Source organism: Streptomyces sp. NPDC000941 (assembly GCF_053599555.1).
In genome coordinates, this window is sequence record NZ_JBSFMM010000030.1 from 1 (window position 1) to 56,019 (window position 56,019).

Sequence of the window (56,019 nt, forward strand, 5' to 3'; positions counted from 1 at the left end):
GCGCGCACCGGCTGCGGGCCGCCCGGCTCGCCGCCGCCGGTGCGCGGCGTGAGCTGCGGCTGGAGCTTCCGGCCGAGGGGGAGGTCCGCAGGGAGTACGAGCGGTACCGGACGCGGGCGCGCGCCGCGGTCGAGGCGGCGCGCGGTCTTGACCCCGCCGCCGCCCGCCGCGCCCTCGCGCCCACCGGCCACGCCGCCCCGCATCTGCCGCCCCCGTACGGGCTCGGCGCCGGCCCCGTACAACAGCTCGCGGTGCAGCGGGAGCTGGCCGACGCGGGGGTGGGCCTCAGCGACCTGGGGGTCGCCACCTGGGTGGTGCCCTCGCTCATCGCGTACGCAACGCCGGAGCAGCGGGAGCGCTATCTGCTGCCGACGCTCCGCGGCGAACTGCGCTGGTGTCAGCTGTTCTCCGAGCCGGAGGCGGGGTCCGACCTGGCGGCGCTGCGCACGAAGGCCGAGCGGACCGAGGAGGGGTGGCGGGTCAGCGGGCAGAAGGTGTGGACGTCGGGGGCGCGGCGGGCGCACCACGGCATCCTGCTGGCCCGTACGAACCCCCGGGCGCCCAAGCACAAGGGGCTCACCTACTTCCTCGTCGACATGGAGCGGACCGCCGGGATCGATATCCGTCCGCTGCGGGAGATCACCGGGGAGGCGCTGTTCAACGAGGTCTATCTGGACGATGTCCTGCTGCCGCACGACGCGGTGGTGGGCGAGGTGGACGGCGGCTGGGCGGTGGCCCGCAACACGCTCGGCAACGAACGCGTCCACATGGCCGACCAGCTGACCTTCGACACCGGCCTGGAGGCCCTGATCGCGCGCACGGCCGACACCGACAACGACAACGACGAGTCCGGCGCCAACGGCTGGCTACGGGAGCGGGTCGGGGCGCTGATGGCCGAGGCCCACGCACTGGCCTGCCTGGGGCTGCGCACCACCTTGCGGCAGGTGTCCGGCGTGGAGCCGGGGGCCGGCGCGAGCGTCCGCAAGCTCATCCAGACCGCGCACCAGCAGAAGGTCGCCGAGCTGGCCCTGGAGCTGCTGGGCCCGGCGGGCGCGGTGCGCGAGGGCGTGGGGGAGCGGGCGCTGCACGGCTTTCTGATGTCCCGCTGTCTGACCATCGCGGGTGGTACGACGCAGGTGCAGCTGAACGTCGTCGCGGAGCGGATGCTGGGGCTGCCGCGCGACCCGGCGTAAGCAGGCGCGTGCCCCGGCTTGTGCCCGTGCATATACGCCTGCCGTGCGAGCCCTACGCCCAACGACCTGCATAGGTACGACAAAAATACGATGCACTGTGCATGGCTCGGTGCCAGCATCACGGCCATGCCCGCCCACACCCCCTCCACCACAGGTCACTCGTCCGCCGCGGCACGCGTCACCCCTCCGGCCTGGGCGGTGCTCCTGGCCGCGTGCGCGGGCCAGTTCCTCGTCGTCCTCGATGTGTCCGTGGTCAATGTCGCGCTGCCGTCGATGCGTACGGACCTCGGGCTCGGCGAGACCGCCCTGCAGTGGGTGGTCAACGCCTACGCGCTCACCTTCGCCGGATTCCTGCTGCTCGGCGGACGGGTCGCCGATCTCTTCGGGCGCAAGCGCGCCTTCCTCGTCGGCCTCGGCCTGTTCACCGTCGCCAGCCTGGCGGGCGGACTCGCCCGGGAGCCCTGGCAGCTGGTCGCCGCCCGGGCCGCCCAGGGCCTGGGCGCGGCCGTGCTCTCCCCGGCCACCCTCACCATCCTCACCACCGCCTTCCCGGGCGGCGCGGCCCGCACCCGGGCCATCGGCACCTGGACCGCGGTCGGCGCGGGCGGCGGCGCCGCGGGCGGACTGGTCGGCGGGCTGCTCACCGACTATCTCTCCTGGCGCTGGGTGCTGCTGGTCAATGTGCCCGTGGGCGCGCTGGTGCTGGTCGCCGCGGCGGTGTGGCTGATTGAGAGCCGGGCGGTGGCCGGGCGCCGGCTCGACGTACCGGGCGCGGTCCTCGTCACGGCGGGGGTCTCGTCGCTCGCGTACGGCATCGTGCAGACCGAGCGACACGGCTGGGCCGCCGCCGCCTCGCTCGTACCGCTGCTCGGCGGCCTGGCGCTGCTCGGCGTCTTCGTCGCCGTCGAGGCGCGCACCCGGGCCCCGCTGATGCCGCTCGGGCTGTTCCGGATCAGAACGGTCTGGGCGGCGAACGCGGTGATGCTGGTGTGCGGCGGCGGCATGTTCGCGATGTGGTACTTCATGTCCCTTTACCTGCAGAACGTGCTGCACTTCAGCCCCATCGAGGCCGGACTCGCCTTCCTCCCGCACACCCTGTCCATCGTCCTCGGCTCCAAGCTCGCGCCCCGGCTGATGGCGGTGTTCAGCGGCAAGGCGCTGGCGATGACCGGCGGAATCCTGGCCGTCGTCGGCTACGCCTGGCAGAGCCGGATGGACGCCGACGGCACCTTCGCCGGTACGGTCCTGGGCCCCGCGATCGTCATGTCGCTGGGCTCCGGCCTGATGATGACCCCGCTGGCCACGGCCGCCACCTCGGGCGCCGAGCCGTCCGAGGCCGGGCTGGTGGCGGGCCTGGTCAACACCAGCCGCCAGATCGGCGGTGCGCTCGGCCTGACCGTGCTGACCACGGTCGCCGCCGAGCGCATCTCCGCCACCGAGGGCGGCAGCGGCAGCGGCAGTGGCGGCGGGGACGGGGACGGGCCGGGCCCGGTGGCGCTGGCGGCCGGGTACAGTCACGCGTTCACCGTCGCCTCGGGCATCATCGCGGCCGCCGTGGTCCTGATGGCCGTGGCCCTCCCACGCCGCCGCGCCTGAGAATTCTTCCGCGGCCGGGCAACGGTTCGCCGCCTCCGTGGACTCCGTAGGTCGAGGAGGTGCCCATGGGGGACACGACGGCGAACCGGGACGAGGAGTTCCGGGAGTTCGTCACCACGCGATGGCCGCGGCTGGTGCGCACCGCGTATCTGCTCTGCGGTGAGCAGCACACGGCGGAGGACCTGGTCCAGTCGGCCCTGGTCCGGGTCTATGTCGCATGGCGACGGGTCCGCGCCGCGGACGAACCGGACGCCTACGTACGCCGCGTCCTCGTCAACGAGCACGCGCGGCGGCACCGCAGAAAGCTGAAGGAGCTCCTGACCCTCTCCCCGGGCGACGCCGACGGTTGGCAGACGCCCGACCGGGACCGGATCACCCTGGCCGACGACCGGGAGATGCTGCGCCACGCCCTGGCCGGGCTCCCGCCCCGGCAGCGTCAGGCCGTGGTGCTGCGGTACTGGGAGGACCTCAGCGAGTCACAGGTGGCGGTCGCCATGGGCTGCTCGGTCGGAACGGTCAAGAGTCAGGCGGCGAAGGGGCTGGCGAAGCTGCGGGCCGCGCTGGCGCGCGAAGACGTGACCGCGGGTCACGGGGAGGTGCGATGAACAAGGAGTCGTGGTACGCGGAGCCCGAGTACGCGGGGGATCCGGAGCGGGAAGCAGGTGAACTGACGGATCGGCTGGGCACGATCGCGGACGAGGTGACCATCGGCCCCGCGCCCTACCCGGACGTGGTCCGCGCCGGCCGTCGGCGCAGGACACGCCGCCGGGTGGGGGCCACCGCCCTGGCGGTCACGGCGGTGCTGGTGGCCGGAGGGGTGGGCCTCGGGCAGTTCGGCGACTCCGGCCAGGGAGGGACGGCGACGGCCGCCGCGTCGGCGCCGGGCGCGCTTCAGCCGGTCACGACCGTGGTCGGCAAGGGGACGGTCGACGGGGAGCGGTGGCAGGTCTCGGTCACCGTCTACGGGCCCGCGCGGACGAAGGAGGAGGCGCACCGCCAGTACGACCTGGCGATGAGCCGGGGGGACGCCTACCCGATCCTGGACGGCAAGTGGGAGGGGAAGTACCCGAAGACCCTGCGTATCGGTGTGACCTGGTTCTCCACCCGGGTGACCGAGGGCAAGGGGAAGCCGCGGACGATGGCGGACTGGGTGTCGCCGAAGCCCGGCAAGGGGGAGACGCTGCTGGGCGGCTCGTACCAGCACCAGGGCGCCGAGGCCGCCCCGGTGGGCCTGGCATGGCTGTCGCCGAACGTGGAGCGCGTGGTGGTCCACTGGAAGGGCGGTTCGATTGACGAGCCGAAGGTGGTTTCGGTGAAGGGCACCGACGTCCGCTGGATCGTGAGCGAGCGCCCGGCCGCCGGGGTGCCGGACCACTTCATCGACCTCTACGACCGCGCGGGCAAGCGGACGCGGATGGGGCCCGCCGTGCGGCTGGAGGACGTGGAGAAGAACCCGGCGTTCCAGAAGAAGCAGCTGGAGAAGAAGCGGTCGGCGGCGCTGACGAAGGAGCAGCTGACGGCGGTGACGAAGACGGGCTGGGAGACGCCCGTGAAGATCACCGTTCTGAGGTGACGGGGCGGGCGGGCCCCGGGGCGATCATGGGGTGCCCCGCGGGCCCGTCGGCCGTTACAGCCCGCCGTCACAGCCAGCCGTTCTGGCGCGCGGCCCGCACCGCCTCCATGCGGTTGCGGGTCTGGGTCTTGCCGATGGCCGAGGACAGGTAGTTGCGGACGGTGGCGGGGGACAGATGGACCTTGGCGGCGATGTCGGCGACGGTCGCCCCGTCCACCGCCGCCGTCAGCACATCCCGTTCGCGCGGCGTCAGCGGGTTGGGTCCCGCGCTCAGCGCGGCCGCGGCCAGGCCCGGGTCGATGACCCGCTCGCCCGCGAGCACCCGGCGGACCGCGACGGCCAGCTCCTCGACCGGGCCGTCCTTGACCAGGAACCCGGAGGCCCCCGCCTCCATCGCGCGGCGCAGATAGCCGGGGCGGCCGAAGGTGGTCAGGATCAGCACATGGCAGCCGGGGAGCTCCTGGCGCAGCGCGGCGGCGGCGTCCAGACCACTGAGGCCCGGCAGTTCGATGTCGAGGAGAGCCACGTCCGGCCGCGTCTCGAGCGCGCGGGGCACGATCTTGTCGCCCTCGCCGACCTGCGCGACGATCTCGAAGTCCGGCTCCAGGCCGAGCAGCAGGGCCAGCGCGCCCCGCATCATGCCCTGGTCCTCGGCGAGCAGTAGCTTGATCACGCCGTACGGACCCCCTTGACGCCCATCGGATCCTTGCCCTCGCCTTTCCTGTCTTCCCCGTTTTCGCCGTCGTTGTCGTCGTCGCCGTCGTCACCGTTGTTGCCATCCACCGGCAGTGCCGCCGCGAGCCGGAAGCCACGGCGCCCGGCCGGGCCGGTCTCCAGCGAGCCGCCCGCCGCGGCCAGCCGCTCGGCCAGGCCCTTGAGCCCCGTACCTCCCCGTCCGCCGGGGACGGCCTTACCAGCGGACTTACCGGCGGCCTCACCGGCGGAACGGGAGCCTACGCCGTTCCCGTCGTCGACGATCTCCAGACGCACCTGATCGGCCTCCCGACGGACCTCGATCTCGCACCGGCCGGCCCCGCTGTGCCGGACCACATTGGTGACCCCCTCGCGTACCACCCAGCCAAGCAGCGCCTCGGTCTGCGGGGGCAGCGGCGGCCCCGACCGGCGGACGACGGCGTCGATGCCCGAGGCGTCGAGCAGCGAGCGGGCCCGGTCCAGCTCCGTCGCCAGGCTGCCCTCGCGGTAGCCGGTGACGGCCTCCCGGATCTCGGTGAGGGCCTGGCGGCCGACGGCCTCGATGTCGGCGGCCTGGCCCAGCGCGGCGTCCAGGTCGCGCGGGGCGAGGCGGCGTACGGCCTCGGCCTTGACCACCACGACCGACATGGTGTGGCCCAGCAGATCGTGCAGATCGCGGGAGAAGCGCAGCCGCTCCTTCTCGACGGCGGTGCGGGCCAGCTCCTGGCGGGTCGCGCGGAGTTCGGCGACGGTGTCGAAGAGCGACAGGATCGCCGCCGTCACCAGGCCCGACATCACCGTTCCGTAGCCGACGATCAGCGCGTCGTCCGCGCCGCCGCGCCAGCCGGAGATGATCCCGGCGGAGGCCGAGTACGTCAGCAGCAGCGGACCCAGCTGGCGGCGGCGGACCACGATGCCGGTGGCCAGCGACAGCAGCGGGAAGCAGAGCAGCCAGTTGCCGGCGTAGCCGATGGACAGGGCGTAGGTGAGGGCGGCCAGCCCGGCGAGGGGGACGAGGCAGCGCCGGGTGGGGCGGCGCCGCTTGTCCAGGCCCGCATGGACCGTGGTGGCGTACAGCGCGCAGAAGGCGGCCACCCCAAGGGCGCCGAGCCATGGCAGCGGGGTCTTCCCCCGGATGAGGTCCTGGACATCTCCGGTGAGCATGAAGAGCCAGGGCAGGAAGGCGCGCGGGCCGGGCGGCTTGCGGCGCTCGAAGTCCGAGGCGGCCTCAGCGTCCGAGGCGGCGTCAGCGTCCGAAGTGGCCTCAGCGTCCGAGGCATCCTCCGCATCCGAGGCACCTTCGGCGTTCGACGTTCTGGCAGACATGGTCCGAGGGTACGGAAGTCGCCGGTGAGCTGGGCAGATGTGGTTGTCATGACTGGGCCGGTGACATTTGTCCCGGGCGGTCGCGGGGGAGATCTGACATACCGTCAGCGGTCTTCCCAGTGCAGGGGGATTCGGCTATACATGGGCCATCGGCTAGAACGCGTTCCAGTATCGATACGCGACTCCGCCGCGCGGGCTGTCGTATGCGCCCGTACGCGGAATCCGCAGCGGCCGACCAGTGACGACCCCGGCGCGGCCGACGGTGCGGACGGGCGGGCCGGGGTCTTCCCCACCGTGGTGAGGAGTGCTCTCAGCAATGCCCATCGATGTCGCCAAGGCCGTCTCGGCCGAACCCAGGACGGCGGCCCTCACCTGGGGCCACAAGGACATCCAGCTCTACCACCTCGGCGTGGGGGCGGGCGTCCCGGCCACCGACCCCGACGAGCTCCGCTACACCCTCGAGAGCAAGCTGCACGTCCTCCCCAGCTTCGCCACGGTCGCGGGCGGCGGCATGGCGGTGGCCGGCGGTATGGGCGCCCCCGGTATCGACGTCGATCTCGCCGCTGTTCTGCACGGCGGCCAGACCATCCAGCTGCACCGGGCCATCCCGCTCGCCGGGGACGCCACCCAGACGTCCAAGGTCGCCGCCGTCTACGACAAGGGCAAGGCCGCGGTGATCGTGCTGCGCAGCGATGTCGCCGACGCGGACGGGCCGCTGTGGACCTGCGACACCCGGATCTTCGTACGCGGAGAGGGCGGTTTCGGCGGCGACCGCGGGCCCGCCGACCGGCTCGAGCCCCCCGCCCGCGAGCCCGACCTGACCGTCGACCGCGTGATCCGCGGGGACCAGGCGCTGCTCTACCGCCTCTCCGGGGACTGGAACCCGCTCCACGCCGACCCCGAGTTCGCCAAGGTCGCGGGCTTCGACCGGCCGATCCTGCACGGCCTGTGCTCGTACGGGATCGCGCTCAAGACCGTCGTGGACACCGCCCTGGGCGGGGACGTCGCCCGCGTCCGCTCGTACGCCACGCGCTTCGCGGGGATCGTCTTCCCCGGCGAGACGCTGCGCATCCGGATGTGGCGGGACTCAGAGTCAGCCTCCGCCTCTGTTCGGCTGCTGGCCACGGCCGTGGAACGGGACGACGCGCCGGTCCTCACCGACACGGTCGTCGAGCACGACTGACGAAGCAGACACCCCGCACGTACTGATCTCGCACGGACGAGAGGAGCCGCTGTGCGCGCAGCCGTACTGCACGAGATAGGGCAGGACAAGCTCGAAGTCCTCGACGACATGGAGGCGGTGGGCTTCGGCCCGGGCAAGGTCAGGCTGCGCGTCAAGGCCACCGGGCTGTGCCACTCCGACCTGTCCGCCATGAGCGGCGTACTGCCCCAGCCCGGGCCCTTCGTCCCCGGGCACGAGGGCGCGGGCGAGATCGTCGAGGTGGGGGAGGGGGTGACCGGTCTGAGCGCGGGCGACCGGGCGCTGGTGTGCTGGCTGCCCGCCTGCGGCACGTGTCCCGCCTGCGAGCGCGGCCAGTCCCATCTGTGCCTGACCGGGTTCATGAACGCCGGCACCCCCAACTTCAAGCGCCCCGGCGGCACCCCGGAGGACATCTTCGGCTTCGCGGGCACCGGCACCTTCGCCGAGGAGGTCGTGCTGCCCGCGCCGTGCGCCGTGCCGATCCCGGACGATGTGCCGTACGACATCGCGGCCCTCATCGGCTGCGGCGTGACCACGGGGCTCGGCGCGGCCCTCAACACGGCCGAGGTCGAGGCGGGTTCCTCGGTCGCGGTCATCGGCTGCGGCGGCGTGGGCATCAGCGCGATCCAGGGCGCCCGGGCGGCGGGCGCCGCACAGATCGTCGCCGTCGACCCGGTCGACTCGCGGCGTACGGCGGCGCTGCGCTTCGGCGCCACGGAAGCGGTCGCGCCCGAGGGCCTGGACGACGCCAAGAGCCGAGTCACCTCGGGCGAGGGCTTCGACTACGTCTTCGAGGTCGTCGGCAGGTCCGCCACCGCCCGTACGGCCTACGAGGCGACGCGGCGCGGCGGCACGCTGTGCGTGGTCGGGGCGGGGGCGGTGGACGACTTCCTGCAGCTCAGCATGTTCGAGCTGTTCTTCGACGAGAAGCGGATCCTGCCCTCGCTGTACGGCGGCGGCGATGTGCTCCGCTCGTACCGGCGGGCCGTCGCGCTGTGGCGGGCGGGCCGGATCGACCTCGAAGGGCTGATCACCCACCGCGTACGGCTCACCGAGATCAACGACGCGCTGGACCAGATGCGGTCGGGCGAGGCGCTGCGCACCTGCATCCAGGTCTGAACGACACGGACGACGAGAACGACACGGACGACATAGACGACACGGAGGACGTTCATGCCGCGCATGCCGCTGGCGGGGAAGACCGCGATCGTCACGGGCGCCGGGCGGGGCCTCGGCCGCGCCGAGGCGCTGGAACTGGCGCGCCTGGGCGCGAGCGTCGTCGTCAACGACTTCGGCCGGCCCGGACGCGACGGCTCGGGCGAGGCGTCGGCCGCCCCCGCCGAGGCGGTCGCGCAGGAGATCCGGGAGGCCGGCGGGCACGCCACGGCCCACGTCGGGGACGTGGCCGACTTCGAGCAGGCGGCCGAGCTGGTGCGGCTCGCGGTCGACACCTACGGCGCGCTCGACATCCTGGTCAACAACGCGGGCATCCTGCGGGACCGGATGGTCTTCTCGATGACCGAGGACGAGTGGGACTCTGTCATCCGCGTCCACCTCAAGGGCCACTTCAACACCACCCGCTTCGCCGCCGCCCACTGGCGGGAGCGCTCCAAGGCGGCGGACGGCGGCCCGGTCGGCGGCCGGATCGTGAACACCTCGTCCGAAGCGTTCCTCGCCGGCTCCCCGGGCCAGCCGAACTACGCCGCGGCCAAAGGCGGCATCGTCGGGCTCACCACCTCCACGGCGGGCGCGCTGGCCAAATACGGCGTCACGGCCAACGCCATCTGCCCCCGCGCCCGCACTCGGATGACCGAAGACGTCTTCGCCGGCCTCGAACCCCCCGACGACGGCACCCTCGACGCGCTCGCACCCGAACATGTCGCCCCGCTCGTCGGCTATCTGGCGGCCCCGGAGGCGGCGGGCGTGAGCGGACAGGTCTTCGTCGTCCACGGCGGGATGGTCGCCGTCCTGGAGCGGCCGAAGGTGGCCGCGAAGCTGGACACGGCGAAGGAGGCATTCACCTTCGAGGAGCTGGACGGAGTGCTCACGCCGTACTTCGCCGAACGGCCCCGCGAGGAGACCTTCGCGGCGGTGGAGGTGCTGGGGCTCAAGCGGGGTTAGGAAGGACCGAGTGGCCGCCGCATTCCGGCCCGCCAAGACGGAGGTTCATGCTCACGACGCCGGCCCGGTACGCCTCGCCAAGATGAGCAGATCCGGGCGGCTGCGCTGATGCGTCGTCCGCGGACCAGCCCATCAACACGATCATGATCTGCGGGCGAAGCGAGGCCCGGCCCAACCGGTGGCGGCCACCACCTCCCGCGCGATGTCAACGACGAACCGTCCGTCCGTCGCCACTCGCACGGTCTCCGCGGGGGCCCGCTGGTCCAGGATTCGTGCCTTGCGGACACTTCCTTCCAGTTCCTTCTCCAGCTCTGAGCCGAGTTCTCGGCCCACCAGCCGCTCGCGGGCGGTGGCGTCGGAGGCGGTGAGCAGGACTCGTATGATCCCCGCTCCGGCCCCCATGGCACGCTCGAACATGCCCGCCGCCTCCGGCAGCACACTCATGGTGTTCGTATAGACCAGGCGTCGATAGCCACGCTGGGCGAAGTTCGCCCACACGGCAGTCAGATTGGTTTCGGTGATCTCCGCGCGGTGAGGGTCTCCCTCTGGAGCCGGATGCACCTGCCCCATGAAGTCACCATCGATGATCGCGTGAGCGACCTCCTCGGAGCGCAGCAGCGCCGAAACCTCCCACCCCACCGTCGTCTTGCCGACACCGGCTCGTCCTCCGATGAGCAGTACTTCTGCGTGATCCATGGGGGCAGCGTGCCAGCGGGCGACCACCTGACGCGATCCGATATCGCTATGGTGCGGCTCGGTTTTACGGGCTGAGCCCGATCAAGGCTCCGAGCCGGACCTGGGGTCTGTCATCGCGTCAGGGCGGACCACGTCCGACGCGGGCCAGGACCCCGGCGGGGTCCTGGCCCCGTGGCGTGCGAGATCGACCGGATTTTCAGGACGCGTTCGCACCCTCGCCCGGGCGGCGGTGGCGGCCGTGGGGCGAGGTCTGGGCGTCTTCGGACGCGGCCTGGCCCCTGTGCTTGCCGTGGATGGAGTCGTCGGCCCCCGCTGCGGCGGCCGCCTCCTGCGGACGCGACTCGGTCGTGTTCGTGCGGGCTTGGGACATCTGGGAAGTCACCCCGTCAGATCGCTGCGTACGGTCACGGGAGGCCGGCCACGAAATCAACTCGCCACGACGTCACGACGAGGGTCAAGAAACGTCAGCATGTGTCACCCGACGCCCCGCGGGTGAACGGAACGCGGCTGCCTGGCCCCCCGCAGAATTCTAACCAGAGCGTCGATCTCGGACCCAACGGGGTGGACGGGGCGGGCGGGGCTGATGGGACGGATGGGACGGATGGAGCTGGTCACGGCGGGCCAGTGGGGCCTGCTGCAGCGGTACGGGCCGCGCGGCGATACCGGACTCCGGCCCAGCGGCAGTTTCGGGGCCGGGGCCGGGGCCGGGCATGAGTTCGGGTCTGAGCCGGTGGGCGGGCAGGCGCTCGGGTAGGCGCTCAGACCCCTGCTCGCGCTCCCGCAAGACGCTGTCCCCCTGCTCCCGTACGAGTCCCTGCTCCGGCACCCGTACGTGCTCCCGCTGCCGTACGCGCTCCCTCCCGCGCTCCGCACCGGACGGCGGCCCGGAGCCCGGTCCGCCGCCGCGCCGGGGTTCCCGCGCGGTCTCGGGTCCGGGCCCCGCCTCGGCGCCCGGCTCCGCCTCCGGGCCGGTCTCCTGCTCGACCCCGGCCCATGACCCCGTACCGGCCCACGGCTCGACCCCGGTCTTACCGGCGGGGGCCACGGGGGTCGCGGGGGCCGCCGCCCCGACCCGGGTCCACGACGCGACCGCGGCCCCTGCCGACAGGGACGGCGACGACGGCGAGGACGACGGTGAGGACGACGGAGAGGACGACGGAGAGGACGACGGAGAGGGTGACGCCGCCGCCGCCGACGGCCGCCGCCCCGGCCCCACCAGCCCCATCGGCCGCGGCAGATCCAGGGCCCCCACCACGCGGTCCACCCGGGTGACCCGTGCGACCCGCGCCATCCGGGGCGGCTCCGGCGGCTCGGGCATCCGCAACCGCGCCAGCCCGCACGGCACCTGCCCCGTCGCGTACGGCAGCCGCAGCTCGCCGTCGCGGGTCCACAGGCCCGCACCCGCCAGCCAGCCCTCCGGCGCCGGGAGTTGCTGCAACCGCCGCTCGGACGGCCGCCAGAGGCCGACCCACGGCCGCTCGGCCGGGCTGTCGACACGGAAGACACGGAAGGCCACCGCGCACGCCTCCGGCGTCAGGACCTGTCCGGGCTGCACCGCGAAGGGCACCGCCTCGACCTGGGCGGGCCGTAGACAGTCGGGGAACCTGACGGGGCGGGCGCTGCCCAGCACCCCCCACCCCAGCCGCTCGTCCCCGGGCGCGTCGGACCGTACGAGCAGCAGGCCGCTGTCCGGGTCGGCCAGCAGCAGCCGGTCGTCGCTGTCGTCGGTGATCTGCAGCAGCGGGCTGGTCTCGCCGCCGCGCCGCAGGTCGACGACGACGGTCTTGGTGCGGCCGTCGAGCCGCCGGTCGAGGGCGAGCAGCCGGCCCGTACGGTCCAGCCAGACGCCGCCCGTGCAGCGGCCGGGCAGCTCGGCCAGGTGCTGCGGTCCGAAGCCGCCGCCGTGCACCAGCCACACCGAGGTCGACCGCTCGCCGTGGCCGAGCGCGAAGGCGAAGGAGCCGCCGGGGGCGGGTGGCAGCAGCGACAGTTCGGCGCATTCGATGGCGCCCAGCGGCCGTTCGCCGGTGCCGGGGCCGGCCGGGTACAGCAGGGAGAGGGCGTGGCGGCCGGCCACCCGGCGGCGGATGAGCACCTGCCCGTCGGCCAGGGGCAGCACCTCGCTGTCCGGCTCCTCGGGCTGGGCCGCGGGCAGCGGCACGGCGTACGGCTCGGGTCCGTCGAGCGTCCAGCGCTCGGGGAACCAGCACCCGGCCTCGCCGCTGAGCGCGAGCCGGGCGCCGTACGAACCGTCCGCGGCGATCGTGAACGCCGCTCGGCGCCGGTGTGCGGTGCCCTGGGCACCGGTGGCGCCTGCGGCGAGCGCGGCATCGAAGGCACAGGCAGTCATCGTTCAGTCACCTCCGGCCACTCAACGTAGTTTTCGCACTCCCTGCCGAACGCCGAAATCAGCTTGCTTCACACGTAAGTGTGTCTGTTGCCCGATTCGCCTGAGAAGTCGCACCGGGCTGTGCTGTGCGCGAGTCCGGATCACGTCGTCGCGGTGAGTAAAGGCGGGGGCAAGGCTTGCCGGTGGTCCGGGAGGTAGCCTTGCCCCGTGCCCGCACTCATCGACGTCCTCGCCGCACTCGACGCACTCTGGCCGCCCGAGCGGGCGGAGCAGTGGGACGCCGTCGGCACGGTGTGCGGAGACCCCGACGCCGAGGTCGGCCGGGTTCTGTTCGCCGTCGACCCGGTCCAGGAAGTCGCCGACGAGGCGGTGAAGCTGGGCGCCGATCTGCTCGTCACCCACCACCCGCTCTATCTGCGCGGTACGACCACGGTCGCGGCCTCCACCTTCAAGGGCCGGGTGGTGCACACCCTGATCAAGAACGACATCGCGCTGCACGTCGCGCACACCAACGCCGACCGCGCCGACCCGGGTGTCTCCGACGCCCTCGCCGGCGCCCTCGACCTGCGGATCACCGGCCCGCTGGTGCCCGACCCCACCGACCCGGCGGGGCGCCGCGGGCTCGGCCGGGTCTGCGAGCTCGACCACCCCGTCGCGCTGCGGGACTTCGCCGAGCGCGCCGCGGCCCGGCTGCCCGCCACCGCCCAGGGCATCCGCGTCGCGGGCGACCCGGACCGGCTGATCCGTACGGTCGCCGTCTGCGGCGGCTCCGGCGACAGCCTGTTCGCCGAGGTGCGCGCGGCCGGAGTCGACGCGTACCTCACCGCCGACCTGCGCCACCACCCCGCCTCCGAGGCCCAGCAGGCCGCGGCGATGACCCGCGGCGGGGACGGCCTCGCGCTGCTGGACGCCGCCCACTGGGCCACCGAATGGCCGTGGGTCGAGCAGGCCGCCGCGCAGCTCGACGAGATCTCCGACCGCCACGGCTGGGGTCTGCGCACCCACATCTCCCGTACGGTCACCGACCCTTGGACCGCGCACGCGCCAGCCGCGTACGCGTCCACCACCGCTCACGTCCCGCCCACCACCACCCCTGGAGCCCCACGCTGAACGCCGCGCACGCCGACCAGATCCGCCTCCTCGAGGTCCAGGCCCTCGACGTCCGGCTCTCCCAACTCGCCCACAAGCGCAGGACGCTGCCCGAGCACGCCGAGCTCGACACCCTGACCGCCGACCTCACCCAGCTGCGCGACCTCCTCGTGGCGGCCCAGACCGAGGAGAGCGACACCGCCCGCGAGCAGACGAAGGCGGAGCAGGACGTGGACCAGGTGCGCCAGCGCGCCGCCCGCGACCAGAAGCGCCTCGACTCCGGCGCCGTGACCTCCCCCAAGGACCTGGAGAACCTGCAGCACGAGATCGCCTCCCTCGCCAAGCGCCAGAGCGACCTGGAGGACGTGGTCCTGGAGGTCATGGAGCGCCGCGAGTCCGCGCAGGAGCGGGTGACCGAGCTGACCGGCCGCGTCGAATCGCTGCAGGCCAAGATCGGCGACGCCACCGCCCGGCGGGGCGCGGCGGCGGGGGAGATCGACGCCGAGGTGGCGACCGTCACCAAGGAGCGCGGGGTCATCGCCGGGACGATCCCCGCCGACCTGCTGAAGCTCTACGACAAGCTGCGCGAGCAGCAGGGCGGCGTCGGCGCGGCCCGGCTCTACCAGCGCCGCTGCGACGGCTGCCGCCAGGAGCTGGCCATCACCGAGCTCAACGAGATGCGGGCGGCGGCCCCCGACACCGTGGTGCGGTGCGAGAACTGCCGCCGCATTCTGGTCCGTACGCCCGAATCGGGGCTGTAGGCCGATGGCCCGTCGCTTCGTCGTCGAGGCGGACGGCGGCTCCCGGGGCAACCCGGGGCCGGCCGGCTACGGCGCGGTCGTCCTCGACCCGGACACGGGCGAGACCCTTGCCGAGGCGGCGGAGTACATCGGCACCGCGACCAACAACGTCGCCGAGTACAAGGGCCTGATCGCCGGGTTGCGGGCGGTGCGCGCCCTCGACCCGGAGGCCGGGGTTCAGGTCCAGGTCCGGATGGACTCCAAGCTCGTGGTCGAGCAGATGTCGGGCCGCTGGAAGGTCAAGCACCCCGGTATGCGCCCGCTCGCGGCCGAGGCCAGGGAGATCTTCCCGCCCGGGCAGGTCTCGTACGAGTGGATCCCGCGCGAGCGGAACAAGCACGCGGACCGGCTCGCCAACGAGGCGATGGACGCGGGCGCGCGGGGTGAGCAGTGGCGGCCGAGTACGGGGGTGGCGCCGTCGGCGGACGGCGCCCTTGAGACGCGCGCGGAGACGGCGGCCTTGGGCGCCGCGCCGCCGGGCTGGGCCGTCCCGGCGGACCTGGGCACCCCCGCCACCTTCGTCCTGCTCCGGCACGGCGAGACCGCCCTGACCCCCGAGAAGCGCTTCTCCGGCAGCGGCGGCGGCGACCCGGAGCTCTCACCCGTGGGCCGCCGCCAGGCCGAGTTGGCCGCGGCGGCACTGGCGGCGCGCGGCACCATCCAGGTGGTGGTCAGCTCGCCGCTCAGGCGCTGCGTGGAGACGGCCGAGGCGGTGGCGTCCCGCATCGGTGTCGACGTCCAGATCGAAGAGGGGCTGCGGGAGACCGACTTCGGGGCCTGGGAGGGCCTGACGTTCGCGGAGGTACGGGAGCGCCACCCGGACGACCTCCAGGCCTGGCTCGCCTCCTCCAAGGCGGCCCCCACCGGCGGCGGCGAGAGCTTCGCGGCGGTCGCCCGCCGGGTCGCGCTCACCCGCGACAGGCTCATCGCGCGCCATGCGGGCCGTACGGTGCTGCTGGTCACGCATGTGACGCCGATCAAGACCCTGGTCCGGCTGGCGCTGGGCGCACCGCCGGAGTCGCTGTTCCGGATGGAGATCTCGGCGGCGTCGCTGTCGGCGCTGGCGTACTACGCGGACGGCAACGCATCGCTGCGCCTGCTGAACGACACGACGCACCTGCGGTAGCCGGCCGTCAGCGGCGCAGGGCCGCCGCCTCCCGAGCAAGTTCCTCCACCCGCCCCCAGCCGCGTGCGGCGACCACGTCCGACGGCAGCATCCATGTGCCGCCGACGCAGCCGACGTTGGGGAGGGCGAGATAGCCCGGGGCGCGGGAGGCGTCGATACCGCCCGTGGGGCAGAAGCGGGCCTGGGGGAGCGGGGAGGCGAGCGACCGCAGATAGGCAGTCCCCCCGGCCGCCTCCGCCGGGAAGAACTTCATCTCGGTCACGCCGCGCTCCAGCAGCGCCACGACCTCCGACGTGGTCGAGACCCCCGGCAGAAACGGCACCCCCGAGGCGCGCATCGCGCCCAACAGCCGCTCGGTCCAGCCCGGGCTGACCAGGAACCGCGCCCCGGCCGCGACGGACGTCTCCACATGCTCGGGCGTCAACACCGTACCGACCCCGACAACCGCCTCGGGCACCTCTTCGGCGATGGCGCGGATGGCGTCCAGCGCGGCCGGGGTCCGCAGGGTCACCTCGATCGCGGGCAGCCCACCCGCGGCGAGCGCGCGGGCCATCGGCACGGCGTGGGCCGCGTCGTCGATGACGACGACGGGGATCACGGGGGCGAGGTCGAGCACGGAGGGCGTGGCGGAGGGGGAAGCGCTAGTCACGCCGGCCATCCTGCCGCCGCGGGACACGTATCGCAACGGCCGTTGCGCATGCTGCAATGAGGTTCGCGACGGCGGAGGCCCGCCGGCGACGCAGACCACGGCGGACGGCGCACCACCCAACCCCAGGGCCCTACAACTCGCTGACCACCACATCCACCCCCCAGCCCTGACCGGGCTTGCCCGGCGCGGCGGCCTCCACGGTGTAGCCGAGCCCCCGCACCACCTCCACCAGCTCCTCGGGCCCGCACGGCTCCGCCCCCGCCACCAGCAGATCGCGCACCAACCGGCCCTTGGTCGCCTTGTTGAAGTGGCTGACCACCGACCGCTTCTCGACCCCGTCCACGATCTTCGACTGCAACACCCGCACGCTCGCCGTACGCTCCGCCACCCCGCCCTTCGGCTTCCACGCCGTGGCGTACGCCGCCGACCGCAGGTCCAACACCACCCCGCCCCCGGCCACCTCGGGCAGTACCTCGCCCATCGGCGCACGCCAGAACGGTCCGAGCGCGCCGAGGCCCGGCAGCTTCACGCCCATCGAGCAGCGGTACGACGGGATCCGCTCGTCGATCCGTACGGCGCCCCACAACCCGGAGAACACCAGCAGCGACCGCTCCGCCCGGCGGCGCGCGGCGGCGGGCAGGGTCGCGAGACCGAGCGCGTCGTACAGCACACCGGTATAGATCTCCCCGGCCGGCCGCGTCCCGGCCTCCCGCAGCCCCGCGTTCTTCGCCACCTCGCCGTGCAGCCCCTTGCTCAGCCCGAGCACCTCGGCGGCCTTCTCCACGTCGCCCGAGCACAGCGACACCAACTCATCAAGCACCGCCGCCCGCGCCTCCCCCAGCCCCGGCAGCGACAGCGCCCCCAGGTCCAGCGGGTCCCCCGACTCCGCCGGGGCCTTTCCCTCCGACGGCGGCAACAGCACGAGCACGGTCTTCTCTCCTTCGCTTCACGGGTCCGGGCAACGGGCCCGTGGCAGCCTACGGCCTGACGACACCGCGACGACCGCTGCCCCGCGCGCGGGCATCTGTGCCACGATCGAGTGAGGAAGACTCTCTTTCGCGCGGTGCCGACCCCCTCGGCACCTACGGTGGCAGCGAGACAGGGAAGGGGCGTGGCATGAGCGCCATGGCACACGAGCCGTTCACGCAGGAGGAAGGCCTGCTGGAGGGTTTCTTGGCCCTGAGCACGCCGGAAGGCTTTCGGGCCGAGCTGATCGAGGGGGAGATCGTCGTGACACCGCCGCCGGACGGGGAGCACGAGGACTACATCAGTCTGATCGTCGAGCAGGTCTTCGCCCGGTCCGCGACACGCATGCAGTTCTCCGGGAACAAGGGGCTCAAGGTCCCTCGCGGCGGACTTTGTGCGCGTAACTTTGTGATCCCCGACGGGACATTCGCGCCCCGAGAGCAACGGCTCTTCCGGCCTGCTGAGTCCTGGATGCCCTGCGAGGGTGTCTCGATGGTCGTTGAGGTCACCTCGACCAAGCCGGACCGCGACCGGGAGGCCAAGCGCCACTGCTACGCGAACGGCGGCATCCCGCTCTACCTCCTTGTCGACCGGGAGAAGAGCTCGGTGACGTTGTTCAGCGACCCGGAGAAGGCCGTATACCAGGAGGCAGCCACGGTCTCCTTCGGCAAGCCGATCGACCTTCCCGCGCCCTTCTCCTTCACCCTGGAGACCGCCGACTTCCTCTGACCCCCGCCGCTGTCCAACCCACCGCTCACCCCCGGTACCATGGTCACTACGGCGGACGAGCCGGCCGGGCGGTCGCGTCGGGGTCCTTCGGGGCCCCGCCGAGGAACGTCCGGGCTCCATACGGCAGGGTGGTGGGTAACGCCCACCCGGGGTGACCCGCGGGACAGTGCCACAGAAAACAGACCGCCGGGAGCCGCGAGGCTCCCGGTAAGGGTGAAACGGTGGTGTAAGAGACCACCAGCGTCCGAGGTGACTCGGACGGCTCGGTAAACCCCACCCGGAGCAAGGTCAAGAGGAGCCGCCTCCGGCGGCTCTGCGCGGACGATCGAGGGCTGCCCGCCCGAGTCCGCGGGTAGACCGCACGAGGCCGGCGGCAACGTCGGTCCTAGATGGATGGCCGTCGCCCCAGGGGCCGTAAGGGCCCTGGGGAACAGAACCCGGCGTACAGGCCGACTCGTCCGCCATTACGGCTCTGACCTGGGGAAATACCCTGGTCGGGGCCGTTGAGTGCCCCGACAGACTTCCTTCGTCTACCTGCGGTTTCCCGTGTGTTCCCGCGTGAATGTGCACCGGCTGTGCACGCGGTTGTGCGCTCACCTGCCAGGGTCGGCAGGGGAACGCATCGGCTGACGACACTGCGGACCACCCCCGCGTTGGCGGGGAGCACGGACTCGGCCGACTGCCCCCCGCCGGTGGTGAAGTGCTGTGCTCCCCGCCGACGCGGGGGTGGACCGGCACCCCGCAACGCCGGGTACGTCGCGCTCGCGTGCTCCCCGCCGAGCGGGGGTGGACCGGACTTCATGTTCCACGTGGCGGGAAGTGGCTGTGCTCCCCGCCGACGCGGCCTCGGGGATGTCAGGCCTCGGGGATGGCGCGTCCGTAGGCCGCGAGGGTGACGCTCGTAGGCTCGGGGCCGCCGCGCAGGCCGGTCTCCAGGGCGTCGAGGGACTTCAGCTCGTCCGCGGTGAGAGCGAAGTCGAAGACGTCGATGTTCTCGGCGATGCGATGGCGCCTGGTCGACTTGGGGATCACCGAGCGGCCCTGCTGGATGCCCCAGCGGAGCAGCACCTGGGCGGGGCTCTTGCCGTGCGTCTCGGCGATCGCGGTGACGGCCGGGTCTTCAAGGACGCTTCTGCGGTCCTCGCCGTAGCCCGGGTAGAAGGTGATGCCGCCGATGGGGGACCACGCCTGGTTGAGGATGCCGTGCTCGGCGTCGAAGTCGAGTACGGGGCGCTGCTGGAAGTACGGGTGGATCTCCAGCTGATTGACGGCGGGGACGACGGAGGTGGCGTCGACCAGCGCGGTCAGGTGGTCGACCATGAAGTTGCTGACGCCGATCGCCCGGACCTTGCCGTCGGCCAGGAGCCGCTCCAGGGCACGGTAGGCCGCGAGGGTCCGGTCGAAGGCCGACGGCAGGGCCTGGTGCAGGATCAGCAGGTCGATCTGGTCCACGCCGAGCTTGGCGGCGCTCTTGTCGAAGCCGTGCAGGGTCTCGTCGTAGCCGTAGTCGCTGATCCAGATCTTCGTCTCGACGAAGATGTCGTCGCGGGGCACGGCGGAGGCGCGGATGGCCTGGCCGACCTCGCGTTCATTGCCGTACGCGGCGGCGGTGTCGATGTGCCGGTAGCCGAGTTCGAGCGCGGCCGTGACGGCGGCCCGGGTCTCGTCCGGCGGGGTCTGGAAGACACCGAGTCCGAGGGCGGGCATCTCGACGCCGTTGTTGAGGGTGAGGGTCTGCATCACAGGGACCTTTCATTTGTGGGTGGCCCGGGAGGGCACGATGAGGGTCAGGACGGCCGTGAGGGCCAGGGCGAGCAGGACGGTGGAGCCGGTCAGGGCGGCGCCCGAGCGGGCTGCGATGCCGGCGGCCTCGTGGCCGGTGGAGACGGCGGCGGCCGCGGCGGTCAGGATGCTCAGGCTGAGTGCGCTGCCGATCTGGTGCACGGTGTTGACCAGGCCCGAGGCGGCGCCCGCGTCCGCGGGGTCGACGCCGTCGACGCCGCTGGAGGTCAGCGGGGCCAGCGCCAGGCCCTGGCCGGCGCCGATGAGCACCATGGGCAGCGCCACCCCCGTCAGGTAGGGGGTGTGCAGGTCCAGGCGGCTGAGCCAGGCCATGCCCACCGTGGTCAGGGCGAGCCCGGTGGTGAGTACCTGCGGCCTGCTCGCCCGCTCCAGCAGCCGCGGCACCTGGACGGCGAGGACGAAGTTGACCAGCGTCATCGGCAGGAAGGCGAGACCGGCCTGAAGCGGCGTCCAGTGGTAGACGCTCTGGACGAACTGTGCGGTGAAGAAGAAGAACCCCATCATCGCGCCCATGTAGAGCATTCGGGTGACGTAGGCGCCGCTGCGCTCCCGGCCGGCGAACAGCCGCAGCGGCACGATCGGCTGCGCGGCCCGCCGCTCCACCGGGACGAACAGGGCCAGCATCACCAGTCCGGCCACCAGCGGAATCAGGGTGGCCGGAGCGGTCCAGCCGATGTCGGTGGCGTCCACGATGCCGAAGACCAAGGCGGTGGAGCCCGCAGTCGCCAGGAGTGCCCCGGCGACGTCGAAGCGGCCGTCCCGGCGCTCGGTCTCCGGCAGGAACCGTACGGCCGGCACCACCATCGCGATACCGACCGGGACGTTGAGGAAGAACCCGGCCCGCCACGAGATCAGGTCGGCGACCAGGCCACCCACGACCAGGCCGAGAGCCGCGCCGAGCCCGGCGACCGCGCTGTAGGCGGCCATCGCCCGGTTACGGGCACGGCCCTCGGTGAAGCTCCGGGTGAGCAGGGACAGGGCGGAGGGGGCCAGGACCGCCGCCCCGACGCCCTGCAGCGCCCGGGTACCGATCAGCCACCACTGGGTCTGTGCGGCGCCGACAAGAAGCGAGGTCAGCGCGAAGACGACCAGGGAGAACAGAAACACTCTGCGGTGTCCGAACAGGTCGCCGGCCCGGGCTCCCAGGAGCAGCAATCCGCCGAAGACCAGGACGTAGGCGTTGGTGATCCAGGACAGGCCCGTCTCGGAGAACCCCATGTCGGAGCGGATCTGCGGCAGACCGGTGAAGACGATCGAGTTGTCGAGGATGACCATGAAGTAGCTGACGCAGATGATCGTGAGGATCAGCGTCGCCCGGGCCGGGGCGGCGGGGCCGGGCGCACGCTCCGCCGTGGGCGGAGTGGATTCCTTCGGGGTGTCTCCAGCGTCACCGCTGGTCCCGTCGTACGTGAGCGCTGTGCGCACGGTGGTGTCCTTCGCTTCGCTTCCTCGGTTCTCTCCCAGAGAAACTCGCGCGGGCACAGGGGTGAGAGTCACTGGTCTTCCAGGTACTGGCAGTACCTCGCAGGTCCTCGCGGACGGACCTACGGTGAAAGTCGAGGCAGGACCGTCGAGGGATCTGGACGATGGCAGACGCAGACAGAGACAGAGGCAGAGACAAGAAGAGCGTGGCCGCCGAGGTCCGCGAGTTCCTGAGCACCCGGCGTGCCCGGATCACCCCCGAGCAGGCCGGACTGCCGGTCTACGGCGGCAACCGGCGCGTAGCGGGCCTGCGCCGCGAGGAGGTCGCGCTGCTCGCGGGCATGAGCGTCGACTACTACATACGCCTGGAGCGCGGAAACCTCTCCGGCGCCTCGGACTCCGTACTGGAATCGCTCGCGCACGCCCTACAGCTCAACGAGGCCGAGCGGACTCACCTCTACGACCTGGCCCGCGCGGCGACACCGTCGGGCCGACGCCCCACGGTGACCGCGTCCCGGGTGCGGCCCACGATCCTGCGTCTCCTTGACTCGATGGCCGATGTACCGGCGTACGTACGCAACGCGCGCTTCGACATCCTGGCCGCGAACACGCTGGGGCGGGCGCTGTACGCGCCACTCTTCGACTCACCGCTGTTCGCCCAGCGGGGGCCGGTCAACAGCGCACGCTTCATGTTCCTCGACCCCGCGAGCAAGGACTTCTGGGTCGACTGGGACAAGGGGGCCGACGACGCGGTCGCCTTCCTGCGGACCGAGACGGGCCGCACGCCCCACGACAAGGCGCTCACCGACCTGATCGGTGAACTGACCGCCAGGAGCGACGACTTCGCCCGCCGGTGGGCCCGCCACGACGTGAAGTTCCACCGCTCCGGCGTCAAGAACCTCCGCCACCCGCTGCTCGGCGATCTCGCCCTGCCCTACGAGGCGATGGAGCTGCCGTCCGACCCCGGCCTCCGCCTCAACTTCTACACCCCCGAACCAGACTCCCCGGCGCAGGAAGCCCTCGCCCTCCTCGCCAGCTGGACGAGCACGGGCGCGGTCGTCGCCTCCGGGAACGACCGGCCGGGGAACGACCGGCCGGGGAACGACCGGCCGGGGAACTACCGGCCGGGGAACGACTGACCGTACGAACGAGGAGAGACAGTTCCATGAAGTACCGACCGCTCGGCCGCACCGGCGTCCAGGTCAGCCCGCTCTGCCTGGGCGCGATGATGTTCGGCCCCTGGGGCAACGAGGACGAGGCCGACTCGATCCGGATCATCCACCGCGCCCTTGACGCGGGTATCAACTTCGTCGACACCGCCGACGTGTACTCCGCCGGCGTCTCGGAGGAGATCGTCGGCAAGGCACTCAGGCAGCAGGGACGCCGCGAGGACGTGTTCCTCGCGACCAAGTTCTTCATGCCGATGGGCCAGGGCGACCCCAACCAGCGCGGCGGAAGCCGGCGTTGGATCATCCGTGAGGTCGAGAACTCCCTGCGGCGACTCGGCACCGACCATATCGACCTCTACCAGGTGCACCGCCCCAGCCCGGACACGGATGTCGCCGAGACCCTCGGCGCCCTCACCGACCTCGTACACCAGGGCAAGGTCCGCTACATCGGCTCTTCGTCCTACTCCGGCTCCCAGATCGTCGAGGCCCAGTGGACCTCGCGGGAGCGGCACCTGGAGCGGTTCGTGACCGAGCAGCCGCCGTACTCGATCCTGGTCCGCGGCATCGAGGAGGACGTGCTGCCCACCGTGCGCCGCCACGGCATGGGCACCCTCACCTACAGCCCGCTCTCCGGCGGCTGGCTTTCCGGCCGCTACCGCAAGAACGCCACCGAGGGCCCCGCCTCCGCCGCACGCCCCCAGGCCCGCTTCGACATGACCACCCCCGCCAACCAGCGCAAGCTCGACGCCGTTGAACAACTCGCGCTCCTGGCCGAGAAGGCCGGCCATACGCTCATCGAGCTCGCCGTCGCCTTCGTCATCAACCACCCCGGCGTCACCTCGGCGATCATCGGCCCGCGCACCATGGAGCAGCTGGAGACGTTCCTGCCCGCCGCCGAGGTCACGCTGTCGGCCGACGTGCTCGACGCCATCGACGAGATCGTCGCGCCCGGCGTCACCGTCAACCCGGTCGACAACAGCTACGGCGACTTCGAGCTACGGGCCGACCAGCGACGACGCTGAAGCCCCGCCGTCGGCGACCGATTCAGCAGGGGCCCTCACGCCCGCCAGCCGACACCGGACTGCGGCACGGTCAGCAGCGGCCGTAGCCGCGTGGCCGCCAGGCGCCGGGCCAGGGCGTGCGGCCTGTGGTGCAGGGCGGCGCCCAGGGCCAGGGCCACCGCCGCACCGATCACCAGCCCGGCGGCGACATCGTGCGGATAGTGCGCACCCACCCACACCCGGGATGCCCCCATCGCGAGGGCGGCGAGGGTGGCCACCGCGCCGAGCCGCGCCGAGACGAACCACAGCGCCGCGGCGGCGGCCGCGGCCAGCGCGGCGTGGTTGCTCGGGAAGGACCAGTCGCCCGGCGCCGGGCAGGTTTCGAGGACGGCGCGGTGCAGGGTCTGGCACGGGCGGTCCTCGCGCACCACCTGCTTCAGCGCGTCGTTCACCCCGAACGCCAGCAGCACCAGCACCGGGGCGGCCAGGGCCTGCACGGCCGCCTCGGGGCCGCTGCGCCGCGCGTGCCACCAGCCCGCCAGCATCAGTACCGGGAACAGCGCGAGCCCGTAGGTGGACCAGACCGAGATCGCGGTGTCCAGCCAGCCGGGGGTGCGGTGCGCCAGTTCCACCACCGCGGTGTACGCGGAGCCGTCGATCCCCGAGCCGTCGTAGGCGAGCATCATCGGCCGGCCTCCTTCCGCCGCACGGACCGGGCGCGCAGCAGCTCGGCCGCCAGCGGCAGCAGGGACACCACCACGATCAGGGCGATGAGCGGCAGCAGATAGCGGTCGACGTTCGGGATGGACGACCCCAGCGCGAATCCGGCGATCACCAGCCCCTGGGTCCACAGCAGCCCGCCGGCCGTCTGCCACACCGCGAAGGTGCGCGGCGGCACGCCGAGCGCCCCCGCCATCGGGTTCAGCACCGTGCGCACCACCGGCACGAACCGGGCCAGCACCACCGCCCGCGCGTGTCCGTAGTGGTCCAGCAGCTCCCCGGCCCGGTCGGCGCCGGCCCGCAGCCGGGGCGAGCGGCCCCGGGCCAGCAGCGCGGCGCCCGCTCGCCGGCCGAGCAGATAGCCGCACTGGGCGCCGAGGAGCGCCCCGGCGGCGGATGCGACCATGACCCCGGGCAGCGAGAGCCTGAGCCCGCTCGACGTACCGGCGGTGCACAGCAGCCCCGCGGTGAAGAGCAGTGAGTCCCCGGGGAGGAAGAAACCGATCAGCAGCCCGGTCTCGGCGAACAGGACCACGGCGATGCCGAGCACCCCGAATGCGGACAGCAGGGACTGGGCGTCCAGGATGTTCACCGCGAGGGGTGGGCCTGCGGACAGGTCGAGGGTCACGGGCGCGGTCCCTTCGGCGGGCGTACGGAACAGAGCGGGTGTTCGGAACAGAGCGGGCGTACGGAACAGAACAGCACGGAAACGGGGCGGGGCCCTCGGGCCTCGCGACGACTACAATCCAGTAGACGGTCTACGACACTGTAGACGAACAGGGGAGAGACGGCATGCCGATGGCCGAGAAGCAGCCCGAGCGCAGACCCGCGGGTGAACTGGAAGCCACCGTGATGGCCGCGCTCTGGGCCGCTTCGGGGCCGCAGAGCCCCGGTCAGGTGCAGCGAGGCCTGGAGACCCCCCTGGCCCGTACGACGGTGACCACGATCCTTACGCGGCTGTACGAAAAGGGGGTCATCGGCCGGGAGCGGTCCGGGCGCGGCTTCGCCTACTTCCCCCTACAGGACTCCCACGGGCTGACCGCCCGGCGTATGCACCAGGAGCTCGACCGCGACGAAGCGCGCGAGGTCGCCCTGGCGCGCTTCGTCGACCAGCTCAGCGACGACGACGAGCGCTTGCTCAGGGAGCTCCTCGAAGGGGGTGATCAATGATCGCCCCGCTGCTCGTCGCGCCGTTGGTCCCGCTGCTCGTGCCCTTCGCCATGCCGCCCCTTGCCCGGCGCGCCGTCGCCCGGCTGACCCCCGCCGCCGCCCTGTGGTGCCTGACCGCGACCACGGTGGTGCTGGCGGTGTGCTCACTGGCCGCGCTCGGCACCCTCACGCTGTACGGTCTGCTGGCCCTCCCGCTGTTCGCCTCGTTCGGAGAGCTGATCCATCCGCTCGGCGCCGCGCCCGGCCTGTTTCCGCTCGCCGCGGCCGCCACCGGAGCGCTGGCCGTATGCGCCTGGGCGCTGCCGCGCTCGGCGCTGCGCCAGCTCGGTGAGTACCACGAGGCCAAGGAGACGGCAGACGCCCAGCCCACGGCCGGCGACCTCTGCGTGATCGACAGCCCTGACCCCGACGCCTACGCCCTGCCAGGCAGCCCGGGCCGGATCGTGGTGACCACCTCCATGCTCCGCAGCCTGAGCCCGGCCGAGCGCGAGGCGCTGTTCGCGCATGAGCGGGCCCACCTCAGCGCCCGCCACCACTACCACCTCGCCGCCGTCGGGCTCGCCGCGCACTGCCACCCCGGGCTGCGCCCGGCCGGCGCCGCCGTGCGGCTCGCCGCGGAGCGGGCCGCCGACGAGGCCGCGGCGGCCGCCATCGGCGACCGGCAGCTCACCGCCCGGGCCATCGGCCGTGCGGCCCTCGCCACCCGCGCGGCCCGCGCGGACCGGCGCCGCCCCACCGTCGCCCCGGCCGCCACCTCCGGGCCGGTGCCGCAGCGGGTCGCGGCGCTGCTGCGGCCACCGCTGCCCGGGGTCCGCGGCAGGGGGTATCCCGCGGCGGTGGCCGCGGGCGTGCTCCTCGCGCTCTCCGCCTGCCTCTCGCTCGCCGGGGCGGGGGCCGGAGCGCTCACCCTCCACCACGACGTCGAGATCGCCCAAGGGGAGCGACCTGGCGGGTGAGCCGGAGTGCTCACGGGTGACGGCAGTCAGGATGCGTTCAGGCGTCCGGTGCCACCGTCGCTCTCCATGACCTATGAAACGTCTGAGAGATCCGCGGTCCCCGCGGCCGACGGGCCTGCCGCTCCGGCGCGGCAACGGCTGCACCGGAACAAGGTGCCCGAGGTCACCGTCTACTTCTGGATCATCAAGGTGCTGTGCACAACGGTCGGGGAGACCGCGGCCGATCTGCTGAACGACAAGGCGGGCCTCGGCCTGACCGGTGTGTCGGTGCTGATGAGCGCGTTGCTGGCGGTGGTGCTCGTGGTGCAGTTCCGTACGCGTGCGTACCGAGCGGCTGTGTACTGGTTCGCGGTGGCTCTGATCAGCGTCGTCGGCACGCTGATCAGTGACAACCTCACTGACAACGTGGGCGTGCCGCTGCAGACGAGCACCACGGTCTTCGCGATCCTCCTCGCGGTCGTGTTCGCCGTCTGGTACCGCCGGGAGCGGACGCTGTCCATCCACCACATCGACACCACGAGCCGCGAGTCCTTCTACTGGCTCGCGGTTCTGTTCACCTTCGCCCTCGGCACTGCCGCCGGTGACCTGGTCTCCGAGCGCATGGACCTCGGCTACTGGCTGTCCGCCGTCCTGTTCGCGGCGGCCATCGCCGCGGTGGCCATCGCGCACTTCGCCCTCGGTCTCGACGCGGTGTGGAGCTTCTGGATCGCGTACATCCTCACCCGGCCGCTCGGCGCTTCGATCGGCGACTATCTCTCCCAGCCGACGGGGGACGGCGGCCTTGGCCTGGGCACCGTGATCACCAGCGCGCTGTTTCTGGCGGTCATCCTCGGTCTTGTCGGGTATCTGGGCGTGACGCGCAAGGACGTCACCGAATCGGAGCGAGCCTCGCGCCACGTGGCCTGACCTGCCGAACGGCCCGCGTTCAGGATGCGTACAGGCTCTCTGTGCCACGGTCGGGGATGTCGGCCGCCGCCGGCGGCCGGCTCATCTCAACAGGGCGCTCGTCCCGGGTCCGGGGGCGAGCGCCCTGCCGTTCGACCGGACAGGAGAAGTTGAGTTGGCGAAATCGGAGATCCTCACCGAACTCGACGTGGCGAGCACGTCGAGTACGTCGAGCACGACCAAGTCGGTCATGAAGAAGTTGCCCGAAGTCACGCTGGCCTTCTGGATCATGAAGATCGCCGCGACGACCCTGGGTGAGACGGCGGGCGACCTCTTCTCGCAGACCCTGAAGCTGGGTTACTTCCTCACCACGATCGTCCTGTTCCTGATCTTCGTGGTGACGCTGGTGGTCCAGCTGCGATCCAGCCGCTACAACCCGTTCTTCTACTGGACGGTGATCCTGTCGACCAGCATGGCCGGCACCACGATGTCCGACTTCATGAATCGCGACGCCAGCGCGAAGTACCTCTCGAACGGCGCCACGAAGCTGGGCTGGGGCCCACAGGGGCTGGGCATCGGCTACCCCGCCGGAGCGGCGATCCTGATCTCGATCCTTCTGGCGATCTTCATCGCCTGGAAGCTGAGCGGGATGACGTTCCAGATCCGCGACATCGTCACCTTCGGGGGCGAGGCCCTGTTCTGGTCGGCCATCCTCGTCTCGAACACCCTCGGCACGTCCATGGGCGACTTCCTGTCCGACAGCTCCGGCCTCGGCTACGCCGGTGGCGCACTGCTGGTGACCGGGGCGCTCGCGCTGCTTGTGGCGCTGATGAAAGCGCCCGCGGTGTCGAACGTGCTGCTGTTCTGGATCGCCTTCGTCCTCACCCGCCCGCTGGGCGCCACCGCGGGCGACTTCCTCACCAAGCCGGTCGCCAAGGGCGGCCTGGATCTCGGCACCGCGGGTTCGTCCGCCGTCCTGCTCGCCGTCCTGTTCGGCCTCATGGCCTATGCCCAGGTGCGGGAGCGCAGGGAACGAGAGCCGGTCACCCGGCAGGGAGGCTGACCGTGAACCTGGCGCCGGGCGAGTGGCCGGGGTCGTAGGAGACCTCACCGCCGACGGCGCGGGCGAGGCGGCGCGCGAGCGGCAGCCCCAGACCCGCGCCGTCGTGCCCGTCGCCGGAGTCGGCGCGCCGACCGGGTTGGAACAGCTCGGTCACGAACGACTCCGGCACACCAGGGCCGTCGTCGACGACATCGATCCGCACGGCGCCGGGGACCTTACGGGCGGACACGGTCACCCGGGAGCGGGCGTAGCGGACGGCGTTGGCGAGCAGGGGGCTGAGGATGCGCTCGAGGAGAGCGGGGGCGACCCCCGCCTTCAGTACCCCTGCCTCCAGTACCCCCGCCTCCGATACCCCCGACTCCAATGCCGAAGTTCCCGCCGCTGTCGTGATCTTCACCTGAGCAGGTGTGTCGAGGTGCTGGAGCAGGCGGCCCAAAACGGGCACGACGTCGGTTGATCCGGGTGCCGTCGCCGGGTCCAGGGCGTTCTCGCGGGCGTCGTTCAGGAGGGTGTCGCAGATGGTGCGCATGGACTGGGCGGCCTCGGCGATCACCTCTTGGGCGGCGCGGGTCTCGGCGTCTGTGCGGGGGCGGGCCCGCCACCAGTCGAGTTCCATGATGATCCGGGTGAGCGGCGTGCGCAGTTCGTGGGACAGCTCTCCCGTCAGCTGCTGTTCATGGCGCAGCACGGTCCGTATGCGGTCCAGAAGCTCGTCCAGTGAGATACCCAGACGGGCGAGTTCGGCCGGCTGATCCGCCGCGCCGAAGCGCTCGTCGGAGCCCACAGCGCTCCAGTGAGTGGCCTGCTCGGTCATCGTCCGCACCGGGCGCAGCGCCCGGCCGACGGACAGGCGGGTGAGTACGTATGTGCAGCCGAGCATCACGGCGTCCAGGATGAGTGACCCCAGCAGCAAGGTGTCGGCCGAGCTGCGGTAGGGAGCCAGGTCCAGGGCGGTGACGACGGTGGCGGTGGCATGGCGGCCGGCGATGGGCTGGGAGCACAGCCGGGCGGTCCGGTGATCGTGGGCGTGGACGGTTATACAGGCCCGCTTCTGCTGCGCGGCCAGCCGGTCGACGTCCTGGGTCAGCGAACTGCCGGCCGTGGCGGACGGCGGCTTCTCCAGGAGACGGGTTCCGGTGTAGATCCACACGTTCGCGTCAAGGACACGGTCGTTGACGGTCTCCAGGACTCGGACCCGGGGGCCGCTGGTGTCGATGGTCGTGGCCACCGCTGCCACCCGATTGCGCAGTTCGTCATCCGCCTGATGCTGCAGGTGCCGGTCCATCACGGCGTTGAACACCACGGTCAGGATCGTCATCAGCAGAGCGGCGGTGGTCAGCGCCACGAGCGAGAGGCGGCCGCGCAGGGTGCGCGGCGCAAGGCGACGGAGAACACGGGGAACACGGAGAACACGGAAGGCACGGAGAACACGGAAGGCACGGAAAACCCGGAAGGCGCGGCTCATGACAGGCGGTGTCCGACGCCCCGCGCCGTATCGATCGTCAGGCTGCTGCCCGTCTCACGCAGCTTGCGGCGTAGTCGGCTCAGATACTGGTCCAGGGTGTTGTCACTGACCTGCGCGCCCTCCGGCCAGCCGGCCCGCACCAGGTCGCGGCGGCGTACGAGCGTCCCGTCCGCGGCGACAAGCGTGGCCAGCAGCCGGAACTCCGTGGGGGAGAGGCCCACGCGGACACCGTGCACGGTCACGCCGTGATCCACCGCGTCGAGGACCAGATCACCGGTTGTGGCGATGGAGCGGGGGGCGGTTCTTCTGAGCGCGGCGCGCAGCCGGGCGGCCAGTTCGGCGAGATGGAAGGGTTTGGGCAGGTAGTCGTCGCCCCCGGCGGAGAAGCCGGACAGCCGGTCGGTGAGCTGGTGCCGGGCGGTCAGGAAGATCACGGGGGCGAGAAAGCCGTTGGCACGCATCGCCTGGCATACGTCCCGTCCGTCCGCGTCGGGCAGGCCGACGTCCAGGACGGCCGCCGCGAGGTCGGCGGTGGCCAGCCGCAGGGCGGTCGCGCCGTCGGCGGCCGGGACGGGTTCGAAGTTCTCCTCGTACAGCCCCCGGCGCAGTACGTCCCGCAGGGCGTGATCGTCCTCAACAATCAGGATCTTGGGGCGCATCATCCTCCGTCGGCCCACTGGCTCCGGTCGATCGTCTACGCAACTGTAGACGAACGGCGGCCGGGTCGGCGGGGCGTGGCAGTGGCGTGCCGTCGACGTACAGATCGACGTGTTCGTTGTAGAACGCGACCAGGCCCGCGATGCGGTTGACGTGGGGCGTGGGGAAGTCGTAGGCCCAGGCGATGTCCTCGTGGGTGGAGGTGTCGCTGTCGAATGACCAGTAGCCGCTCGTCGTCCCCTTGTACGGGCAGCTGGTCACCGTGCCGGTGGGGCGCAGCCGGGGCCAGGTGAGGTGTGTGCGGTCGAGGTAGTAGCGGGTCGGCAGGCCGGTCTCGAACAGCTTTACGCAGTGCGGCGCGTCGGCCAGCGCGACGCCGTCCAGTTCCACGCGGACGCTGCTGGAGGAGCGCAGCGCGTCCACCCGGGAGTAGGGGCTTCTCGGGTGGACGAAGACCTGTTCGTCCTCCTCGAACCAGGACTCCAGGGCCTTCCAGTCGAAGCGGGCGGTGCCGAGCAGGGGCTCGGGGGCGCCGTCGGTCCACAGCCATGCGGCGCCCGGGCGGACCTCGGATCCGATGTGCAGGGAGTGGCGCCGCGCGGGGCCGGGGCCCAGGGGTTCGGTGTGGTGGTCATCGGTCAGGACACCCTCGACCATGTCCTCGATCGGGATGCTGAACTGGGGATACGCGGGCCACTCCCATACGTACAGGGCGCGCCGGGTGTCGAGGACGACGTGGCCGCCGATCAGCCCCCGGATGCGTCGCGGCACGGGCTCGACGTGGCCGACCGGGACGATCAGGCTCGGGTACCGCACGCTCTCGGTCGCCATCGGTGGTCACCTCGACTCGCGTCCCTTGACATGGTCGCGTGGCATGGTCGCGCCCTCCCTGGCCTGGGGGCTTTAGCGGTTTGTCTGGAATGTTACCGGCTGCGGGGGTGATGGCACCTCGGCCGGACCCCCGGAGCGAACTCGGCGCGGGGGGCCATTTAGGGTGGCGTGTGCTCGTCAAAGCCTGATCGGCTGTTTTCCCACGGGGGTAGTACATGCATCGCCGTTCCTCACGCCTTCTCGCCGTCGCCGCGGTCGGGTTGTTGGCCCTGACCGGCTGCGGGAAAAAGGACAGGCACAGCAACGGAAGCGACGGGCTCGGGGGCGGCGGCTTCATCTCCGGCGGCGGCAGCGGCGGCGCGTCGTCCGGCGCCAGCGGGGTTCCGACCGATCTGCCCACGGACCTGCCGACCGACCTGCCGACCGACCTGCCCTCGGGTGTCCCCTCGTCCGCGCCGTCGTACGGGACCCCGTCGGACTCCCCCTCCGTGCCGAGCACTTACGACCCGGAAGGGCTCGACGAGACCGACGGCAGCAACTGCAACTACGACCCGTCGACCCGGCAGCTCAAGTACGACGTCACCATCACCAACGCCGACATGACGCGGGGCTACAGCTACAGCGTCGCCGTGAGCTGGAACGATCCGTCGGGCGGCCTCATCGGGTACCGGCACAAATACATCACGGTGCTGGCGAACTCCACCAAGACGGTCACCATGGCGGACACCACCAGCTACAGCAAGCGGACGTCCATCACCTGTCAGATCACCGCGGCGGACAAGACCCCGGCGTCCTGAGTCTCGCCGCGCCAAGTTCCTGAGGTATATGACGCCAGGTGTCATATACCTCGCCGAGGATGCAGCCATCAGGCCGTTGGAACGATGCGGCCGCTACGGAAGGACATGGCTGTGACCGCGACCGACACCAAGGGGATCGCCGAGGGCTACGCCAAGGCGTGGACCAGCGGGGATGTCGAGACCGCACTGGGTTTCCTGAAGGAGGACGTCGTCTGCGACGCGCCTCCCGGCCGGATCGAGGGTGTTGCGGCGTACCGTCCGTTCACCCAGGAATTCGTCAACGTGCTGACCAGGGCGACCGTGACCAAGGTGCTCGCCGACGAGGAGAGCGCCGCGATCGTCTACAGCTTCGACACCCAGTGGATCAAGGACTTCCGCTGCTCGGAGTACATGACGATCGAGGACGGCAAGATCAAGCACATCACCACGATCTTCGACCGCCTCCCGGCGGCCGAGGCGGCGAAGGCGGCCAAGGCCGCCGAGAACACTCAGGGCTGACCACGCCCTGGCGCCCTGGCCGGTCTCGCCGTGGCCGTCCGCGACGGCTGGGAGAAGGTGACGTGGGTCAGGGGCGGATCGACAGGGCGTGGCGGAACACCTCGCGCGGGTCCCAGTGCGCCTTGGCCGCGCGCAGGCGCGGGTGGTTGCCCTTGTAGTAGAGCGTCTGCCAGGCCGTGTCCGAGGTGTTCCAGTGCGGGTCGGCGAGGTCGGTGTCCGGGTAGTTGATGAACGCGCCGTCGGCGGCCTCGCCGGGTACGGGGACACCGCCGGTGTCGGCGAACAGGTCCCGGTAGCACTCGCGGATCCAGGCCAGATAGTCAGGCCCCTGATCGGGCTCGGCCCAGGACGCGAGGCAGGAGAGCTTGATGACGGAGTCGCGGTGCGGCATGGCCGTATCGGCGGGGGACAGGGCGTTGACGGCGCCCCCGTAGGTGTTGAGGACGACGCTCCCGGCGACCACATCGGTGTCGGCGCGGGTGAGGTGGCGGTGTACGACGGCCAGCTGGGCATCCGTCAGGCGGCGCCGCAGAAAGGCCGACTTGATCTTGATGTGCCAGTCGCCCACCGCCTCTCCCGAACCGTTCAGCGCGGCGGTGAGCCAGGGCAGCCGCTGGACCTTCAGATTGCCCGGCCGGGTGGTGCCCGCGCTCACCGCGCCGAGGAAGCCGTCCAGGAGCCGACGGTCCGCGCCGGGCTCCGCGGCGACCTGGCCGAGGAGCAGATGGGAGCCGGCCGCGCGGCGGGTCAGGGCGAACTCGGCGTACAGTGCGGCGTTCTCGTCGTCGGCGGCGCCGTGCCGCTCGGCCCACTGGCCGTGGTTGCGGACCATGCGGGTGAAGCGTTCCTCGTCCATCCCCTCCCAGCTCCAGTCCGCGGTGAAGGTGAGCGCGGTCCTGGTCGGGGTGGGCAGCATCCGGGCCGGGTCCGTGTCGTCGGTGGCCTCGGGGGAGCGGAACCAGAAGCGGGTCACGACGCCGAAGTTGCCGCCCCCGCCACCCGTATGGGCCCACCACAGCTCGCGGTTCGGATCGTCCTCCGCCCGGGTGGCCACGACGGCGCGCACCTCGCCCGCGTGGTCCACGACGACGACCTCCACCGCGTAGAGATAGTCGCTGACCAGCCCGAACAGCCGGCACAGCGGCCCGTATCCGCCACCGGGCACATGCCCGCCCGCGCCCACCTCGGCGTGGTACCCGGCCGGTAAGGTCACGCCCCAGCCGAGGTACAGCTTCCGGTACACCTCGCCGAGGGTGGCCCCGGCCTCGACGACGAACGCCCGGCGCCGTTCGTCGAAGGAGACATCCGCCATGGGCGACATGTCGATGACCGCCTTGACGTCGGGGTTGTCGACGAAGTCCTCGAAGCAGTGCCCGCCGCTGCGGACGGCGAGCCGCGCCCCGGATCGGACCGCCTCCCGTACGGTCCGTACGACGTGCTCCGTCGAGCCGACCAGGTAGACATGGTCGGGCCTGCCCCGGAAACGGTTGCTGGCGCCCCGTGCGATCAGGTGCGCGTAACGGGGATCGGCGGGGGACACCCGCAGCGGGCCCTCGGGCAGCCACCCCGGTGCACAGGCGTCGGAGCCAGTGGTGCCCTCAGGGGAGGCCGCCCGGGCCGCGGACGGGGTCAGCGCCAGCCCCGCGCCCGCCGCCGACATGGCCCGCAGGACGGTGCGCCGAGCATGCTTGTCGGGTGAACTCATAGTCGGCTCCTGGCCGTTCGGGGGAAGTGGTGTGGTGCGCCATGCGATGGCGCACATCCGACGGTAGGGAGATACGGCGGCCCTGAGAGGTGGGCTACGCGGCGGATCCGGGGTACATCCCGCACCACCCCGCGCCGGGGGTTTCCACCCCCGCCGCCCCACCCCCGCGGCACGCGCGCCGCCGCCCACCCCCTGAGGTTGATCCGGCGTGCCGCGAAAGGTTGATGCCGGACTTCCGCTCTGGTTGCAGCGCTGACTACATCGGGTGCCGGATTCCGTTTCGTGCCGGCCTCGGTATTTTCTTGCCGTGTCGTACGACGCCGGGGACCGAAAATGCGGCCCGGCAAAACGATGCCCCCTTACCAAGGGGTGTACGTGCACGCGGAGGTTTCCAGCACGTGAGCTTTTCTCGTGTCATCGCTCGGTTGTCATCAACGTCCCAGGGGTTCACGTTCATCTCCGGGGACTCCACTGACTTTCTCAGCTTCGCGGAGCTGAAGGCCGCCGGTGAGGACTTCGGCAGAAGGCTCGCCGCTGCGGGTTTTCGGCGGGGTGACCGCGGCATTCTGATGCTGTCCGGTCAGCGTGAGTTCATCGTCGCCTTTATCGGTATGGTGCGCGCCGGAGTCATCCCCGTACCGGTGTTCCCGCCGGCCATGCTGACCCGGATCGAGGCATACCGGGAGCGTCTGCACTCGATCCATTCCTCATGCGAGCCGCGGCACATCATCGCCGACGAGTCGCTTTTCGACATCTGCGTCGACGCGGTGGGGACCAAGCCCATCGGCTACGCGGAGCTCGCCGCCGGGGAGCCGACCGGGGAGCTGGTGGAGTCGGAGGGCGGGGAACCGCTCTTCCTGCAGTACACCTCCGGCTCCACCGCCATGCCCAAGGGCGTCGTGGTCACCCACGACAACCTCTTGGAGAACGCCCGGGCCATGGACCAGGCCCTGGGGACCTCCGGCGAACGCGACCGGTTCGTCAGCTGGCTGCCGCTCTACCACGACATGGGGCTCATCGGCTGCATGCTCGGGCCGCTGGTGTACGAGGTACCCGTCTGGTTCATCCCGCCCTACGAATTCGCGCGCCGGCCCACTACGTGGCTGGACTGGATGTCCAAGATCTCCGGCACCTTCTCCTACGCCCCCAACTTCGCCTACGAGCTGGTCACCCGCCGGGCGACCGACAAGCAGATGGCCGGCTGGGACCTGTCCGCATGGCGGGTGGCGGGGGTCGGCGCTGAGCCGGTCCGGCCGCGGACCATGCGGGAGTTCGCCGAGCGCTTCGCCGGCGTCGGGTTCGACGCGAACGCCATCACCCCCTCCTACGGGCTGGCGGAAGCCACCCTCGGGGTGGCCTTCACCACGATCGGCGACGGGCTTCGCACGCTGTCGGTGGACGTCGCACCTGGGGCCGACGAGGAGACCGTCACGCGCGAGATCGTCTCCTGCGGGCCGCTGCTCAGCGGCTGGGAAGTCCGGATCCGGGCCGCCTCCGGCGAACTCGTCGACGAGGCCGGCGAAGGGCAGGCCGAAGGACAGACCGAAGGGCAGATCGAGATCCGCGGAGGGAGCGTCGCGCGCGGTTACTGGGGGGCGCGCGAGCTTTCCGAGGAGACCTTCCGGGACGGCTGGCTGCGCACCGGCGACCTCGGCTTTCTGCGCGACGGCGAGCTGTACGTCACCGGCCGGACGAAGGACCTGGTCATTCACCACGGCCGCAAGTACCACCCGACGGACATCGAATGGGCCGCCCTGGGGCTCCCGGGGATCCGCCCGGACCATGTGATCGCGTTCTCCACCCCCGACGAGCGCCTGGTGGTGGTCGCCGAGCACAAGCCGGCGAGTTCGCCCCCGGACCTCGCGAAGCAGATCGCCGGCCGGGTCCGCGGTTCGGTCGGGGTGACGCCCGACGACGTGGTGCTGGTGAAGCCCGGCACGCTGCCCAAGACCAGCAGCGGCAAACTGCGGCGCGCCGCCTGCCGCGACGCGTACTCCCACGGCGCGTACTCCCAGGGCGCGAATTCCCACAACGGCCCCGCGGGCCATGGAGGAGCCAAGTGACGACCGCCGATCTGACGGAAGAAGAAGCGCTCAGCATCGTCGCCAAGGCCGCGGCGCAGGTGGACGCCCGGCTGGCGGAGCGTACGTTCACGCCGGCGGACGACATCGGGGAGATCGGCCTCGACTCGGTGGCCACCCTCGAGCTGATCGTCTCCATCGAGGACCAGACCGGGCTCACCTTCGACGACGACGTGCTGTTCGGGGTCAGCACCGTCGGCGATGTCGTCGAACTGATCCGGGGCGGCAAGCCCGCGGTCCGGGAGGGCTGAGCCGTGGACCTCCTTCCCGAGGAGACGCTGTACCGGCAGTACATGGAGTTCTTCGAACTCGCCGAGCGCCGCCGCCGCTGGAGTGTCTTCGACGATATTCCGTGGGACAAATGGCAGGAGCAGAGCCGGGACGAGAGCCTGGCCCAGTGCGCGGAGACTTTCCTCGGCGTCGAGATGTATCTGCCGGACTATGTGGCCGAAGGGCTCAATGTCGTACGGGAGTCCTTCGGGCAGGCCTGGTTCCAGGTCAACTGGGGCTATGAGGAGTCCAAGCACGCGCTCGCCCTGAAGGAATTCCTGCTGCGCACCGGACAGCGCACCGAGGAGCAGGTCCGGGAATTCGAGAGCCAGGTGCTGAGCCGGCGGTGGACGATGCCGTTCTCCACGCCGCGCAGAATGTTCGTGTACGGCGCCATCCAGGAGAAGACGACCTGGATGAGCTATCGGCAGCAGCTGAACCGGGCCCGTGACCTCGGCGATCCGGTGATGGCCGAGATTTGCCGCTACATCGCGCGGGACGAGGCCGCGCACGCGGATTTCTACCGGCGCACGCTCCAGGCCTGCCTTCAGGAGGACCACGAGGGCACGCTCAAGGACATCGCGCATGTGGTCAAGGAATTCAAGATGCCGGCCTACGACCTGCTGCCCGACTACGACAAGCGGCTGGCCGTCATGCAGGTCATCGGCATCGACCGCGAGGTGTTCTTCCGCGACGTGCTGATGCCGACGCTCAAGAAGGTCGGTGTCAGCCGCCGAGATCTGGTCAGGGCCCGGGGACAACTGCGCCAAGAAGGCCAGGACCAACAGGGAGAGGACGCGTGATGGCAGAGCAGTCGACCCGGGTGACGGATGACGAGGTCATGAAGGTGATCCTGGACCACCTGGTGGTCCGCGGGGTGTCCGCCGAGCGCATTGTGCGCGGCGCGACCTGGAAGGCCGACCTCGGCATCGACTCGCTCGACATCCTCACCCTCACCCAGGAGCTCGAGGACACCTTCCACGTGAAGATCGGCGAAGAGGACGCCATCGACCTCCGCACCGTAGGGGACGCCATCGACTACATCGTGCGCGTGTCCGGCGGCGGCGACGGCGGCGGCGCGCGGACCGAGGGCGAGGGGGCCCACGATGCCTGAGTACACGGCGAGTTGGCTCAAGGACCTGCAGTCGTCGGAGTTCGTCACCGCGTACCACCGCGGCGTCGCCAACGGAAACCTGCCGTTCTTCCGTAACGCGGAATCCCTGCTCGACCCGGTCGTCACCATGGAGGGCACACCGCGGCTGATGCTGGGGTCGCCCAACTACCTGGGCCTGGCCAGCCATCCCCGTGTGCTGGCAGGTGCCAAGGCCGCGGTGGACCGCTACGGCACCTCGCTCACCGGCTCCCGGATCCTCAACGGCACCACGGCCCTGCACCGGGAGATGGAGGAGGAGCTGGCGGACTGGCTGGGTGTCGAGTCCACCCTGTTGTTCACCACCGGCTTCCAGACCAACATCGGCACCATCAGCGCCCTGGTGGGCGTGGGCGACACCGTGGTGTCCGACTCCTTCGCACACGCCTCGATGCTGGACGGGGCCGGGCTCTCCCGGGCCAAGCTGCGCGGCTTCCGGCACAACCGGATGGATCTGTTCGCCGACAGCGTCCGCCGGGCCAAGGGCGACGGCGGCCGGATCCTGGTCATCCTCGACGGGCTGTACTCGATGGAGGGGGACCTGCCGCCGCTGGACGAGATGCTGGACATCTGCCGCGAGAACGACGCGGCGGTGATGCTGGACGAGGCGCACTCCCTCGGTGTGCTCGGCGAGCACGGCACCGGCGCGGCCGAGGTCTTCGGCGTCCAGGACCAGATCGACATCCGGATGGGCGCCCTGTCCAAGGCGCTGGCCGGCGTCGGCGGGTTCATCGCCGGCAGCCGCGAGCTGATCGACTACCTGCAGATCACCGCGCGCGCCTTCGTGTTCACCACGGTCGGTGTCCCGGCGGCCCTGGGCGGTTCGCTGGAGGCCATACGTATCCGCCGCTCGCCCGAAGGCGACCAACTCGCCGAGCAACTGCGCCGCAACTCCCGCTTTCTGCGCACCGAACTCAAGGGCCTGGGCCTGCCGATGGGCCCCGACTCGGATCTGCCCGAGCGGACGACGCCCATCATCCCGGTCATCCTCGGCGACGACGACCTGGCCATGGAGTGGTGGCGGCAGCTGTACGACCGCGGGGTGTTCACCGGTGTGGCGCTGTACCCCGGCGTTCCGCCGACGGGCGCCATGCTGCGGATCTGCCCGATGGCCACCCACACCCAGGCCCAGCTGGAACAGGCTCTTGAGGTGTTCGCCGAGGTGCAGAAGGTGATGAAGCGGAAGGCGGACACCCCGTGACCGGTGCGTCGCCCGGCGCCGTGACCGGTGCGTCGCCCGGCGCCGCTCCCTCACCGCTGCTGTCCTGGCTGGTCGCCCCGCGCACCGACCGCGGTATGCGCTTCGCACGGGGCTCGGGCGAGTGGGACCGCTACAGCTACGCCGAGCTGGCCCAGCTGGTCTCCCTGGCCAGCGCGGCCTTCCGGGCCCGGGCGCGGAAGGACTGCCCGGGCGTGGTGCTGGCCACGCCCAACAGCGTCGGCTTCGTCACCGGCTACTTCGGCGCGGTGAACGCGGGGCTCGTCCCCACGGCCATCGCGCCGCCCGCCCGCTTCGGCGGCCGCGAGGACTACGTACGCCATGTCGCCCGCGTCCTGCGGCTGACCCGCGCCTCGGCGGTGGTCGGCGACCCGGTGCATCTCGCGATACTGCAGGACGCCGCCGACGTGGCGGGCGAGGACGGCGGCGGTCCGGTCGCCGTGCTCTCCAGCGACTTCTCCACCGGCACCGAGACCGACCGGCTCAGCGCGGTCCCCGCCGCCGAACTGGCCACCCTCCAGTTCACCTCCGGCTCGACCAGCAGCCCCCGCGGGGTGCGCATCACCTGGGCGAACATGGAGGCCAACGCCCGTGGCAACAGCCGGCTGATCGACTACGACGGCGCGCTGCAGACCGTCAGCTGGGTGCCGATGTACCACGACCTGGGGCTCGTGGGCTGTCTGATGACCATCGTGTCCCAGCAGGGCGAGCTGTCCCTGATGCGCCCGGAGCAGTTCATCTACGACCCCCGGCGCTGGGTCGACTGCATCGCCAGGGAAGGGATGGCGTACACCGCGGCGCCGTCCTTCGGATTCGCGTACGCCGCCCGCAGACTCAAGCCCGGGGACCTGAAGGGCGCCGACTTCTCCACCCTGCGCTCGGCCACCCTGGGCGCGGAGCGCCACGATCCGCGCGGGCTGTGGGAGTTCACCGAGCTGTGCGAGCCGTACGGCTTCGACCCCGCCGTCTTCACGCCCTGCTACGGCATGGCCGAGATGACGCTCGGGATCACCGGACACGCGCCGGGCACCGTACCGCAGGCGGTCCACCTCGACTGGGAGTCGCTGGCCCCGGAGCAGCCGGTCAAGATCCTCGCCCGCGGCACCCTGCGGGACGCGGGCGCGGCCGACAGCCCGGCCCAGTGGCTGGTCAGCTCGGGGACCCCGATCGAGGGCGTCTCGCTGACCGCCGTGGACTCCGAGGGCCGGCCGCTGCCCGACGGCTACCTCGGCGAACTCCTGCTGTCCGGCGACAGCGTGGCCGCCGGGTACGAGCCGGCGGACGCCGAGAGCTCGTCCCGGTTCGCGGACGGCAGCGTGTACTCCGGAGACGCCGGGTTCCTGCTGGACGGCCAGACGTATGTCATCGGCCGGCTGGGCGACGCCCTGAGCGTCCGCGGCCGCAACATCTACGCCGAGGACCTGGACGCCCGGCTCGGCGACACCCCCGGCGTGGACCGCTACCGCTGCGCCACCCTCGTCGACGCCCGCCGGATCGTGGTGCTCGCCGAACTGGAGCCGGGGGAGTGGGCCGAGCGGCTGGCCGAGGCGCTGTCCCTCTACGTCGGCGGCGTCGTGGACGTCACCGTCTTCAGCTGCCGACGCGGCACCATCCAGCGCACCTCCAGCGGCAAGCCCCGGCGCCGCCTCATGTTGACCCAGTACTTGGACCAGAAACTGCCCGGCGAAGTGGTCGCCCACCGCCCGCAGCGCCCCGAGGAAGGATGAGTATGACCGAGCAAGCCGATTCCTCCGCCGACTCCGCCGACTCCGCCGACGAACAGCTGAAACCGGTCGACGTCATAGCGCACTCCGTGCTCCCCGTCGCCGGCCTCATGCAGCTGATCCTGGGCCACTGGGGCACCCAGGTGGTCGGCACCCTCGCCACGCTTGGCATCCCCGACTCGCTCGCGGACGGCCCGCGCAGCGCCGAGGACCTGGCCAAGCAGCACGAGGTGGACCCGCGGGCGCTGTACCGGGTGCTGCGGGCGGCGGCCACGCTGCGGGTGCTGGACCACGCCGAGGACGAGACGTTCGCGCTGACCGAGGCCGGACACTTCCTGCGCACCGACTACCCGTTCTCGATGCGCTACAACGCGATGCTGCACAGCTCGCGCTGGCACTGGGACCCGTGGTCGCTGGCCCCGGAGGCGGTGCGCAAGGGCGGCGAGGCCTTCTCCGACCACCACGGCTCGCCGTACTACGCGTACATCGACAAGCACCCCGAGGAGGGCGACCTCTTCGACCGCGCGATGACGGCCATGGCCTCGCAGGCCCAGCTGCTGGCCGTATCGCTGCACGACTTCGGGCAGCACAAGGTGGTCGTGGACGTCGGCGGCGGCGCGGGTGTGGTGCTGTCCAACCTGCTGGAGACCCACGCCGAGCTGCGCGGTGTGCTGTTCGACCGCGAGCGGGTGGTGGCCGGCGCCAAGGAGCTGCTGGGCGAGGCCGGGCACGCCGAGCGCGTCGACTTCGTACCCGGCGACATGTTCGAGTCGGTGCCCGAGGGCGGCGACTGCTATCTGCTGTCGATGGTCCTCAACGACTACAACGACGACAAGGCCCGCAAGCTGCTGGAGAACTGCCGGGCCGCCATGGGCGAGGACGGCACCCTGGTCCTGTTCGACATGGTGATCCCGCGCAACGGCACCCCCTCCTTCGCCACCCTCGGCGATATCGAGTGCCTGGTCGTCAGCGGCGGTGAGCTGCGTACCGAGCCGGAGATCAAGGCCCTGCTCGCGTCCGCCGGATTCCGCCTCGAAGCCGTCCACCGCGGCTTCTCCCCTGTCTGTGCCGTCGTAGCGAAGCCGGAGTAGTTCACCATGACCGACACCCACACATCTGCGGCGGGCCGTCTCGGGGCGCGCGAGCGCGCGGCGCTGGAGCGGCTGCTCCCCGGGCTCGACGAGAAGCTGGCGAAGCATCCGCTGGCGGAGCTCGAGAAGCGGGGCGGACCGGCCATCCCGGCGTTCCGGGAGGCCGGCGGCGCCGGGCTGCTGGTGCCCGCCGAGCACGACGGCCTGGGCGCCGAGCCGCTGGACGCCGTCCGCGTCCAGCGGGCGCTGGCCATGCGCTCGCCCTCGCTGGCGGTCGCCGCGATGATGCACCAGCTGTCGCTGGCCACCTTCACCGAGTATCTGACCCAGCACTGTGCCCCCGACGCCTTCGAGTGGATCCTGCTCAAGTCGATCGCGGGGGAGAAGCAGCTGGTCGCCTCGGCCTCCGCCGAGGCCAAGCGCGGCGCCAGCATGCTGGCGCCGACCATGCGCGCCCGCCGGGACGGTACGAACTTCATCATCAGCGGCAGCAAGAAGCCGTGCAGCCTGTCCGCGTCGATGGACTGGTTCACCGCCAGCGTGCTGGTGGAGGGCGACGAGAAGTACGACGGCCATCTGGCCATGGCCCTGGTGCCCGCCGCGACCGAGGGCCTGGTGCGGCGCCCGTTCTGGGAGAGCGAGGTGCTGGCCGGTGCCGAGAGCGACGAGGTCGTCCTGGAGGACCTGGTCCTGGACGAGTCGCTGATGGTCTTCACCGACCAGCGCCCCGGCACCCAGATGGACACCCTCCAGGTCCGCGGCTGGACCTGGTTCGAGCTGCTGGCCGCGGCCTCGTACGTGGGGGTGGCGAGCACGCTGGTCGAGAAGGCGATGGCCTCCCCGCGGGTGTCGCGCGCCGAGGTGGGCGCCCTGCTGGTGAAGCTGGAGAGCTCCATGGGCGCCGTGGAGAACGTGGCGCGGGACATGACCGCGTCCGTCGAGGACCCGGGCGACCAGCTGGCCCGCTCGTTGCTGGCCCGCTTCCAGGTCCAGGAGTCGGTGATGGAGGTGTCCACGGCCGCCAGCGAGCTGGCGGGCGGTATCTCCTTCATCCGCGACACCGAGGTCGGCTATCTGCTGCAGGCCACGCGCGCCCTGGCGTTCCACCCGCCGGCGCGGGCCAAGGCGCTGCCCGCACTGGCCGGTTACTTCCTGGGCGAGGACCTGGACACCACGGTGTACTGATCGTCCGACAGGGATACGCCGAGCGCAGGGAAGCCGGGGAGAGACCACGTGACGGAGCGGTTCGTAGCGTTCATCGGCCGGGTGCGATGGCCGTTGCTGGCGGTGTGGGGCGCGCTGCTGGTGATCAGCGGGCTGCTCGCGCTGTCGCTGCCGGACAAGCTGAGCGGCGGCGGTTGGTATGTCCCCGGCTCACAGTCCACCTGGGTGGCGGAGCAGCAGAAGGAGGGGTTCACCGGCCGCGGCAGGACGAGCGTCACCGTGGTCGTCCACGACAAGCGCCACGCCACCGGCACGGACGCCTTCGAGCGCCGGGTACGCCAGGCCATGGCCGACATCGAGGGCGACAAACGGCTCAAGGCCGCCTCGCACTACGGGTGGTCCACCCTCCAGGGCGCGCCCAAGAACGCGTTCGTCGGCCGGGACGGCCACACCGCGATCGAGATGTTCGGCCTCGATGTGGACGACGGCACCGCCCGGCGGATCCTCCCCGACATCCAGCGGGAGTACGACAAGCGGTACGAGGCGCGGGGCCTGACGGTCGGCATGGTGGGCACGGCCCCGTTCTTCGGCGAGATCAACGTCCTGAGTGAAGAGGGCCTGGTCAAGGCGGAGATCATCGTGATGCCGCTGATCACCCTCATCCTGCTGCTGCTGTTCCGCAGCGTGGTCTCCGCGGTGGTCGCCATGATCACCGCGGGTACGGCGGCGGTCGTCACCTTCGCGATCCTGTCCGTGCTCGCCGACTCCTACGACCTGTCGGTGTTCGTCCAGAACACCGCGACCATGCTGGGCCTCGGCGTCGGCATCGACTACTCGATGTTCATGATCCGCCGCTTCCGGGACGAACTCGAAGGCGGTGAGCCGGTACCGCGCGCCCTGCGGATCGCGCTCGCCACCTCCGGGGAGACCGTGGTCGCCTCCGGTGTGACCGTCATCGTGTCCATGGCCACGCTGGCCTTCGTCAACCTTCCGGTGATCCAGTCGATCGCGCTGGGCGCCGCGCTGGTCGTCGCGGTGTCGGTGCTCACCAGCGTGCTGCTGCTGCCGGTGCTGCTGTACGCGGTCGGCAACCGGATCGGGCGCTGGGACCTGTTCGCCAAGCTCCGCCCGGCGAGCGCCACCGCGGACCCCCGCGAGCGCGCCTGGTACCGCTTCGCCCACTGGGTGCTGCGCCGACCGGTGCTCTCCCTGCTGGCGGGCACCGCACTGCTGGCGGTGGGCGCCGTCCCGGCCCTGGCCCTGGACACCTTCACCCCGGACGCCAAGATCACCCCCACCTCCTCGACCGTGCGCCAGTCCTACGACCGGGTGGAGGAGCAGTTCGGGCCGGGCGACGCCTCCCCGATGGTGGTGCTGATCCGCTCCGACACCCCGCTGCGCGGCGAGGGCGGGCGGATCGCCGAGCTACGGGACGAGCTGGCCGGCCTGGGGCACGTCCGGCGGGTGGACTCCGCGCTCGACGCCCTGGAACAGGCGGCTCCGGGGCGTCCGTTCGACGCGCTCGAACCCGCCGTACGCGACCGGCTGCCGGACCCCGTCCGCGCCTCGGTGGGGTACTTCGTCTCCCAGGACCGCACCAAGTTCATCGCCCAGGTGATCCCCGAGGAGCACGCCTCCTCGTCCGAGACGCGCGGGCTGCTGGCGGACGTACGGCGGGTGGCGGCGCGGGCCGACGGTGAGGGCTTGCGCATCGAGGTCGGCGGGCAGACCGCCGAGGGCGTGGACGCCAACGAGGTGATCTCCGACGGACTGCCCACGGTCGTCGGGGTGATGCTGCTCGCGATCTTCGTCATCCTGATGCTGTCGTTCCGCTCGGTGCTGCTGCCGCTGAAGGCCATCTTGGTCAATGTGTTCTCGGTGTCCGTGGCGTTCGGCATGCTGGCCCTCGCCTTCAAGAAGGACAGCCCGGTGGCGGAGGCGCTCGGCTTCGACGCGTCCGGCCGGGTCACCAACTTCGTCCCCGTGCTCCTGCTCGCCCTGCTGTTCAGCCTGAGCACGGACTACGAGGTGTTCGTGCTGGGCCGGGTGCGCGAGTACTACAAGGCGGGGCTCGGCAACACCGAGAGCGTGGCGCTCGGCATCTCCGCCACGGGACCGCTGATCACCGGGGCGGCGGTGCTGATGGTGGCGGTGTTCGGCGGCTTCACCCTCTCCGGGATCCAGCCCATCGGCGAGCTGGGCTTCGGCATGGCGGTGGCGATCGCCGTGGACGCCACGCTGGTGCGGATGTTCGTCGTACCGGCCGCCATGAAGCTCATGGGCTCGGCCAACTGGTGGTTCCCCGGCCGGGGCGGCGCCTCATCCGCGGCCGCATCCGCCGCCCCATCCGCAGCCGACAACTCAGGAACCTCAAAAACGAGGAGCACGCAAGACCATGGCAGCGAGCGACACTTGGCAGAGCTTTCCGCTGATCGAGGGCCTGAAGTCCCGCCGGGCCCGTAGATTCGGCATGGGGATGACCGTCCCCGGCGGGCCGCTCGAGTACCGCAGCAAGCACGAGCCGGTGCCGCTGACGGAGGAGGAGCAGGCGATCCTCACCTTCGCCGCCTGCGGTATCACCGGCCCCGCGCTCAACGACTGGAACTGGGAGAAGGGCAAGGGCGGCAATGTGATGGCCGGCGTCGTCGGCCGTACCGTCTCCAGCTCCGACGCGCTCCAGAGCGGGGCGATGGTGGTCATGGACGACGAGGCCACCTATCTGATCCGCCGGCCCGGCGATCTGTCCACGGCGGAGCTGACCGAGGTCAAGGAGTTCATCGCCAAGAACGACTTCGTCGGGGCGTACCGGGCCACCCGGGTCAAGATCGGGAGCGAGCGCCGCCATCCGCCGGTGGAGTCGCCGTACAACCTCACCGGCAACGAGTGGTCGCTGCACACCCCCGGGTCCACCTACTTCCTGCCGATCGAGGACCTGTCCTACCTCTACATCAACATCCTCCTGGAGTTCTTCAACGAGGAGATGGCGGTCTTCTGCATCGACGAGCGGCGGTTCTTCCTGCCGGCCGGTCTCGGCAAGTTCGGCAAGTCCAAGGGCGGCCACCTCGACGACGACCCGCGGAAGCTGAAGTCCATGCCGATGGAGTACGCCGAGCGCCTGCTGGTGGAGACGGCGTGTATCGAGATGGGCATGATGCTGCAGAACCTGGGCCTGGTCAGCCAGGCGCTGGGGCTTGGCGGCTTCCCGCACTACACCGGGCACGACGGCGGATGGTTCGAGGCACTGGACTTCCGGATGGCCGAGATGCCGATCAGCCAGTACTTCCGGGTGCCCACGCTGGCCAAGATGGTCCTCAAACTCCGCCGCCAGGACGCGGGCTTCGCCTATCCGCTGGGCCTGGAGCGGGACGGCAAGGTGCTGCTCAAGCCGTACTGCCCGCCGTACTACGAGTCGATGGAGGCGGCGGTGCAGGCCGTCGTCGAGCGCAAGTTCGGCGAGAACGGCATCTACCGCGGCGGCATCGGCCGGGGCGGCTGGCGGGAGCCGGAGAAGGTGGCGGCGGGGATCAGCGGGATCAGCCAGAAGGCGATCGACGCCACGGTGGCCTTCTGCGACTACACGTACCGGAAGTCCGGCCGGTTCCCCTCGTATCTGCCCGCGTACCACACGCAGATGGGCTTCCAGTCCGTCCATCTCGACGTCGACTTCTATGACGAGTTCTACGACCCGTCCGTGGTGCCCGAGGTGCACCGGTCCCATATGCGGGACTGGCACGGGCGCTGACCGGGAGGCGGGCGCGCAGTGGACGAGGTCTCGATCACCATCGCTGCCCCACCCGAGCGGGTGTGGCGGCTGGTCTCCGATGTCACCGGCATGGGCCGGTTCAGCCCCGAGTGCAAGGGCGGACGCTGGGTGGCCCCGGCGTCCGGGCCTGCCCTCGGGGCCCGGTTCCGCGGCCGCAACCGGCGTGGGCTCATCTTCTGGACCACCGACTGCACGGTCGTGGAGTGCGAGGAAGGGAAGGTGTTCGCATTCGAGGTCGCGCAGTCGAAGGTGCGGTGGGGCTATCGGATCGAACCCGACGGCGACGGCGATGACGATGGCGACGGCGTCGTGCTGACCGAGTGGCGGGAACACGTCGGCCGCCCCCATCTGCTGATCCGGGCGGTCGACGCCAGCGGCCTGGTGGGGTTCCGGCGGGAGCGGCTGATGGTCGAGGGGATGCGTACGACGCTGGCCCGGATCAAGGAGGTGGCGGAGCGGGAGTGAGCGCTGTGTTGACGCGGGAGGGCGTGGCGCCGCCCCGGCGGCCCAAGACGCCGTCACCGGTCGTCGGCCGTCCGCCGGGGCAGGCCCGTCATGAAGAGGGAGAACAGTCGGAATCGGTCAGCAGCGCGACACCCTCAGGCGACCCGCTGGGGCTGGGAGGGAACGACCAGACCGCACTCATAGCCCAGCGCCACGGCCTGGGCCCGGCTGGTGATGCCCAGTTTGGTCATCGCCCGGTTCAGATGGGTCTTCACGGTCGCCTCACTGATCTTGAGCTCCCGTGCGATGGCGGAGTTGCTACGGCCCTTGGCGACATGCCGCAGCACCTCGGTCTCCCGCATGGTCAGCATGGCCAGGGTCGACCCCGCGGTCTCGGTGGCCGTCGCGCGATAGGTGTAGGCGTCGATCAGCCGCTCCATCACGCTGGGCGAGAAGGCCATATCGCCGGTGGCGACCGCGCTGATCGAGGCGATCGTCTTCTGCGGTGAGGTGTCCTTGAGCAGGATCCCGGCGGCGCCCACGCGCAGTGCGGACTGGATCTCGTCGTCGCTGACCACCGAGGCGGTGACGATGACGCGGGGTGGCCGGGCGCGCGCGGCCTCCACGATGTGCTGGGTGGTGGCGATTCCTCCGAGATGCGGAAGGGAGATGTCCATGAGAATGACGTCCGGGCTGTGCGCGGCGGCCAGGGCGCGGGCGCCGTCGCTGTCGGCGGCCTCGCCGACGGCGCGCAGCCCGGGGGCCGAGCTCAGCAGAGTTAACAGCCCCAGCCGGGCCAGGGCATGTCCATCGGCGATCAGGACCTTGATCGGCATTGCGTCCTCCCCCGTAACGATCACCTTCGAGCTCCTCTCATCCACGCCGGCACCAAAAGGCGCCCAAACGACACCGAAAGGTCCAGCTGAGCAGAGATCGGCACCCCTAAGGGCACCGGGGTGGGGCTAATTGCAGCTTCCGAGCTGTTCAGAGCGGTTCCGATGATGCTGTAGTCACCATTGGTAGGCGATCGTCGCGCATGGCGGACGTCGGTCTCAAGCACATGGAGACTTCATGCCACCTTCTGCCCTATGGCCTTGCGGATGGGGGCGTGATGGTCCATGGAACGGCGGGTCGGCCGTCGAGCGAGCGTGGTGCTCAGCCGTCGAGCGCGGTGCTCAGCCGTTGAGCGCGGCGAGGGCCGTCTTCGCGGCGGTGATCGCGCCCTTGCGTATCTCCTCGGTGCCCGCCGCCTCGTTTGTCTCGAAGTCGCCGCCGTTGTAGGTCACGGTGACCACCGCGTTGGCGTCGCGTGCGACCACGACCGCCTCGCGTATGCGCTGCTTGTCATCGGTCGTGACGTTCAGGCTCACCGACGCCTGGTCACCGAGGCCGGGCACGGCGGTGCTCGGACCGCTGCCCTGCGCCGTCCGGGCGCGCGCGGGCGCCGATGCCGATACGTCGTAGGTGATATCCAGCCAGCGGTAGTCGAATCCGCTTAGTGCGTGCCAGGAGCAGCCCGAGCGGCGGGTGGCGTCGCTCGTCTTGAGCTGGGTGCCGGCCGTCTCGGCCTCCGGCACCAGGTCCTTGACGGTGCCGGCCGGGAGGGTGCCGCAGGGCTTGGCCGGGGGCTCGGGGTAGCGCGGCTCGGCGGTGCCCTCGCCCTGCCCGTCCGACGTCGGGGCGGAGGTGGGATCCGCCGACGCGGTCGCGGTGGCCGTCGTGGAGGGGCGCGGGGAGGACGCGGAGGGCTTGGGGTGCGCGTCCGAGTCGGAGCCGGTCGTCATGGCCACGCCCGCGGCGGTGAGTACGGCGACCGGCAGCAGGCGGGCGACCAGCGTGAGCGGCAGAGAACGCACGGCGGTCTCTCTTCGGTCGTGAGCGGCGTGATGGGCGGCGCGGTGAGAGGACGACCATGCCATACGAACGGGTCTGCGAACAGCCCGGGCCGGCCCCCGGGGGCCGGCCGCCGACTGGCCCTAAGGGGTGAAATCGGCACTTGATCGAATTATCGGATCAAGTGACTGGTTAAGTACGCGTAGTGACGATCCTTCGCCCGTCAGCCCCGCCCGATGAACGGCATCGCCGTCGCCATCACGGTCGCGAACTGCACGTTCGCCTCCAGTGGCAGCGACGCCATATGCCGCACCGTACGAGCCACGTCGGCGACGTCCATCACCGGCTCGACCGCCGACTCCCCGTTCGCCTGCGGGACGCCGGCGCGCATCCTCTCGGTCATGTCGGTGGCCGCGTTGCCGATGTCGATCTGCCCGCATGCGATGCCGTACGGCCGCCCGTCCAGCGACAGCGACTTGGTCAGCCCGGTCAGGGCGTGCTTGGTCGCGGTGTAGGCGACGCTCCGCGGCCGTGGGGCGTGCGCCGAGACCGAGCCGTTGTTGATGATCCGGCCGCCCTGCGGATCCTGGCCGCGCATCAGGCGGAACGCGGCCTGTGCACACAGGAACGCGCCGGTGAGATTGACATCCACCACCGCCTGCCAGTCCTCGTGGCGCAACTCGTCCAGCGCCACCTCCCGCGGCCCGAAGCTGCCGGCGTTGTTGAACAGCAGGTCCAGGCGGCCGAAGCGGTCCCGTACCGCCGCGAAGAGCGCGTCGATCTGCTCGGGGCGGGTCACGTCGGTCGGTACGGCGATCACCGCCCCGTCCCGGCCCGCCAGTTGCTCCGTCTCCGCGAGGGCTTCTCGGCGGCGTCCGGCCAGGGCCACCGACCAGCCCGCGTCGGCGAGTTCGAGGGCCACCGCCCGGCCGATCCCGGATCCGGCGCCGGTCACCACCGCGACCTTCGACATGACATTCATGGGTCCGCAGCGTACGCGACGTCAACATCGCCCAAGGCGGCGGCATATCGCGTCAAACGTCCCATCCCGATGCGGAACTCACCCGTCCGACATCTTGATGACGTGTACAGGCTAGCGGGCGGCCGCCCGTTGGCCGTGCAATTCCTCTGACGCACCAGCCAGATGCCACGACCCGGACGCCACGAGCCGGACGCCACGAGCCAGTCGCACGAGCCAGTCGCCACGAGCCAGGGGAGAGCAAGAGATGGCACACCACCCGCATCAGCAGGCCATACGAGCCGCGGCAGCGCGCCTGGGCCGCCGCCGCTTCCTCACCGTCACCGGGGCCGCCGCGGCCATCGCCTTCAGCACCAACCTGCCCAGCGCCCACGCCACCGAGCAGACCTCGCACGCCCTGAGCGACGACCCCTTCACCCTCGGCGTGGCCTCCGGCGATCCGCTGCCGGACGCCGTCGTGCTGTGGACCAGACTCGCCCCGCGCCCGTACGAGCCGGGCAACGGCCTGCCCGACGAGGGCTTCGTGTACGTGGGCTGGGAGATCGCCCACGACGAGCGCTTCAGACGAGTGGTCCGCAAGGGCAAGACCGTCGCGCACGCCGAGTTCAACTACACCGTGCACGTCGACGCCAAGGGCCTCGACGCCGACCGCGTCTACTGGTACCGCTTCCGCGTCGGCCGCTTCACCAGCCCCGCCGGCCGCACCCGCACCGCCCCCGCCACCGGCGCCCACGTCCGCGAGGGCCGCTTCGGCCTGGTCTCCTGCCAGGCGTACCACGACGGCTACTTCACCGCCTACGGCCACCTCGCGGGCGAGGACCTGGACGCCGTCTTCCACGTCGGCGACTACCAGTACGAGTACGCCGTCAACGCGGCCGGCGGCGCGCGCAACTACACCGACCGCACCCTGCCCGCCCTCTTCAACACCGAGACCATCACCCTCGACCAGTACCGGCTGCGCTACGCCCTCTACAAGACCGACGAGGACCTACAGGCCGCGCACGCCGCCTTCCCGTGGTACGTCACCTGGGACGACCACGAGACCGAGAACAACTACGCGGGCGACGTCGACGAGAACGGGAACCCGCCGGAGGAGTTCCTGATCCGCCGGGCCGCCGCCTACCGCGCGTACTGGGAGAACATGCCGCTGCGCATGCCCCAGCAGCCCGACGGCCCCGATATGCGGCTCTACCGCCGCTTCCACTACGGCAGGCTCGCCCAGTTCGACATCCTCGACACCCGCCAGTACCGCTCCAACCAGGCGTACGGGGACGGCTGGCAGTACCCGGGACCCGAGTCCGAGGACCCCTCGCGCACCCTCACCGGCGCCGCCCAGGAGCGCTGGCTGCTCGACGGCTTCCGGCGCTCCAAGGCCACCTGGAACGTGCTTCCGCAGCAGGTCACCTTCTCCCAGCGGAAGAACACCACCGCCGCCCGCTCCAAGCTCAGCATGGACTCCTGGGACGGCTACCCCGCCTCCCGTGAGCGGATCCTCGCGGGCGTCGAGGCGGCCGGGATAGAGAACTTCGTCGTCCTCACCGGCGATGTCCACGTCCACTACGCCTTCGACATCAAGAAGGACTTCAACGACCCCACGTCCCGCACCCTGGGCGTCGAGTTCGTCGGCACCTCCATCAGCAGCGGCAAGGACGGCTCCGACAAGCCGTCCAACTGGGCCACGTACATGGCGGCCAACCCGCATATGAAGTTCTACAACGGCCTCCGCGGCTATGTGACGTTGACCCTGGACGGCGAAGCCGCCCGCGCCGACTACAAGACGATCCCCGGAGTCACCGCGCCGGGCGCGCCGCTCACCACGGCGGCATCGTTCGTCAGCGAGGCCGGCAACCCCGGCCTCCAGGACGCCTGACGGCCGCTGCCTGAACCGGCCGGCGAAACGACGCCGCAGCGTCGGCCGCAGGCGAAAGACGGCACCGCCACTTCAGGCGGTGCCGTCTTCGGGCCTTCCGACCCCCACCCCCTCTAAAAAACATGCTTGATCTACTACTTGATACAGATCAAGCACTTTTTTAAGAGCAGGTGGGGGGAGGGCCCGAACCGGACCGGCGCACACCGCTTCGGGCGACCATCCGCCGACCCCCGCCCGTGAGCCGGTGACGACCCCTTGGGCTGGACGGCGACGATGCCCCCGGCGCCCCTCTCTCCTTCCCGCTGCCGGCCGCTGTGCGCCGAAGGCGCGAGACGATGCCCGCACGCGGCAACAGGACCATGTCGCCCAGCGGAGTTGGCCCGTACGTCGCGCCCGAGGGGCCCGCGGCGGCAGACGCCGCAGCGGGCCTCATCCTGCGGCTGCTCACCCCTCGTCGGCGGCGTATCGCACGCCGATCCGCTCGCGCACCGCGTCCAGCGTCCGCATCACCGCGAGCGAGCCGTCCAGCGGCACCAGCGGGGACTCCGTCTCGCTCGCCCGCAGGCAGCGCATCACCTCCGCCGCCTCGTGCTGCAGCCCGTGCAGCCCGTGCAGACCGGCGTCCGCGTCCTGCGCGGTGAACTCCTCCGGATCCCGCCCCGGCCGGTGCAGTACGAACCGCTCCGGGTGGAAGAAGCCGCGCGGGAACTCGATCCGGCCCGCCGTCCCGGTCACGGAGGCGGTCTGCGGTGTGTCGGCGTTGAGCGAGCAGCTCAGCAGCGCCGTCGCGCCGCCGTCCCAGCCCAGCAGCATCCCGGTGTTCTCGTCCACGCCCTCCGGGGCCAGCCGCGCCCTGGCCTGGATGTCATCGGGCTCGCCCAGCAGCAGCTGCGCGAAGGACACCGGGTACACCCCGAGGTCGAGCAGCGCGCCGCCGCCCTGCGTCGGGTCGCGCAGCCGGTGTCCGGCGTCGAACGGCCCGGCCAGGCCGAAGTCCGCCTGCACCACCCGTACGTCGCCGATCGCGCCGTCCCGGACCAGCTCGGTCATCCGCCGGACGACCGGATTGCAGTACGTCCACATCGCCTCCATCAGGAAGGCGTTACGGGCCCGGGCGAGATCGACCAGCTCGGCCGCCTCCCGCACATTGAGCGTGAACGCCTTCTCGCACAGCACCGCCCGCCCCGCCTCCAGGCACAGCCCGGCCGCCACGCGGTGCGCCGAATGCGGGGTGGCGACGTACACCACGTCCACGTCCTCGTCGGCGGCGAGCTCCGCCCAACTGCCGTGCGCGCGCGGTATCCCGAACCGCTCGGCGAAGCGCTTCGCGGACTCTTGGGAGCGGGAGCCGACGGCCACCACCTGGGCGTCCGCCAGCTCCAGCAGGTCCGCCGTGAACGCCGCCGCGATCCCGCCCGTCGCCAGAATCCCCCACCGCACACTCTCGGCCATCCCCATGCTCACTCCGCTCTCCCACCGGACAAAAGCCGGTCATGACCACAACGAATTGCTGAGAGCATAGAGAAGACTCAACAACTCACGGAGAGCTGAATGCCGCCGTCAGGCCACCCGACCGTCCCCGACCACAGATCCATACCCGTCCCCGAGTCCACCCCCCGCACCGCCGCCGCCCCTTCCGCGGGCCCCGCGCCGCGCAGCGCCCGCCGCGCCGGCCTGATCGTCACCCTCGTCCTCGGCGGGCTCAACGCCCTCCCGCCGCTGTCCATGGACATGTACCTCCCGGCCCTGCCCGAGGTCACCGGCGCGCTGCACAGCTCCGCCGCCACCGTCCAGCTCACCCTCACCGCCTGTCTGGCGGGCATGGCGCTCGGCCAGCTGGTCGTGGGCCCCATGAGCGACAAGTGGGGGCGCCGCCGCCCCCTCCTCATCGGCATGGTGATCTACGTCGTCGCCACCGCCATCTGCGCCTTCGCGCCCAACGTCGAACTGCTGATCGCCTTCCGGCTGCTCCAGGGGCTCGCCGGGGCCGCGGGCATCGTGATCTCCCGCGCGGTCGTCCGCGACCTGTACGACGGCGCCGAGATGGCCCGCTTCTTCTCCACCCTCATGCTGATCTCCGGCGTCGCGCCCGTCGCCGGCCCCCTCCTCGGCGGCCAGATCCTCCGCATCACCGACTGGCGCGGCGTCTTCGTCGTACTGACCGTCGTCGGCGTGCTGCTCACCCTCGTCGTCTGGCGCTATCTGCACGAGACCCTGCCGCCCGAGCAGCGCCACCGCGGCGGCGTCGGCCAGGCGCTGCACACCATGCGCGGGCTGCTCGCCGACCGCGTCTTCACCGGCTACATGCTCGCGGGCAGCTTCGCCTTCGCCGCCCTCTTCGCCTATGTGTCCGGCTCCGCCTTCGTCGTCCAGGAGATCTACGGCGCCTCCCCGCAGACCTTCAGCCTGCTCTTCGGGATCAACTCGATCGGCCTGGTCGGCGTCGGACAGCTCAACGGCAAGGTGCTGGCCGGGCGGGTCAGCCTGGACGCGGCCCTGGCCGTCGGCCTCGCCGCGATCACCCTGTCGGCCGTCGCGCTGTGCCTGATGGCCACCGGGGTCTTCGGCGACGTCGGCCTCGTACCGATCGCCGCCGGGCTGTTCGTGCTGATGTCCGCGATGGGCCTGGTCATGCCCAACACCAACACCCAGGCGCTGATGCGCACCAAGCACGCGGCCGGCTCCGCGTCCGCGCTGCTGGGTACCTCCTCCTTCCTCGTCGGCGCCATCGCCTCCCCGCTGGTGGGCATCGCGGGCGAGCACACGGCCGTGCCGATGACGGTGGTCCAGCTGGTGTGTGCGCTGGTGGCCGTGGTCTGCTTCGTGGCACTGTGCCGTCCGTGGCAGCAGCGCACGACAACCTGAACGAGCTGATCCAAGCTGTGGGGGCGCTTCCCGAGGGGGAGCGCCCCTGGTGTGCCGGGGTGGTCGTGGCCGCCGGGCGGGGCCCGGACGTGCTCGTCGAGGAGGCCTTCGGCTGGGCGGTGCGGTACGCGGCGTACGACGAGGCCACGGACCGCGGCGTGGAGCTGCCGCGCGAGCGGTGGGTGCCGATGCGGGCCGGGCGGGGCGAGGAGCCGGACACCGTTTTCGACCTTGCCTCGCTGACCAAGCTGTTCACCACGATCGTCGCGGTGCGGTGCGTCGAGCGCGCCGAGCTCGACCTGGACGGCCGGGTCGCCGCGTACGCCTCCGAGTTCACGGCCGCCGCCGAACACGGCATCACCGTACGGCAGCTGCTCACCCACACCTCCGGGCTGCTGCCCGAACTCCCGCTGTACGACTACGACAGCCACGAACAGCGGCTGGCGCGGCTGCACGCCGAACCCCCGACCACCGCCCCCGGCACCGCCCGCCGCTACTCCGATCTGAACTTCCTGCTGCTCCAGCGCGTCGTGGAGCGGGTGACCGGCCGCTCCCTGGCCCACCTCGTACGCGACGACATCACCCGCCCCCTCGGCATGACCGCCACCCGCTACCGCCCGCCCCGCGCCTGGCTGCCCCGTATCGCCGCCACCGAGGACCAGCGGCGCCCCTGGGCCAAGCTCGACCGCGGCATGCTGCGGGGCGTCGTCCACGACGAGAACGCCTACGCCCTGGGCGGCGTCGCGGGCCACGCCGGGCTCTTCTCCACGGCCGCGGATCTGACGCTGCTGTGCCGCGCCCTGCTGGGCGGGGGCCCGCCCGTGCTGCGGCCGGAGTCCGTCGAGCTGATGCTGGCCGCGCCGGGGCTGGGGTTCGAGGTCGATCGGCCCTGGTTCATGGGCGAGCTGGCGGGCCGGGGCGCGGCGGGCCACACCGGCTTCACGGGCACCAGCCTGGTGCTGGACCGGGCCACGTCGTCGTATCTGGTGCTGCTGGCCAACACCGTGCACCCGCGCCGCCGCCCGGCCGACAGCGCCCCGCGCGCGGCGGCGGGTACGGCGCTGGCGCGGGCGCTGCGGGCCGCGACGCCGGAACCCTGAGCCGGGCCCGACTCAGGGCTCACTTCTCGAGCGGCTGGGTGAAGCGCAGCAGATTGCCCGCCGGGTCGCGGAAGGCGCAGTCGCGCAGTCCGTAGAACTGGTCCATGGGCTCCTGCAGCACCTCGGCCCCGGTGGCCTTGACGCGCTCGAAGGTGGCGTCGCAGTCGTCCGTGGAGAAGATGACACCGCGCAGCAGGCCCTTGGCCATCAGCTCCG

Annotated in this window: 53 protein-coding genes and 1 other RNA gene (1 of these 54 only partly in view); 34 read left to right on the plus strand and 20 right to left on the minus strand. The window is 71.4% G+C overall.

Annotated elements, in window-relative coordinates; translation table 11 throughout:
* The 4 genes from ACWDSL_RS12565 to ACWDSL_RS12580 form a co-directional block, all read left to right on the plus strand.
* Window positions 1–1,193 (plus strand): acyl-CoA dehydrogenase family protein (locus tag ACWDSL_RS12565; protein WP_450484500.1); only part of this gene is annotated, 1,193 nt, incomplete at its 5' end.
* 126 nt (window positions 1,194–1,319) lie between these two features.
* Window positions 1,320–2,789 (plus strand): MFS transporter, encoded by a 1,470-nt coding sequence (locus ACWDSL_RS12570; RefSeq protein ID WP_450484502.1) that lies wholly within the window; start codon window positions 1,320–1,322, stop codon window positions 2,787–2,789.
* A gap of 65 nt (window positions 2,790–2,854) precedes the next feature.
* Window positions 2,855–3,394: a SigE family RNA polymerase sigma factor gene (locus ACWDSL_RS12575; protein WP_450484504.1), complete on the plus strand. Its 540-nt coding sequence runs from the start codon at window positions 2,855–2,857 to the stop codon at window positions 3,392–3,394.
* A complete protein-coding gene (locus ACWDSL_RS12580; RefSeq protein ID WP_450484506.1) occupies window positions 3,391–4,362 on the plus strand; it encodes a hypothetical protein in 972 nt (323 codons plus the stop codon). The genes ACWDSL_RS12575 and ACWDSL_RS12580 overlap by 4 nt, the downstream gene beginning before the upstream one ends.
* Before the next feature lie 67 nt (window positions 4,363–4,429).
* On the opposite strand, the gene ACWDSL_RS12585 is transcribed toward ACWDSL_RS12580, so the two are convergent.
* Together ACWDSL_RS12585 and ACWDSL_RS12590 are read right to left on the minus strand one after the other, a co-directional pair.
* Window positions 4,430–5,035, minus strand: a complete 606-nt coding sequence (locus tag ACWDSL_RS12585; protein WP_014180185.1) for a response regulator transcription factor — start codon at window positions 5,033–5,035, stop codon at window positions 4,430–4,432.
* Complete coding sequence (locus tag ACWDSL_RS12590; RefSeq protein ID WP_450484508.1) at window positions 5,032–6,381, minus strand: sensor histidine kinase; 1,350 nt, start codon at window positions 6,379–6,381, stop codon at window positions 5,032–5,034. The genes ACWDSL_RS12585 and ACWDSL_RS12590 overlap by 4 nt, the downstream gene beginning before the upstream one ends.
* 316 nt (window positions 6,382–6,697) lie before the next feature.
* Between ACWDSL_RS12590 and ACWDSL_RS12595 the strand changes: the two genes are divergently transcribed.
* From ACWDSL_RS12595 to ACWDSL_RS12605, 3 genes are all read left to right on the plus strand, one after another.
* The gene (locus tag ACWDSL_RS12595; protein ID WP_450484510.1) at window positions 6,698–7,564 is read left to right on the plus strand and encodes a MaoC/PaaZ C-terminal domain-containing protein; all 867 of its coding nucleotides are present in this window, start codon (window positions 6,698–6,700) and stop codon (window positions 7,562–7,564) included.
* A gap of 51 nt (window positions 7,565–7,615) precedes the next feature.
* Window positions 7,616–8,701 (plus strand): Zn-dependent alcohol dehydrogenase, encoded by a 1,086-nt coding sequence (locus ACWDSL_RS12600; RefSeq protein WP_450484512.1) that lies wholly within the window; start codon window positions 7,616–7,618, stop codon window positions 8,699–8,701.
* Between the two features lie 63 nt (window positions 8,702–8,764).
* Window positions 8,765–9,703, plus strand: a complete 939-nt coding sequence (locus ACWDSL_RS12605; protein WP_450484606.1) for a 3-oxoacyl-ACP reductase — start codon at window positions 8,765–8,767, stop codon at window positions 9,701–9,703.
* 141 nt (window positions 9,704–9,844) lie between these two features.
* On the opposite strand, the gene ACWDSL_RS12610 is transcribed toward ACWDSL_RS12605, so the two are convergent.
* The 3 genes from ACWDSL_RS12610 to ACWDSL_RS12620 all read right to left on the minus strand — a co-directional run bounded on the left by ACWDSL_RS12610 (window position 9,845) and on the right by ACWDSL_RS12620 (window position 12,749).
* Entirely contained in the window at window positions 9,845–10,399 is a 555-nt protein-coding gene (locus ACWDSL_RS12610; protein ID WP_450484514.1) for a hypothetical protein, read from the minus strand.
* A 196-nt stretch (window positions 10,400–10,595) separates the two neighbouring features.
* The gene (locus ACWDSL_RS12615) at window positions 10,596–10,769 is read right to left on the minus strand and encodes a hypothetical protein (protein ID WP_450484516.1); all 174 of its coding nucleotides are present in this window, start codon (window positions 10,767–10,769) and stop codon (window positions 10,596–10,598) included.
* A gap of 159 nt (window positions 10,770–10,928) precedes the next feature.
* Entirely contained in the window at window positions 10,929–12,749 is a 1,821-nt protein-coding gene (locus ACWDSL_RS12620) for a hypothetical protein (protein ID WP_450484517.1), read from the minus strand.
* A 207-nt stretch (window positions 12,750–12,956) separates the two neighbouring features.
* On the opposite strand from ACWDSL_RS12620, the gene ACWDSL_RS12625 reads away from it, so the two are divergent.
* The 3 genes from ACWDSL_RS12625 to ACWDSL_RS12635 are packed head-to-tail and all read left to right on the plus strand — an operon-like array spanning window position 12,957 to window position 15,764.
* The gene (locus ACWDSL_RS12625; protein ID WP_450484519.1) at window positions 12,957–13,859 is read left to right on the plus strand and encodes a Nif3-like dinuclear metal center hexameric protein; all 903 of its coding nucleotides are present in this window, start codon (window positions 12,957–12,959) and stop codon (window positions 13,857–13,859) included.
* Window positions 13,856–14,599 (plus strand): zinc ribbon domain-containing protein, encoded by a 744-nt coding sequence (locus ACWDSL_RS12630; protein ID WP_450484608.1) that lies wholly within the window; start codon window positions 13,856–13,858, stop codon window positions 14,597–14,599. Before ACWDSL_RS12625 ends, ACWDSL_RS12630 begins: the two co-directional genes overlap by 4 nt.
* 4 nt (window positions 14,600–14,603) lie before the next feature.
* The gene (locus ACWDSL_RS12635) at window positions 14,604–15,764 is read left to right on the plus strand and encodes a bifunctional RNase H/acid phosphatase (protein WP_450484521.1); all 1,161 of its coding nucleotides are present in this window, start codon (window positions 14,604–14,606) and stop codon (window positions 15,762–15,764) included.
* 7 nt (window positions 15,765–15,771) lie between these two features.
* On the opposite strand, the gene eda is transcribed toward ACWDSL_RS12635, so the two are convergent.
* Both eda and yaaA read right to left on the minus strand, forming a co-directional pair.
* Window positions 15,772–16,422, minus strand: coding sequence for a bifunctional 4-hydroxy-2-oxoglutarate aldolase/2-dehydro-3-deoxy-phosphogluconate aldolase (gene eda, locus ACWDSL_RS12640; protein ID WP_450484523.1), 651 nt, complete (start codon window positions 16,420–16,422; stop codon window positions 15,772–15,774).
* A gap of 121 nt (window positions 16,423–16,543) precedes the next feature.
* Entirely contained in the window at window positions 16,544–17,341 is a 798-nt protein-coding gene (gene yaaA / locus ACWDSL_RS12645) for a peroxide stress protein YaaA (RefSeq protein ID WP_450484525.1), read from the minus strand.
* Window positions 17,342–17,529: 188 nt separating this feature from the next.
* Between yaaA and ACWDSL_RS12650 the strand changes: the two genes are divergently transcribed.
* On the plus strand, window positions 17,530–18,108 hold the full coding sequence (locus ACWDSL_RS12650) for a Uma2 family endonuclease (RefSeq protein ID WP_450484527.1): 579 nt from the start codon (window positions 17,530–17,532) through the stop codon (window positions 18,106–18,108).
* A gap of 56 nt (window positions 18,109–18,164) precedes the next feature.
* An RNA gene (gene rnpB, locus ACWDSL_RS12655) (RNase P RNA component class A) lies at window positions 18,165–18,569 on the plus strand.
* Window positions 18,570–18,963: 394 nt separating this feature from the next.
* Here rnpB and ACWDSL_RS12660 read toward each other — a convergent pair.
* Entirely contained in the window at window positions 18,964–19,848 is an 885-nt protein-coding gene (locus ACWDSL_RS12660) for an aldo/keto reductase (RefSeq protein WP_450484529.1), read from the minus strand.
* A 12-nt stretch (window positions 19,849–19,860) separates the two neighbouring features.
* Window positions 19,861–21,336, minus strand: a complete 1,476-nt coding sequence (locus tag ACWDSL_RS12665; RefSeq protein ID WP_450484531.1) for an MFS transporter — start codon at window positions 21,334–21,336, stop codon at window positions 19,861–19,863.
* 161 nt (window positions 21,337–21,497) lie between these two features.
* On the opposite strand from ACWDSL_RS12665, the gene ACWDSL_RS12670 reads away from it, so the two are divergent.
* Window positions 21,498–22,472 (plus strand): helix-turn-helix transcriptional regulator, encoded by a 975-nt coding sequence (locus tag ACWDSL_RS12670; RefSeq protein ID WP_450484533.1) that lies wholly within the window; start codon window positions 21,498–21,500, stop codon window positions 22,470–22,472.
* 26 nt (window positions 22,473–22,498) lie between these two features.
* Window positions 22,499–23,524, plus strand: coding sequence for an aldo/keto reductase (locus ACWDSL_RS12675; protein ID WP_450484535.1), 1,026 nt, complete (start codon window positions 22,499–22,501; stop codon window positions 23,522–23,524).
* Between the two features lie 35 nt (window positions 23,525–23,559).
* Here ACWDSL_RS12675 and ACWDSL_RS12680 read toward each other — a convergent pair whose 3' ends face one another.
* Together ACWDSL_RS12680 and ACWDSL_RS12685 are read right to left on the minus strand one after the other, a co-directional pair.
* A complete protein-coding gene (locus ACWDSL_RS12680) occupies window positions 23,560–24,189 on the minus strand; it encodes a phosphatase PAP2 family protein (protein WP_450484537.1) in 630 nt (209 codons plus the stop codon).
* Window positions 24,186–24,851: a DedA family protein gene (locus ACWDSL_RS12685; protein WP_450484539.1), complete on the minus strand. Its 666-nt coding sequence runs from the start codon at window positions 24,849–24,851 to the stop codon at window positions 24,186–24,188. Before ACWDSL_RS12685 ends, ACWDSL_RS12680 begins: the two co-directional genes overlap by 4 nt.
* A gap of 170 nt (window positions 24,852–25,021) precedes the next feature.
* On the opposite strand from ACWDSL_RS12685, the gene ACWDSL_RS12690 reads away from it, so the two are divergent.
* The 4 genes from ACWDSL_RS12690 (at window position 25,022) to ACWDSL_RS12705 (ending at window position 28,297) form a co-directional block, all read left to right on the plus strand.
* Window positions 25,022–25,393: a BlaI/MecI/CopY family transcriptional regulator gene (locus ACWDSL_RS12690; RefSeq protein WP_450484610.1), complete on the plus strand. Its 372-nt coding sequence runs from the start codon at window positions 25,022–25,024 to the stop codon at window positions 25,391–25,393.
* On the plus strand, window positions 25,390–26,349 hold the full coding sequence (locus tag ACWDSL_RS12695; RefSeq protein WP_450484541.1) for a M48 family metalloprotease: 960 nt from the start codon (window positions 25,390–25,392) through the stop codon (window positions 26,347–26,349). The genes ACWDSL_RS12690 and ACWDSL_RS12695 overlap by 4 nt, the downstream gene beginning before the upstream one ends.
* Window positions 26,350–26,415: 66 nt before the next feature.
* Window positions 26,416–27,255, plus strand: coding sequence for a COG4705 family protein (locus ACWDSL_RS12700; protein WP_450484543.1), 840 nt, complete (start codon window positions 26,416–26,418; stop codon window positions 27,253–27,255).
* Window positions 27,256–27,409: 154 nt separating this feature from the next.
* Window positions 27,410–28,297, plus strand: a complete 888-nt coding sequence (locus ACWDSL_RS12705; RefSeq protein ID WP_450484545.1) for a COG4705 family protein — start codon at window positions 27,410–27,412, stop codon at window positions 28,295–28,297.
* Here the strand turns inward: ACWDSL_RS12705 and ACWDSL_RS12710 are convergent.
* From ACWDSL_RS12710 to ACWDSL_RS12720, 3 genes are all read right to left on the minus strand, one after another.
* Complete coding sequence (locus ACWDSL_RS12710; RefSeq protein ID WP_450484547.1) at window positions 28,278–29,642, minus strand: sensor histidine kinase; 1,365 nt, start codon at window positions 29,640–29,642, stop codon at window positions 28,278–28,280. The two genes, ACWDSL_RS12705 and ACWDSL_RS12710, sit on opposite strands and share 20 nt — an antisense overlap.
* A gap of 116 nt (window positions 29,643–29,758) precedes the next feature.
* Complete coding sequence (locus ACWDSL_RS12715; protein ID WP_450484549.1) at window positions 29,759–30,421, minus strand: response regulator transcription factor; 663 nt, start codon at window positions 30,419–30,421, stop codon at window positions 29,759–29,761.
* Window positions 30,396–31,250 (minus strand): DUF427 domain-containing protein, encoded by an 855-nt coding sequence (locus ACWDSL_RS12720; RefSeq protein ID WP_450484551.1) that lies wholly within the window; start codon window positions 31,248–31,250, stop codon window positions 30,396–30,398. Before ACWDSL_RS12720 ends, ACWDSL_RS12715 begins: the two co-directional genes overlap by 26 nt.
* Window positions 31,251–31,465: 215 nt before the next feature.
* Between ACWDSL_RS12720 and ACWDSL_RS12725 the strand changes: the two genes are divergently transcribed.
* Window positions 31,466–32,047, plus strand: coding sequence for a hypothetical protein (locus ACWDSL_RS12725; RefSeq protein WP_450484553.1), 582 nt, complete (start codon window positions 31,466–31,468; stop codon window positions 32,045–32,047).
* Window positions 32,048–32,152: 105 nt separating this feature from the next.
* Window positions 32,153–32,545 carry a nuclear transport factor 2 family protein gene (locus tag ACWDSL_RS12730; protein ID WP_450484555.1) on the plus strand — a complete coding sequence of 131 codons (393 nt, stop codon included), beginning with the start codon at window positions 32,153–32,155 and terminating at the stop codon, window positions 32,543–32,545.
* A gap of 67 nt (window positions 32,546–32,612) precedes the next feature.
* On the opposite strand, the gene ACWDSL_RS12735 is transcribed toward ACWDSL_RS12730, so the two are convergent.
* Window positions 32,613–34,250 carry an FAD-binding oxidoreductase gene (locus tag ACWDSL_RS12735; RefSeq protein ID WP_450484557.1) on the minus strand — a complete coding sequence of 546 codons (1,638 nt, stop codon included), beginning with the start codon at window positions 34,248–34,250 and terminating at the stop codon, window positions 32,613–32,615.
* A 425-nt stretch (window positions 34,251–34,675) separates the two neighbouring features.
* Here ACWDSL_RS12735 and ACWDSL_RS12740 point away from each other — a divergent pair, with 425 nt between their 5' ends.
* Genes ACWDSL_RS12740 through ACWDSL_RS12790 form a run of 11 tightly spaced genes read left to right on the plus strand, consistent with a single transcriptional unit; the run spans window position 34,676 to window position 47,177 of the window.
* The gene (locus ACWDSL_RS12740; protein WP_450484559.1) at window positions 34,676–36,313 is read left to right on the plus strand and encodes a fatty acyl-AMP ligase; all 1,638 of its coding nucleotides are present in this window, start codon (window positions 34,676–34,678) and stop codon (window positions 36,311–36,313) included.
* Entirely contained in the window at window positions 36,310–36,582 is a 273-nt protein-coding gene (locus tag ACWDSL_RS12745) for an acyl carrier protein (RefSeq protein ID WP_450484561.1), read from the plus strand. Before ACWDSL_RS12740 ends, ACWDSL_RS12745 begins: the two co-directional genes overlap by 4 nt.
* A gap of 3 nt (window positions 36,583–36,585) precedes the next feature.
* A complete protein-coding gene (locus ACWDSL_RS12750) occupies window positions 36,586–37,404 on the plus strand; it encodes an acyl-ACP desaturase (protein WP_450484563.1) in 819 nt (272 codons plus the stop codon).
* Window positions 37,404–37,715: an acyl carrier protein gene (locus ACWDSL_RS12755; protein ID WP_450484565.1), complete on the plus strand. Its 312-nt coding sequence runs from the start codon at window positions 37,404–37,406 to the stop codon at window positions 37,713–37,715. Before ACWDSL_RS12750 ends, ACWDSL_RS12755 begins: the two co-directional genes overlap by 1 nt.
* Window positions 37,708–38,952: an aminotransferase class I/II-fold pyridoxal phosphate-dependent enzyme gene (locus ACWDSL_RS12760; RefSeq protein ID WP_450484567.1), complete on the plus strand. Its 1,245-nt coding sequence runs from the start codon at window positions 37,708–37,710 to the stop codon at window positions 38,950–38,952. The genes ACWDSL_RS12755 and ACWDSL_RS12760 overlap by 8 nt, the downstream gene beginning before the upstream one ends.
* Window positions 38,949–40,697: an AMP-binding protein gene (locus ACWDSL_RS12765; protein ID WP_450484569.1), complete on the plus strand. Its 1,749-nt coding sequence runs from the start codon at window positions 38,949–38,951 to the stop codon at window positions 40,695–40,697. Before ACWDSL_RS12760 ends, ACWDSL_RS12765 begins: the two co-directional genes overlap by 4 nt.
* Before the next feature lie 2 nt (window positions 40,698–40,699).
* A complete protein-coding gene (locus ACWDSL_RS12770; protein WP_450484571.1) occupies window positions 40,700–41,785 on the plus strand; it encodes a methyltransferase in 1,086 nt (361 codons plus the stop codon).
* A gap of 6 nt (window positions 41,786–41,791) precedes the next feature.
* Window positions 41,792–42,970 (plus strand): acyl-CoA dehydrogenase family protein, encoded by a 1,179-nt coding sequence (locus tag ACWDSL_RS12775; protein ID WP_450484573.1) that lies wholly within the window; start codon window positions 41,792–41,794, stop codon window positions 42,968–42,970.
* A 48-nt stretch (window positions 42,971–43,018) separates the two neighbouring features.
* Window positions 43,019–45,412: an MMPL family transporter gene (locus ACWDSL_RS12780; protein WP_450484575.1), complete on the plus strand. Its 2,394-nt coding sequence runs from the start codon at window positions 43,019–43,021 to the stop codon at window positions 45,410–45,412.
* Entirely contained in the window at window positions 45,345–46,691 is a 1,347-nt protein-coding gene (locus ACWDSL_RS12785; protein ID WP_450484577.1) for a hypothetical protein, read from the plus strand. The genes ACWDSL_RS12780 and ACWDSL_RS12785 overlap by 68 nt, the downstream gene beginning before the upstream one ends.
* 18 nt (window positions 46,692–46,709) lie before the next feature.
* Window positions 46,710–47,177, plus strand: a complete 468-nt coding sequence (locus tag ACWDSL_RS12790; RefSeq protein WP_450484579.1) for an SRPBCC family protein — start codon at window positions 46,710–46,712, stop codon at window positions 47,175–47,177.
* Between the two features lie 134 nt (window positions 47,178–47,311).
* Here the strand turns inward: ACWDSL_RS12790 and ACWDSL_RS12795 are convergent, their stop codons facing one another.
* The 3 genes from ACWDSL_RS12795 to ACWDSL_RS12805 all read right to left on the minus strand — a co-directional run bounded on the left by ACWDSL_RS12795 (window position 47,312) and on the right by ACWDSL_RS12805 (window position 49,962).
* Window positions 47,312–47,992, minus strand: a complete 681-nt coding sequence (locus ACWDSL_RS12795) for a LuxR C-terminal-related transcriptional regulator (protein WP_450484580.1) — start codon at window positions 47,990–47,992, stop codon at window positions 47,312–47,314.
* 339 nt (window positions 47,993–48,331) lie between these two features.
* Window positions 48,332–49,012: a hypothetical protein gene (locus ACWDSL_RS12800; protein ID WP_450484582.1), complete on the minus strand. Its 681-nt coding sequence runs from the start codon at window positions 49,010–49,012 to the stop codon at window positions 48,332–48,334.
* Window positions 49,013–49,212: 200 nt separating this feature from the next.
* A complete protein-coding gene (locus ACWDSL_RS12805) occupies window positions 49,213–49,962 on the minus strand; it encodes an SDR family oxidoreductase (RefSeq protein ID WP_450484612.1) in 750 nt (249 codons plus the stop codon).
* A 253-nt stretch (window positions 49,963–50,215) separates the two neighbouring features.
* Here ACWDSL_RS12805 and ACWDSL_RS12810 point away from each other — a divergent pair, with 253 nt between their 5' ends.
* A complete protein-coding gene (locus tag ACWDSL_RS12810) occupies window positions 50,216–51,838 on the plus strand; it encodes an alkaline phosphatase D family protein (protein WP_450484584.1) in 1,623 nt (540 codons plus the stop codon).
* Between the two features lie 444 nt (window positions 51,839–52,282).
* Here the strand turns inward: ACWDSL_RS12810 and ACWDSL_RS12815 are convergent, their stop codons facing one another.
* A complete protein-coding gene (locus ACWDSL_RS12815; RefSeq protein WP_450484586.1) occupies window positions 52,283–53,290 on the minus strand; it encodes a Gfo/Idh/MocA family protein in 1,008 nt (335 codons plus the stop codon).
* Window positions 53,291–53,389: 99 nt separating this feature from the next.
* Here ACWDSL_RS12815 and ACWDSL_RS12820 point away from each other — a divergent pair, with 99 nt between their 5' ends.
* On the plus strand, window positions 53,390–54,703 hold the full coding sequence (locus tag ACWDSL_RS12820; protein WP_450484588.1) for a multidrug effflux MFS transporter: 1,314 nt from the start codon (window positions 53,390–53,392) through the stop codon (window positions 54,701–54,703).
* The gene (locus ACWDSL_RS12825; protein WP_450484590.1) at window positions 54,670–55,803 is read left to right on the plus strand and encodes a serine hydrolase domain-containing protein; all 1,134 of its coding nucleotides are present in this window, start codon (window positions 54,670–54,672) and stop codon (window positions 55,801–55,803) included. The genes ACWDSL_RS12820 and ACWDSL_RS12825 overlap by 34 nt, the downstream gene beginning before the upstream one ends.
* A 19-nt stretch (window positions 55,804–55,822) precedes the next feature.
* Here ACWDSL_RS12825 and ACWDSL_RS12830 read toward each other — a convergent pair whose 3' ends face one another.
* A protein-coding gene (locus tag ACWDSL_RS12830) for a VOC family protein (RefSeq protein ID WP_450484592.1) crosses the window boundary here: on the minus strand, window positions 55,823–56,019 show its 3' end. The gene runs 220 nt beyond the window's last position; the window shows 197 of its 417 coding nt (coding positions 221–417); its start codon lies beyond the right edge, outside the window; its stop codon occupies window positions 55,823–55,825.

What these genes read in the sequence shown, in the direction of transcription:
- ACWDSL_RS12570 (WP_450484502.1), top strand. Translation starts at nt 1,320, where the DNA reads ATGCCCGCCCACACCCCCTCCACCACAGGTCACTCGTCCGCCGCGGCA.
- ACWDSL_RS12575 (WP_450484504.1), top strand. Translation starts at nt 2,855, where the DNA reads ATGGGGGACACGACGGCGAACCGGGACGAGGAGTTCCGGGAGTTCGTC.
- ACWDSL_RS12580 (WP_450484506.1), top strand. Translation starts at nt 3,391, where the DNA reads ATGAACAAGGAGTCGTGGTACGCGGAGCCCGAGTACGCGGGGGATCCG.
- ACWDSL_RS12590 (WP_450484508.1), bottom strand. Translation starts at nt 6,381, where the DNA reads ATGTCTGCCAGAACGTCGAACGCCGAAGGTGCCTCGGATGCGGAGGAT.
- ACWDSL_RS12595 (WP_450484510.1), top strand. Translation starts at nt 6,698, where the DNA reads ATGCCCATCGATGTCGCCAAGGCCGTCTCGGCCGAACCCAGGACGGCG.
- ACWDSL_RS12605 (WP_450484606.1), top strand. Translation starts at nt 8,765, where the DNA reads ATGCCGCTGGCGGGGAAGACCGCGATCGTCACGGGCGCCGGGCGGGGC.
- ACWDSL_RS12610 (WP_450484514.1), bottom strand. Translation starts at nt 10,399, where the DNA reads ATGGATCACGCAGAAGTACTGCTCATCGGAGGACGAGCCGGTGTCGGC.
- ACWDSL_RS12615 (WP_450484516.1), bottom strand. Translation starts at nt 10,769, where the DNA reads ATGTCCCAAGCCCGCACGAACACGACCGAGTCGCGTCCGCAGGAGGCG.
- ACWDSL_RS12620 (WP_450484517.1), bottom strand. Translation starts at nt 12,749, where the DNA reads ATGACTGCCTGTGCCTTCGATGCCGCGCTCGCCGCAGGCGCCACCGGT.
- ACWDSL_RS12635 (WP_450484521.1), top strand. Translation starts at nt 14,604, where the DNA reads ATGGCCCGTCGCTTCGTCGTCGAGGCGGACGGCGGCTCCCGGGGCAAC.
- eda (WP_450484523.1), bottom strand. Translation starts at nt 16,422, where the DNA reads ATGGCCGGCGTGACTAGCGCTTCCCCCTCCGCCACGCCCTCCGTGCTC.
- ACWDSL_RS12650 (WP_450484527.1), top strand. Translation starts at nt 17,530, where the DNA reads ATGAGCGCCATGGCACACGAGCCGTTCACGCAGGAGGAAGGCCTGCTG.
- ACWDSL_RS12660 (WP_450484529.1), bottom strand. Translation starts at nt 19,848, where the DNA reads ATGCAGACCCTCACCCTCAACAACGGCGTCGAGATGCCCGCCCTCGGA.
- ACWDSL_RS12670 (WP_450484533.1), top strand. Translation starts at nt 21,498, where the DNA reads ATGGCAGACGCAGACAGAGACAGAGGCAGAGACAAGAAGAGCGTGGCC.
- ACWDSL_RS12675 (WP_450484535.1), top strand. Translation starts at nt 22,499, where the DNA reads ATGAAGTACCGACCGCTCGGCCGCACCGGCGTCCAGGTCAGCCCGCTC.
- ACWDSL_RS12680 (WP_450484537.1), bottom strand. Translation starts at nt 24,189, where the DNA reads ATGATGCTCGCCTACGACGGCTCGGGGATCGACGGCTCCGCGTACACC.
- ACWDSL_RS12690 (WP_450484610.1), top strand. Translation starts at nt 25,022, where the DNA reads ATGGCCGAGAAGCAGCCCGAGCGCAGACCCGCGGGTGAACTGGAAGCC.
- ACWDSL_RS12695 (WP_450484541.1), top strand. Translation starts at nt 25,390, where the DNA reads ATGATCGCCCCGCTGCTCGTCGCGCCGTTGGTCCCGCTGCTCGTGCCC.
- ACWDSL_RS12700 (WP_450484543.1), top strand. Translation starts at nt 26,416, where the DNA reads ATGACCTATGAAACGTCTGAGAGATCCGCGGTCCCCGCGGCCGACGGG.
- ACWDSL_RS12715 (WP_450484549.1), bottom strand. Translation starts at nt 30,421, where the DNA reads ATGCGCCCCAAGATCCTGATTGTTGAGGACGATCACGCCCTGCGGGAC.
- ACWDSL_RS12720 (WP_450484551.1), bottom strand. Translation starts at nt 31,250, where the DNA reads ATGGCGACCGAGAGCGTGCGGTACCCGAGCCTGATCGTCCCGGTCGGC.
- ACWDSL_RS12725 (WP_450484553.1), top strand. Translation starts at nt 31,466, where the DNA reads ATGCATCGCCGTTCCTCACGCCTTCTCGCCGTCGCCGCGGTCGGGTTG.
- ACWDSL_RS12730 (WP_450484555.1), top strand. Translation starts at nt 32,153, where the DNA reads ATGGCTGTGACCGCGACCGACACCAAGGGGATCGCCGAGGGCTACGCC.
- ACWDSL_RS12735 (WP_450484557.1), bottom strand. Translation starts at nt 34,250, where the DNA reads ATGAGTTCACCCGACAAGCATGCTCGGCGCACCGTCCTGCGGGCCATG.
- ACWDSL_RS12755 (WP_450484565.1), top strand. Translation starts at nt 37,404, where the DNA reads ATGGCAGAGCAGTCGACCCGGGTGACGGATGACGAGGTCATGAAGGTG.
- ACWDSL_RS12760 (WP_450484567.1), top strand. Translation starts at nt 37,708, where the DNA reads ATGCCTGAGTACACGGCGAGTTGGCTCAAGGACCTGCAGTCGTCGGAG.
- ACWDSL_RS12770 (WP_450484571.1), top strand. Translation starts at nt 40,700, where the DNA reads ATGACCGAGCAAGCCGATTCCTCCGCCGACTCCGCCGACTCCGCCGAC.
- ACWDSL_RS12775 (WP_450484573.1), top strand. Translation starts at nt 41,792, where the DNA reads ATGACCGACACCCACACATCTGCGGCGGGCCGTCTCGGGGCGCGCGAG.
- ACWDSL_RS12785 (WP_450484577.1), top strand. Translation starts at nt 45,345, where the DNA reads ATGGCAGCGAGCGACACTTGGCAGAGCTTTCCGCTGATCGAGGGCCTG.
- ACWDSL_RS12795 (WP_450484580.1), bottom strand. Translation starts at nt 47,992, where the DNA reads ATGCCGATCAAGGTCCTGATCGCCGATGGACATGCCCTGGCCCGGCTG.
- ACWDSL_RS12805 (WP_450484612.1), bottom strand. Translation starts at nt 49,962, where the DNA reads ATGTCGAAGGTCGCGGTGGTGACCGGCGCCGGATCCGGGATCGGCCGG.
- ACWDSL_RS12810 (WP_450484584.1), top strand. Translation starts at nt 50,216, where the DNA reads ATGGCACACCACCCGCATCAGCAGGCCATACGAGCCGCGGCAGCGCGC.
- ACWDSL_RS12815 (WP_450484586.1), bottom strand. Translation starts at nt 53,290, where the DNA reads ATGGCCGAGAGTGTGCGGTGGGGGATTCTGGCGACGGGCGGGATCGCG.
- ACWDSL_RS12820 (WP_450484588.1), top strand. Translation starts at nt 53,390, where the DNA reads ATGCCGCCGTCAGGCCACCCGACCGTCCCCGACCACAGATCCATACCC.